49 protein-coding genes and 1 pseudogene are annotated in these 53,982 nt (G+C 63.5%); 16 read left to right on the forward strand and 34 right to left on the reverse strand.

From position 1 onward, the window contains the following. Positions 1–74 precede the first annotated feature (74 nt). The 10 genes from fabG to BO1_RS32005 all read right to left on the reverse strand — a co-directional run bounded on the left by fabG (position 75) and on the right by BO1_RS32005 (position 12,992). Entirely contained in the window at positions 75–815 is a 741-nt protein-coding gene (gene fabG, locus BO1_RS31960) for a 3-oxoacyl-ACP reductase FabG (protein ID WP_028221032.1), read from the reverse strand. Between the two features lie 104 nt (positions 816–919). Continuing rightward, positions 920–3,247 carry a hydantoinase B/oxoprolinase family protein gene (locus tag BO1_RS31965; protein WP_028221033.1) on the reverse strand — a complete coding sequence of 776 codons (2,328 nt, stop codon included), beginning with the start codon at positions 3,245–3,247 and terminating at the stop codon, positions 920–922. 21 nt (positions 3,248–3,268) lie between these two features. Next, complete coding sequence (locus BO1_RS31970) at positions 3,269–5,377, reverse strand: hydantoinase/oxoprolinase family protein (protein ID WP_028221034.1); 2,109 nt, start codon at positions 5,375–5,377, stop codon at positions 3,269–3,271. 58 nt (positions 5,378–5,435) lie between these two features. Next, a complete protein-coding gene (locus BO1_RS31975) occupies positions 5,436–6,620 on the reverse strand; it encodes an acetyl-CoA C-acyltransferase (protein WP_028221035.1) in 1,185 nt (394 codons plus the stop codon). Between the two features lie 72 nt (positions 6,621–6,692). Beyond that, positions 6,693–7,451, reverse strand: a complete 759-nt coding sequence (locus BO1_RS31980) for a maleate cis-trans isomerase family protein (protein WP_028221036.1) — start codon at positions 7,449–7,451, stop codon at positions 6,693–6,695. Beyond that, positions 7,448–7,906 carry an acyl-CoA thioesterase gene (locus BO1_RS31985; protein ID WP_028221037.1) on the reverse strand — a complete coding sequence of 153 codons (459 nt, stop codon included), beginning with the start codon at positions 7,904–7,906 and terminating at the stop codon, positions 7,448–7,450. Before BO1_RS31985 ends, BO1_RS31980 begins: the two co-directional genes overlap by 4 nt. Beyond that, positions 7,903–9,057, reverse strand: a complete 1,155-nt coding sequence (locus BO1_RS31990; RefSeq protein WP_028221038.1) for an FAD-dependent monooxygenase — start codon at positions 9,055–9,057, stop codon at positions 7,903–7,905. Before BO1_RS31990 ends, BO1_RS31985 begins: the two co-directional genes overlap by 4 nt. Beyond that, positions 9,054–9,914 (reverse strand): VOC family protein, encoded by an 861-nt coding sequence (locus tag BO1_RS31995; protein WP_028221039.1) that lies wholly within the window; start codon positions 9,912–9,914, stop codon positions 9,054–9,056. Before BO1_RS31995 ends, BO1_RS31990 begins: the two co-directional genes overlap by 4 nt. A gap of 29 nt (positions 9,915–9,943) precedes the next feature. Then, on the reverse strand, positions 9,944–11,704 hold the full coding sequence (locus tag BO1_RS32000; RefSeq protein WP_084688331.1) for an AMP-binding protein: 1,761 nt from the start codon (positions 11,702–11,704) through the stop codon (positions 9,944–9,946). Positions 11,705–11,735: 31 nt separating this feature from the next. Then, a complete protein-coding gene (locus BO1_RS32005) occupies positions 11,736–12,992 on the reverse strand; it encodes a hypothetical protein (RefSeq protein ID WP_028221041.1) in 1,257 nt (418 codons plus the stop codon). A gap of 171 nt (positions 12,993–13,163) precedes the next feature. On the opposite strand from BO1_RS32005, the gene BO1_RS32010 reads away from it, so the two are divergent. Continuing rightward, a complete protein-coding gene (locus tag BO1_RS32010; protein WP_043287443.1) occupies positions 13,164–13,949 on the forward strand; it encodes a TetR/AcrR family transcriptional regulator in 786 nt (261 codons plus the stop codon). 117 nt (positions 13,950–14,066) lie between these two features. On the opposite strand, the gene BO1_RS32015 is transcribed toward BO1_RS32010, so the two are convergent. Continuing rightward, positions 14,067–15,395 (reverse strand): OmpP1/FadL family transporter, encoded by a 1,329-nt coding sequence (locus BO1_RS32015; protein ID WP_245643961.1) that lies wholly within the window; start codon positions 15,393–15,395, stop codon positions 14,067–14,069. A 497-nt stretch (positions 15,396–15,892) separates the two neighbouring features. On the opposite strand from BO1_RS32015, the gene BO1_RS32020 reads away from it, so the two are divergent. From BO1_RS32020 to BO1_RS32040, 4 genes are all read left to right on the forward strand, one after another. Beyond that, the gene (locus tag BO1_RS32020; protein WP_028221044.1) at positions 15,893–17,299 is read left to right on the forward strand and encodes a class I SAM-dependent methyltransferase; all 1,407 of its coding nucleotides are present in this window, start codon (positions 15,893–15,895) and stop codon (positions 17,297–17,299) included. Position 17,300: 1 nt separating this feature from the next. After that, positions 17,301–18,638: a sensor histidine kinase gene (locus tag BO1_RS32025; protein WP_028221045.1), complete on the forward strand. Its 1,338-nt coding sequence runs from the start codon at positions 17,301–17,303 to the stop codon at positions 18,636–18,638. 7 nt (positions 18,639–18,645) lie between these two features. After that, entirely contained in the window at positions 18,646–19,050 is a 405-nt protein-coding gene (locus BO1_RS32030) for a response regulator (RefSeq protein ID WP_028221046.1), read from the forward strand. 184 nt (positions 19,051–19,234) lie between these two features. Continuing rightward, positions 19,235–20,254 (forward strand): response regulator, encoded by a 1,020-nt coding sequence (locus BO1_RS32040; RefSeq protein WP_028221048.1) that lies wholly within the window; start codon positions 19,235–19,237, stop codon positions 20,252–20,254. Positions 20,255–20,291: 37 nt separating this feature from the next. Here BO1_RS32040 and pstS read toward each other — a convergent pair whose 3' ends face one another. The 3 genes from pstS to BO1_RS32055 all read right to left on the reverse strand — a co-directional run bounded on the left by pstS (position 20,292) and on the right by BO1_RS32055 (position 23,822). After that, on the reverse strand, positions 20,292–21,323 hold the full coding sequence (gene pstS / locus BO1_RS32045; RefSeq protein ID WP_028221049.1) for a phosphate ABC transporter substrate-binding protein PstS: 1,032 nt from the start codon (positions 21,321–21,323) through the stop codon (positions 20,292–20,294). A 179-nt stretch (positions 21,324–21,502) separates the two neighbouring features. Next, positions 21,503–22,171, reverse strand: a complete 669-nt coding sequence (locus BO1_RS32050; RefSeq protein ID WP_028221050.1) for a response regulator transcription factor — start codon at positions 22,169–22,171, stop codon at positions 21,503–21,505. Continuing rightward, on the reverse strand, positions 22,152–23,822 hold the full coding sequence (locus BO1_RS32055) for an MASE1 domain-containing protein (protein WP_028221051.1): 1,671 nt from the start codon (positions 23,820–23,822) through the stop codon (positions 22,152–22,154). Before BO1_RS32055 ends, BO1_RS32050 begins: the two co-directional genes overlap by 20 nt. Before the next feature lie 216 nt (positions 23,823–24,038). On the opposite strand from BO1_RS32055, the gene BO1_RS56635 reads away from it, so the two are divergent. Next, positions 24,039–24,377, forward strand: a complete 339-nt coding sequence (locus BO1_RS56635) for a hypothetical protein (RefSeq protein WP_052409683.1) — start codon at positions 24,039–24,041, stop codon at positions 24,375–24,377. 228 nt (positions 24,378–24,605) lie between these two features. Here BO1_RS56635 and BO1_RS32065 read toward each other — a convergent pair whose 3' ends face one another. Beyond that, positions 24,606–24,974: an NUDIX hydrolase gene (locus BO1_RS32065; protein WP_028221052.1), complete on the reverse strand. Its 369-nt coding sequence runs from the start codon at positions 24,972–24,974 to the stop codon at positions 24,606–24,608. Positions 24,975–25,215: 241 nt separating this feature from the next. Between BO1_RS32065 and BO1_RS53655 the strand changes: the two genes are divergently transcribed. Both BO1_RS53655 and BO1_RS32075 read left to right on the forward strand, forming a co-directional pair. Then, the gene (locus tag BO1_RS53655; protein ID WP_043287446.1) at positions 25,216–26,157 is read left to right on the forward strand and encodes a CHAD domain-containing protein; all 942 of its coding nucleotides are present in this window, start codon (positions 25,216–25,218) and stop codon (positions 26,155–26,157) included. A gap of 114 nt (positions 26,158–26,271) precedes the next feature. Next, positions 26,272–27,243 carry a Dyp-type peroxidase gene (locus BO1_RS32075; protein ID WP_043287448.1) on the forward strand — a complete coding sequence of 324 codons (972 nt, stop codon included), beginning with the start codon at positions 26,272–26,274 and terminating at the stop codon, positions 27,241–27,243. A 680-nt stretch (positions 27,244–27,923) separates the two neighbouring features. Here BO1_RS32075 and BO1_RS32080 read toward each other — a convergent pair. Next, positions 27,924–28,208 (reverse strand): hypothetical protein, encoded by a 285-nt coding sequence (locus BO1_RS32080; RefSeq protein ID WP_156992508.1) that lies wholly within the window; start codon positions 28,206–28,208, stop codon positions 27,924–27,926. Positions 28,209–28,371: 163 nt separating this feature from the next. On the opposite strand from BO1_RS32080, the gene BO1_RS32085 reads away from it, so the two are divergent. The 3 genes from BO1_RS32085 (at position 28,372) to BO1_RS32095 (ending at position 31,261) form a co-directional block, all read left to right on the forward strand. Then, positions 28,372–28,791, forward strand: a complete 420-nt coding sequence (locus BO1_RS32085) for a MarR family winged helix-turn-helix transcriptional regulator (RefSeq protein WP_043287450.1) — start codon at positions 28,372–28,374, stop codon at positions 28,789–28,791. A gap of 451 nt (positions 28,792–29,242) precedes the next feature. After that, a complete protein-coding gene (locus BO1_RS32090; protein ID WP_043287452.1) occupies positions 29,243–30,553 on the forward strand; it encodes a chloride channel protein in 1,311 nt (436 codons plus the stop codon). A gap of 45 nt (positions 30,554–30,598) precedes the next feature. Beyond that, a complete protein-coding gene (locus tag BO1_RS32095) occupies positions 30,599–31,261 on the forward strand; it encodes a hypothetical protein (protein ID WP_028221057.1) in 663 nt (220 codons plus the stop codon). A gap of 51 nt (positions 31,262–31,312) precedes the next feature. On the opposite strand, the gene BO1_RS59640 is transcribed toward BO1_RS32095, so the two are convergent. The 3 genes from BO1_RS59640 to pdxR all read right to left on the reverse strand — a co-directional run bounded on the left by BO1_RS59640 (position 31,313) and on the right by pdxR (position 34,064). After that, positions 31,313–31,489, reverse strand: coding sequence for a hypothetical protein (locus BO1_RS59640; RefSeq protein ID WP_156992510.1), 177 nt, complete (start codon positions 31,487–31,489; stop codon positions 31,313–31,315). Between the two features lie 168 nt (positions 31,490–31,657). After that, entirely contained in the window at positions 31,658–31,933 is a 276-nt protein-coding gene (locus BO1_RS32105) for a hypothetical protein (RefSeq protein ID WP_028221058.1), read from the reverse strand. A gap of 724 nt (positions 31,934–32,657) precedes the next feature. Continuing rightward, positions 32,658–34,064, reverse strand: a complete 1,407-nt coding sequence (gene pdxR / locus BO1_RS32115) for a MocR-like pyridoxine biosynthesis transcription factor PdxR (protein WP_028221060.1) — start codon at positions 34,062–34,064, stop codon at positions 32,658–32,660. 226 nt (positions 34,065–34,290) lie between these two features. Between pdxR and BO1_RS32125 the strand changes: the two genes are divergently transcribed. Together BO1_RS32125 and BO1_RS32130 are read left to right on the forward strand one after the other, a co-directional pair. Then, positions 34,291–34,746, forward strand: a complete 456-nt coding sequence (locus BO1_RS32125) for a carboxymuconolactone decarboxylase family protein (protein ID WP_028221061.1) — start codon at positions 34,291–34,293, stop codon at positions 34,744–34,746. Positions 34,747–34,843: 97 nt separating this feature from the next. After that, a complete protein-coding gene (locus BO1_RS32130) occupies positions 34,844–35,527 on the forward strand; it encodes a hypothetical protein (RefSeq protein WP_028221062.1) in 684 nt (227 codons plus the stop codon). A 21-nt stretch (positions 35,528–35,548) separates the two neighbouring features. On the opposite strand, the gene BO1_RS32135 is transcribed toward BO1_RS32130, so the two are convergent. The 8 genes from BO1_RS32135 to BO1_RS32170 all read right to left on the reverse strand — a co-directional run bounded on the left by BO1_RS32135 (position 35,549) and on the right by BO1_RS32170 (position 42,926). After that, complete coding sequence (locus BO1_RS32135) at positions 35,549–35,911, reverse strand: Rieske (2Fe-2S) protein (RefSeq protein WP_043287454.1); 363 nt, start codon at positions 35,909–35,911, stop codon at positions 35,549–35,551. A 3-nt stretch (positions 35,912–35,914) separates the two neighbouring features. Then, positions 35,915–36,226: a YciI family protein gene (locus BO1_RS32140; protein ID WP_028221064.1), complete on the reverse strand. Its 312-nt coding sequence runs from the start codon at positions 36,224–36,226 to the stop codon at positions 35,915–35,917. 42 nt (positions 36,227–36,268) lie between these two features. After that, complete coding sequence (locus BO1_RS32145; protein WP_028221065.1) at positions 36,269–37,336, reverse strand: maleylacetate reductase; 1,068 nt, start codon at positions 37,334–37,336, stop codon at positions 36,269–36,271. A 7-nt stretch (positions 37,337–37,343) separates the two neighbouring features. After that, positions 37,344–38,810 carry an aldehyde dehydrogenase family protein gene (locus BO1_RS32150; RefSeq protein ID WP_028221066.1) on the reverse strand — a complete coding sequence of 489 codons (1,467 nt, stop codon included), beginning with the start codon at positions 38,808–38,810 and terminating at the stop codon, positions 37,344–37,346. Between the two features lie 47 nt (positions 38,811–38,857). Next, positions 38,858–39,877 carry a hydroxyquinol 1,2-dioxygenase gene (locus BO1_RS32155; protein ID WP_028221067.1) on the reverse strand — a complete coding sequence of 340 codons (1,020 nt, stop codon included), beginning with the start codon at positions 39,875–39,877 and terminating at the stop codon, positions 38,858–38,860. A 45-nt stretch (positions 39,878–39,922) separates the two neighbouring features. Continuing rightward, positions 39,923–40,417 carry a cupin domain-containing protein gene (locus BO1_RS32160; RefSeq protein WP_028221068.1) on the reverse strand — a complete coding sequence of 165 codons (495 nt, stop codon included), beginning with the start codon at positions 40,415–40,417 and terminating at the stop codon, positions 39,923–39,925. Between the two features lie 208 nt (positions 40,418–40,625). Further along, positions 40,626–41,555, reverse strand: a complete 930-nt coding sequence (locus BO1_RS32165) for a LysR family transcriptional regulator (protein ID WP_028221069.1) — start codon at positions 41,553–41,555, stop codon at positions 40,626–40,628. 84 nt (positions 41,556–41,639) lie between these two features. Further along, positions 41,640–42,926, reverse strand: a complete 1,287-nt coding sequence (locus BO1_RS32170) for an MFS transporter (RefSeq protein WP_028221070.1) — start codon at positions 42,924–42,926, stop codon at positions 41,640–41,642. Between the two features lie 401 nt (positions 42,927–43,327). Here BO1_RS32170 and BO1_RS53660 point away from each other — a divergent pair, with 401 nt between their 5' ends. Both BO1_RS53660 and BO1_RS32185 read left to right on the forward strand, forming a co-directional pair. Continuing rightward, complete coding sequence (locus BO1_RS53660) at positions 43,328–44,488, forward strand: alkene reductase (protein ID WP_043287461.1); 1,161 nt, start codon at positions 43,328–43,330, stop codon at positions 44,486–44,488. Beyond that, on the forward strand, positions 44,485–45,201 hold the full coding sequence (locus BO1_RS32185; RefSeq protein ID WP_028221071.1) for an SDR family oxidoreductase: 717 nt from the start codon (positions 44,485–44,487) through the stop codon (positions 45,199–45,201). The genes BO1_RS53660 and BO1_RS32185 overlap by 4 nt, the downstream gene beginning before the upstream one ends. A gap of 90 nt (positions 45,202–45,291) precedes the next feature. Here BO1_RS32185 and BO1_RS32190 read toward each other — a convergent pair whose 3' ends face one another. The 7 genes from BO1_RS32190 to BO1_RS58210 form a co-directional block, all read right to left on the reverse strand. Further along, the gene (locus BO1_RS32190; protein ID WP_028221072.1) at positions 45,292–46,068 is read right to left on the reverse strand and encodes an IclR family transcriptional regulator; all 777 of its coding nucleotides are present in this window, start codon (positions 46,066–46,068) and stop codon (positions 45,292–45,294) included. Between the two features lie 109 nt (positions 46,069–46,177). Continuing rightward, positions 46,178–47,323 carry a porin gene (locus BO1_RS32195; RefSeq protein ID WP_043287464.1) on the reverse strand — a complete coding sequence of 382 codons (1,146 nt, stop codon included), beginning with the start codon at positions 47,321–47,323 and terminating at the stop codon, positions 46,178–46,180. Positions 47,324–47,362: 39 nt separating this feature from the next. Then, on the reverse strand, positions 47,363–48,976 hold the full coding sequence (locus tag BO1_RS32200; protein WP_028221074.1) for a GMC family oxidoreductase: 1,614 nt from the start codon (positions 48,974–48,976) through the stop codon (positions 47,363–47,365). 9 nt (positions 48,977–48,985) lie between these two features. Then, entirely contained in the window at positions 48,986–50,236 is a 1,251-nt protein-coding gene (locus BO1_RS32205) for a mandelate racemase/muconate lactonizing enzyme family protein (RefSeq protein ID WP_028221075.1), read from the reverse strand. 52 nt (positions 50,237–50,288) lie between these two features. Then, entirely contained in the window at positions 50,289–51,593 is a 1,305-nt protein-coding gene (locus BO1_RS32210) for an MFS transporter (protein ID WP_043287467.1), read from the reverse strand. Positions 51,594–51,802: 209 nt separating this feature from the next. Continuing rightward, positions 51,803–53,227, reverse strand: a complete 1,425-nt coding sequence (gene aldA / locus BO1_RS32215; protein WP_028221077.1) for an aldehyde dehydrogenase — start codon at positions 53,225–53,227, stop codon at positions 51,803–51,805. A gap of 52 nt (positions 53,228–53,279) precedes the next feature. Next, on the reverse strand, positions 53,280–53,549 hold the full coding sequence (locus tag BO1_RS58210) for an SDR family oxidoreductase (RefSeq protein WP_084688333.1): 270 nt from the start codon (positions 53,547–53,549) through the stop codon (positions 53,280–53,282). Positions 53,550–53,551: 2 nt separating this feature from the next. On the opposite strand from BO1_RS58210, the pseudogene BO1_RS61425 reads away from it, so the two are divergent. Continuing rightward, positions 53,552–53,728, forward strand: a pseudogene (locus tag BO1_RS61425) (peroxiredoxin-like family protein); the annotation flags it as partial. Between the last annotated feature and the right edge of the window lie 254 nt (positions 53,729–53,982).

Raw genomic sequence — 53,982 nt, forward strand, 5'->3', positions numbered from 1 at the left:
CAACGCTTGCGGCCCGCCGCGAAATCACGTTAAGGCCAACACCAATCCGACTTTCGGCAATACAAACTTTGCCACTAGACTGACAACCCTCCAGACACTTCAATAGCAGTGCCATTCACAAAACTAGCGTCATCCGACGCAAGAAATGCATAGACATTCGCAATTTCACCAGGCTCCCCAAGCCGCCGCTGCCAGCAAGCATTGCGAAACCCTTCGAGCACTTTGTCGGGCATGGTACTGAGAATATCCGTCGCGATGAATCCCGGACACACCGCATTGACCCGAATGCCTTTGGGCCCAAGCTCCCTGGCCCACGTCTTCGTGAAGCCAATCACGCCAAACTTGCTGGCCGCATAATTCGTCTGACCGAAGTTCCCATATATACCAACGACACTCGACGCATTGAGCACCACGCCACGCTGCTGCTCGAGCATCGTGTCAACAACCGCCTGCGTGCAATTAAAAACACCCTTCAGATTGACATCGATAACCTTATCGAACTGCGCTTCGCTCATGCTCTGCAGCCGCGCATCCTGCGTAATACCCGCGTTATTCACAAGAATATCGATTCGGCCGAATTGGCGCTTCAGGTCCGCAACCACTGCATCAACACCAGCGCGATCAGTCACATCGACCGCACGTGCAACAGCCGTATGCCCGCTCGCGCTCAGGCTGAACGCCTCTCGCTCCACGCCTTCCGCGGAGCGGTCACACAGCACGACAATCGCGCCTTCGCTCGCGAATTTCCTTGCCGTCGCCAGCCCAATGCCCGCAGCCGCTCCGGTAACAATCGCAACTTTGTCTTTCAGTTTCATTGCCTTCGGTCTCAAGAAAAAATGGCGCCGCACAGTCGTGGCAATCCGGCAATCTGCTCGACTGATCCCCGCAAGCCGCCCAAGCGCGCGGCGCCACGCTTCAGTTACGCCGAAACGGCGTCCGAAGCGTCCAGCTTCTGCATCCCGCTGATCACATCGACGTGATCCTTCGGCACCAGGCCGGAATGCACCGTCGTCCAGCAGCCAGGACAGAAATGCTCGCGGAACACGACCTCCGAATCGACGTAATACGATGGATCGACGCGGACGTTCGAGCTGCCGGACACCGGATCGGAGTCCCGGCACGCCAGCGACAGCCGTTTGTCGTGATCGCTCAGCTGATGGCCACAGTGCCGGCAAACGACCACCGCTCCACCCGGTACCGCCGCAAGCCCGAGGTTGTCGTCAATCGCGCGCGCCTTCTCTGGATCGAACTTGCCCGTCAATTGCTTCGGGGCCGGCGCAGCATATTTCTGGCGCTCGCCGAGAACCGCCGCGCGTCGGTGTTCGGTCCGGGCGACGTCGACCTCGCCCGCGGCGTCGACGATCACGCCATAGACAAGCTCGGCCGCGCCCTGGCTCACCTTGCCATTGCGCAGATCGGCCGCGACCGCGCGCGCATCGCGGCGAACCGGATCGCCGTAACCGCCACCGCCCTGACAATGCAGATAGAGCACGTCGCCCTGTTTGAGCTCGCCCGCCGTCATGCACTGAGCCGTGGTCAGTTCGCCACCGAGCGCGAACAGATCGGTCGGGACATTGCCCTGGGAAAACATCGCATCGAGCGGCACGTCGCGCACCACCACGTTGTGCCCCGTGTTGCCCGGATGGCCGCCCGCGAGCCCCTGGTTCTGCGCGGTCGCCATCCCCGAGCTCGAGAGCACCATCGCCATCGGCAGCGACGAGCCGTACGGCGTGATCGCAACCGATGCGCTGAGCCCGCCGCGATGCCGCCCCGGCCCGCCGGAATCCGGTTCCTCGCGCCGCCAGAGCACGACCAGCGGATACAGCAGTTCGGTCATCTCGACGTCCGGCAGCTTGCCCATCGGAATGCAGAAGAGACCGCCCGTATCGATGCCGTCCGAAGCCGGCCGCGCTCCGTAGCCGCCCGCCATCGACTCCATCACGACGTCGACGAAGGGCGCGTGTTGCTTGCCGCGCTGATCGACGCCGGCGAGCACGGCGGTGTTCCAGGTGCCGCAGCAGGTCGCCTGGACGTTCGCCTTCATGTCGACCGTGCAATCGAGCATCTGCGACAGACATTGCGCGGCCAGATTGCCGATCGCCCATGCAGTCGCGATCGGCGCCTTGTTGATCGCCGATGGGAACGTCGCGTTGTTCAACGTGCCCTCGGGCGTAATGATGTCGAAGCAGCGCATCAGGCCGCCGGCCGCCCACGGGATATTGCCGGCGAGCGTCGGCAACAGCGCGAGCATCACGCCACCGCGCGAACCCGCATACGTGCAGTTGATGACGCCGGCCTGCGGAGCCGTGCCCGTGAAGTCGAACGTCAGGTGATCGTCGCGCTTCGTCATCGACAGCATCAGCTTGTGCGGACGCCGGTCCCCTGCCTCGGCCTGATCCATGTAGCTCGACGCCTGCCACGTGCCGTCGGGCGCGTCGCGCAGCTTGTCGCGCAGGCGCCGCTCCGCATCGTTCATCATCCGCTTCATCACCGCCTTGACCGTATCGGGGCCGTACTGCTCGATCAGCGCGAGAATGCGCTTGCGGCCAACGAGGTTCGCACCGATCTTCGCGCGCAGATCGAGGCCAATCAGTTGCGGCACGCGCGAGCGACGCACCCACATGTCGGCCACGTCGCGCTGCAGTTCGAAATTGCGCACGATCTTGATCGGCGGCGTAGGCAACGATTCGGAAAAGACGTCCGGCGCGACGATCGGCATCGAGCCCGGGGCCACGCCGCCGAGATCGGGCTCATGGCAAATCGCGCTCGTCCAGCCGAACAGCTTGCCGTCGTGGAAGATCGGCGAGAACACGAGGACGTCGCTCTGGTGCAAGCCGCCGCCGATCCACGGGTCGTTGCACAGGAACATGTCGCCGTCCTGGATGCCCGGATTGTCAGCGCGGTTCTGCAGCGTCCAGTAGATCGCCAGATCGATCGCGCCGGCGAGCATCGTGTTGTAGAGGCCGATTTGCACTTCCTGGCCGGCCTCGTCGTTGATCGTGAAGTCGTAGTCGTTCGCTTCGGACACGACCGGACTGCCCGACATGCGTTTCAGGGTCTCGCCCATCTCGTCGGTGATCGACCAGAGCCGGTGACGAATCACCTCGTAGGTCAGCGGATGCAGCGCATCGACGACCTCGTCCGACACGGTGTGTGCCTTGAGCGACGGCGGCAGCGCGCGCAACAGCACCTCGGGCGCAACCGGCCGGCTAACAAAAATTTCCGAACCCGGAATGGTGGATTGCATGACGTGTCTCCTTTTCGCGGATCAGGCCGCGTTCATCTTGATCGACAGATTGCCCAGGTGATCGATGACGCCGCGCATCCCGTTCGGGACCACGACCGTCGTCGTCGGCACCTGGATCACGGCCGGACCTTCCACCACGTGGCCGGCGCGCAGGCGCGTGTAGTCGTAGGCTGGGGTATCGACATAACCGTCGTACGCATCGAGACAGATCGGACGGCGTTCGATCAGCGCATGCTCGACCGGCGTGCCGTTCGCGGCTTCGATTTCCGGCAGCTCGGGCGAAATCGGCAGCACGCCTTCGCCGCGAACGCGGTAGGTCAGCGCCTGAATGCCAGCGTCACGGAAGCCCGAGCCGGCCCCGAATAGCTGGGCATAGAGCTGCTCGAACCTGTCGACCGCGCCCTGCAGCGACTCGACCGTGACCGGGCCAGCAGCGAGCGGCGTCGCGACCTCGCCCATCTGCATCCCGTAGCGCATGTCGATTTCCCGATAGAGCTGCGTTTCGACGAACTTGATGCCCTGGCGCGCGAGCACGGTGCTGACTTCTTCCTCGAGCCGTGCGAAGTTTTCGGCGACGCGCACCGGATCGAGCGGCGCGACACCCGGATCCGATAGCTCGCGAATCACGTTGACTTTCGACGCCGCCAGACCGAACGCCGAGAACGCGGAGGCCACCGGCCCGAGCGGCACCAGCACCTCGCTCGCGCCCACGGCGAACGTATAGGCCGCACAGTGCGCGGGGCCCGCGCCGCCGAATGCGTACACGACGAAGTCACGCGGATCGTGTCCGGCTTCCACGGCGATCTTGCGCAGCAGGTCGCCCGTCTGCGCGTTCTGCACCGCGTAGATCGCGGCGGCGGCCTCTTCGACGCTCAAGCCGAGCGGCTCCGCAATCCGGCGCCGGATCGCGTCGCGCGCGAGCTCCATCGAGAGCGGGCGCTTGCCGCCGAGCAGGCCGCGCGAGGGCAGGATGCCGAGCACCAGATTCGCGTCCGTGATGGTGGGCTCCATGCCACCCGCGCCATAACATGCGGGCCCCGGCGCGGCCTGCGCGCTCAACGGGCCGACCCGCAGATTGCCGCCCGCATCGATCCACGCGATCGCCCCGCCGCCCGAGCCAATCGCCTCGACGCGCAGCGTGGGCACATTGACGGGCGACTGATTGATGATCGTCTGCGCCGCGCGCACCGGCTCGCCATCGACGATGAGGCCCGCCAGGAACGTCGTGCCGCCGACGTCCGTCGCCATCACGTTGCGATGGCCGAGTTGACCCGCCAGTTGCATCGCGCCGACGACACCGCCCGTGAGTACCGAGCCGACCGTCGTGATCGCCGTGGCCGGGGCTTCGGCCGCCGTGATCGCGCCGCCCGAGCTTTGCATCACGAGCAGCGGGCCGACGAGCCCTTCCTCGCGCAGCCCCGATTCGAGATTCTTCAGATAGTCGCGCAGACCGGGGCCGATCTGCGTGCTCATGATCGTCGTGGCGTGACGCGCATATTCGCGGATGCGCGGGCTCACGTCGGACGACAGCGCGACGTATGTGTCCGGCGCCTCTTCCTTGATGATCTCGCGCACGCGCTGCTCGTGCGCCGGATTCCGGAACGACCAGAGCAGCGACACGGCAATCGCGTTCACGCCTTGCGCAACACAGTCGCGCACCCCTTCGCGCACTTCGGCTTCGTTTAGTTCGACGAGCACCGTGCCGTCGCGGTCCATGCGTTGCGTGACCTCCTTGATCAGGCGCTTCGCAACGAGCGGCGCCGGCTTCGCATGGCCCAGCACATTCTGCAATTCCATCGACGAACGGCCGAGATAGCGCCCTTCGACATTCATGATCGCAATGGAATCTCCGTGCCCACGCGTGGTAATGAACCCAACCGGCGGCACCTTGCCCATCACGAGCGCGTTCAGCGACGAAGTCGTGCCGTGCGCGATGTGATCCGTGCTTTGCAGGAACCGCGCACGCGACATCTGGAATTGCTCGGCAAGAAGGCCGAGTACATTGAACACGCCGGCCGAATAGTCGGGCGGCGTGGAAGGCGTTTTCGCCGACACGATGTTGCCCTGATCGTCAACCGCCACGCCGTCCGTGAAGGTTCCGCCTACATCCACTCCCACTACGAATCCCATTTCCTGTCTCCTTCAAATGTTGCGTCGTTATTGGCTATTCCACCTGGATAAGCACGAGTCAGCACACGTCGAACAGCGCCGCGGCACCCATTCCGCCGCCGACACACATCGCGACCACGACATGCTTCGCGCCGCGCCGGCGCCCTTCAAGCAGTGCATGTCCAACGAGACGCGACCCGGTCATGCCGTACGGGTGGCCGATCGAAATCGCCCCGCCGTTGACGTTGTAGCGCTCTGGGTCGATACCGAGCTTGTCGCGGCAATAGAGCACCTGGCACGCGAACGCCTCGTTCAGTTCCCAGAGCCCAATGTCGTCGACGCTCAGCGCATGCTGCTTCAGCAATTTGGGAATTGCATAGACCGGTCCGATGCCCATTTCCTCGGGCGCCACGCCCGCCACAGCCATCCCGCGATAGACGCCCAGTGGCGCGAGTCCTGCACGCTCAGCCGAACGCGCTTCCATGAGCACGCATGCGCTCGCGCCATCGGAGAGCTGGCTCGCGTTGCCGGCGGTGACGGTGCCGTCCCCCAGCACGGCACGTAAGGTCGAAAGACTTTCCAGCGTCGTCTCCGGACGGTTGCCTTCGTCACGCGACAGCGTGACCTCCCGCTCCTCCGTGGCGCCGGTCAGCTTGTCCGTCACCAGGGTCGTGACCGTGACCGGCACGATCTCCGCGTCGAACAGGCCATCGCGCTGCGCGCGCGCTGTCCGCTGCTGCGACGCCAAGGCGTAGGCGTCCTGCTGCTCGCGCGTCACGCCGTACTTCTTCGAAACGAACTCTGCCGTCTCGAGCATCGGCATATAGGCATGCGGTGCGAAGCGCAGGACCTGCGCATCTTTTTCCGCATAGAGCCAGTCGTAGTAACGCGTCTGCACCGCCGAGATGTTTTCCTGCCCCCCGGCCACGACGACGTCCATCCCGTCGACGACCACCTGCTTGGCTGCCGTCGCAATCGCCATGAGGCCGGACGCGCATTGGCGATCGATCGATTGCGCAGCGACCGTGTGCGGCAGACCGGACGCGAAAACGGCGTTGCGCGCGATGTTGGAGCCCGCCGTGCCTGCCGCGAGCACCGTCCCGACGATGACGTCATCGACACGGTCAGGCTCGATGCCGGAACGGTCAACCGCATGACGAATCGCATGTCCCATCAGGCCCGGCGATTTCGTGTGATTGAAAGCGCCGCGATAGGCCTTGCCGATCGGGGTTCTGGCCGTCGATACAATGACTGCCTCTCTCATTTCTCGACCTCTTTATGATCAGGATTACTATTCATCAGAACGTCAATCACTCTTTGAATCGCATTCGACTGCCTATCGATACGTGCCGCCAAGCAGCGCGCCGGCGTTCGGCACGATCGGCTCCAGTCCGAGATGATCGAGCATGCGTCGCGTGGTGCAAACAGCCGTGGACGTCACAGGAATACCCAGTCGATTCTCGACGATCTGGATGGAAGGCAAAGACTGCATCTGGACGCACGCCGACAGGACGACGACGTCGGCATTCGCCGTGTTCAGCTTTTTCACGTCTTCGACAAGCCGGGCCGGATCGCGCTGACCGACTTCGAGGTTGTCCGGGATTTCAAAGGCGATAGAGTCGACGACCTTGATGCCCTCGCTTTCGATGTATTCCACGACGAGATCGCAAAGCGAACGCATATACGGGGCGAGTAGCGAGACCTTTTTCGCGCCCATGATCTTCAGCCCTTCCACCAGCGCGCCGGCCGACGTCATGACAGGCGCGCTGCAATGATTCTCGCGGGCAACGGCGGTGAGGTCGCGCTCGACATCGCGGTGATAGCCTTTGCCCATCGCCATGATCGCGACGAGGCAGGCGGTGCTCATCACATCGACGCGCGCATCCGCCAGTTCGGCCGCGCATCGCAGACCTTCCCGGTTCATTGCCTCGAGTTCCTCGCGCGTCACCTTGTGCATGCGCATCCGGCTGCTATGGAACGTGAAGCGTTCAGGGCGAATGGCTTCGCGCGCTCGCAGCATCGCCGGAATTTCGGTCTCCATCGTCGTGTTCGAGCTCGGGACGATCTGGCCAATTCTGTAGGTCTTTGCAGTCATGCTGCTTCCTTGGCAAGCAGATAAGGTTGGAGCGCTTCGCACAGCGCGGCCGGAATGCTGGTGCTCTCCCGCACGTCGCTGCGAATGGCGATCGGCGTGAACTGCCCTTCGAATGCTAGCCGGCCGTCCAGCAGGCACGCACGCGCAATCAGATCGAACGTATGGGTACGGATCTCGCCCACTTCGACGCGGATATCGACGACGTCCTCGGGGTATAGCGAAGCGTGGAACGTCAGGCTCATGTGCTTGCACGGCAGCCCGACTCCGCTCTCGCGCCCCGCCTGGCCGTTGGTCCCATATCCGATCCGCCGCATGAAGTGCATGACCGCCCCAAGCAGGTAGTCGGTGTAACGGCCGGCAAACACGACGCCGGCCGGATCGCAATCCGCCCAGCGGGCGGTGCGGCGCACCGTGAACGGCAGGTCGGAAACGACGACCTCCGAGCTTTCGTTCATAGCGCCCCCACGTTGCCTGCGAGCCGCTGCACCAGCTCGGGAAACTCGCTGCGCAGGCGTGCATCGTCGATACGGCCCGTGCGCGTCATGAACTGATAGACGAATTCTTCAGGCGTAGTGTTGTCCATCCACTGCGCGATGTCCTCGTACCACATGTACGATTTTTCAGAGGCGTCGATCAATTTGTTCTTCTGCGGCTTGTGGTCTTCCTCGAATGCCGCGAGGCCCGCCGCTGCATCGCCGTCGCACGCCAGCAGCGCACGGGCGAGCGCAATCGCATCGGCCATCGCGATACGGGTTCCCGATCCAATCGAAAAGTGCGCGCTTGCCAGCGCATCGCCAATCAGCACATGGCGCCCGGACGTCCAGCGCGCATTGCGAATGACCGGAAACTGCCGCCAGTTCGACTTGTTCGAGATGAGGGGCAGGCCGCCCAGTTCAGGCTCGAAGATCTGCTCGAATAGCTGCTGACGGTCGTCATCGGTCATCGAGCCCAGATCGAGCCGCTCCCACGTTGCGTCGTCGCATTCCGCGACGAACGTGCTCATGTCGTCGCTGTATGCGTAGTAGTGCGCCACGAAATGGCCGCCGTTGAATTTCCTGAAGACGAGCGCCGGCGCATCGAAGACCCGCTTCGTGCCGTACCAGGCAAAGTGATTGCTCAGCGACCGGTGCGTCGTGCCGAAGGCGTCCGGATACTGGCGGCGCACCACGGAGTTGATGCCGTCGGCGCCGACCACGACATCCGCATCGTCGAGACCGAACGTAGCGAGATCCAGCGTCGTTTCGATGCGGCGGCCGAAATGAATCCGCACGCCCACCGCTTCCGCTTCGCCCTGCAGGACCTTCAGCAACGCGAGACGCGGAATCGCGCCGCCCTTCACGTTCAGCTTCACCTCGATGGGCTTTTCCTGCTGGACGATGATCTGGCGGTCGTTATAGTGCATCGCGTCACAAAGCGCGTTATACGAATGCTCATCCGCATCGCGCAATTGCAGCATGCCGGTGTCGGCCAGCACGACGCCGAATCCGAACGTCGCATCGGCCGGGTTCTGCTCGATCACGTCGACCTGCCAGTCAGGCTGCCTGCGCTTGAGCAGGAGCCCGAGATACAGCCCGGACGGTCCACCGCCTACGATTGCGACCTTCATTGCTGCCCCCGAGGCGTGATTTCCAGCTTGTAGCGATCGAACGTCCTGACGTTGCCATCGAATCCGCCGGTGAGCGACGCGTTCCAGAGCGCGGGTACGAAGCCGAGCGCCTTGCGTTCAAAGACGATCGCTTTCGGCGAGCAGATCTTCCAGTAACCGTTGGTCGGGCCGTCGACGTGATAGCACGGATTGCTCCTGCTCGACGCGACGAGCGGTTCGAACTCGGGCACATCGAGCACGTACAGCACGGCTTCGGAGCCGTCGTTTTCGCCAATCGATTCGCCGATACCGTCGGCTTTGCCGCGCCACACCTGGTCGATCGACTTGAACTCGACCGTACCCGCGAGCATCGCGTCTTCGGCCTTCATCGCCGCTTCCAGCGTTCGCGTCGCGTCATCCGCGTCGAGGAGATTCATCGGACGCTGCTGAAGCGTGATCTCGAGATAGTAACCGTTAGGATCACTGAAATAGATCGACTCGATCAGTTCGTGACGGATTTGATAGATGAGCGGAATGCCCTTGGCCTCGAGCCGGTCGCGCCATTCAATGAGTTCTTCATAGGTGTCGACGGCCCACGCGGTATGCGTCGCTTCGAAGCGATAGTCGGCAACCGGGCGCGTGTAATCGGGTTGCTCCGTATCGATGTAGTAAAAGAATGCGATGGTGCTGCCCTTGCCGCTTTCGAAGAAGAAGTGCAGGAAGTCGGGATGGTTCGACGGCCCCCAGCCTCGCGCCGAAATCGCGTGGACGAGCGGCAAGCCGAGCTTGTCGCGATAGAACTCGACGGTTTCCCGCAGTTTCCAGGTGGGTCGGGCCGTATGGTGCACGCCCTTCAGAACCGGTTGAGTAGCTGCCACAGTGTTCTCCAGTATTGGATCAATCAGGTTCACGATGCGTTTTGAGCGCCGAGGACGTGCTGCGCAACCATTTCACGCAGCGACTGCCGGCTGAGCTTTCCCGATGCGGTTAGCGGGAACGTGTCGACCACCTCGATGCGCTCGGGCCACTTGAATTTCGCGAGACCGTAGTCCTTCAGATACGCGCCCAGCTCGGCGAGGGACGGCTCGGCGTGCCCTTCGCGCAGGATCAGCACAGCACACAGACGTTCGTCGAACACGGGATCGGGATACGGCACGGCGACCACCTGCGCGACCGACGGATGTCCGGCGACCGCCATTTCGACCTCTTCGCAGTTGATCTTTTCGCCGCCCCGGCTGACGAGGTCCTTGAAGCGGCCGCGGAAGACGAAATAGCGCTTGCCGTCGATCAGGCGCTCCTCCATCAGATCGCCCGACCGGTAATAGCCATCGCTCGTGAAGGTTTCCTTGTTACGGTCCTCGGCGCGGAAATAGCCGTGGATCGTGTATGGTCCCTTGAACGCCGGTTCGCCGATTTCGCCGAACTTGACCGGCTCTTCCGTGCCTGGGCCGAGGAGGCGGATACTGTCCCACGGACTCACGGGCCGGCCGTTGGTCGTATCGAGCGCTTCCTGGGGATCGTCCGGATGCGTGAACATGATCACGCCCTCCGTGATGCCGAAGATGTGGTAGGCGGGCACGCCCACCAATGCACGCAGCTTCGGCGCACTATTCGCCGCGATGACACCTCGCGCCTTCGAAAAGTCGAGACGGCCCGACTGGATCGCCGTCTCGATACGCGCGATGATCGGACCACCGAGCATCAGCCACGTCGGGCGCGTCGTCTCGATCAGCGAAATCAGCGTCTCGGGCGCGAGATCCGGCGCCACCGTGACCGTTCCGCCCGTCATCAGGAACGGGCCAAAGCAACAGCCCATGTTCAGGTTGTGCACCATCGGCTGCGGCATGAACAGCACGTCACTGGGTCGATAGTCGAGCCATTGCGCACAAGCGCGCATGTTGTACAAATACTCGTTGTTGAATCGCGGGATGATCTTGGGCACGCCCGTCGTGCCACCGGAGAGCTGGAACACGGCCACCTGGAACGGGTCCAGCGTGACTTCCGCCAGCCGGGCCGCAGCCGCTTCCTCGTCGATCGAGTCGATCAGATGGTCGAGATGCAACACACCATCACGCGGCTCGCCGCGCGCCTGCAGGATCAGCTTCAGGCTCGGCGCGCGCTGCTGCATTTCCCGCGCGAACGCAATGTCGTCGAATTTCGGATCGTCGCCCTGAACGAAGTGAAGCTTCGCGTCGGCCAGATTCGCCAGGTAGCCAATCTCGTGCTCGCGATGCGCGGCCAGCGTGCAGATCGGAATCAGCCCGGCCTTCACGCAGGCGAGAAACATGATGACGAGCTGGGCACTGTTGCCCAACTGGAACACGACCCGGTCGAGCGGCTGGAGCCCTTGCGCCAGCAGTGCGGCGCCGAGCCGTGTCGATTTCGAATCGAGTTCCGCATAGGTCATCCGCAAACCCGGTCCGAGCAACGCGACATTCTCAGGATAGCGCGCGGCAATCGTGCGAAATCCGTCCGCCAGCGTTTCGAATCCGAGCGCACCCTCGGCGACATAGCGATCCAGATCCGCCTGCGCCGGATAAACGACACCCGCAATCGGATCGAGGACGTGTGCCGGACGACCGGCCGATTTCGACGCAGCAACCGCCTTGTCGAACGATGCGAGTGCGGCGGCGCCGCCCTTTCCCTGAAGATTCCCTACCGAGTTCATCCTTACCGTCTCCAATGTATTCTTTGATGACTTAGCGAAATGTTGCGTGCAGCCAGGACCGCAGATGCTGGCCGGCGAGCACCTGGCCGGGCACATCGCCGTCGTCGACCGGCAAGCCGTGATGGTTGCCCCGGACGCGATGGCGCTCCTTGTCGGCTGTCGCGAACGACGCGAACATGGCGTCGACGTCGCCGGGGAACACGCAGTTGTCGCCCGTGTATTCGATCAGCAGCGTCGGCTGCACGATCGACTTCGCGCACTTGTCCAGCGACGCGTTCGACGACAGTCCAGACCAGGTCGACAGCCACGACTCCGGCGTCACGATCCGGCCGAAGCCGACGCTGCCGAGGTTCGAAACCGACGGGTCCGCGCCCCAGAGCGAGCCGACGAGACGATCGGACGGGTCGAGCGAGGTGTCCCAGCAGCGCAGATCGGCATCGGTGCGCCATACCGTCAAGATTGCACCGTGGCTGGCGAGTTGCTTGTCGGTGCGCGTGGGCGCCTCCTTCAACCGGGCGCGCGCCGACTGCCGCCGATCGATCAATTCGCGTGCACGCTGGTCGAGTCGCGCGACGCGCTCGCGTTGCGCGTGCCGGTAGCGTTCAATGAATGCGGGTGCGTAGCTCGACGATTCGGGCGGCCGGCGAAATCCGTTCGCAGCACTAAATGGATCGAGCCCGGCATCGCACGAGAACGGGTCCTGCTCGTCGGTCACGGACGGATCTAGCGCATTCATCAGCAGCACGCCTTGCCCCGGATGCGGCGAGACGAATGCGATGCCGTCCGCCGTCGGCATGATCGCGGTATCGAGCCCGGTGGCACGCCCGCCCGGCGTGCGGCGAATGCGCTGGTCGGCAGGCAGTTGCGATTGCTGGTTGTAGAACGCAAAGAGCCCTGCCCCGCCCGAGTTCCCGAGCAGCACGATCGTCTCGAACCCGAGTTCGCGAAGCTGCCGCATGCCGGCCGCCACGTCGTGAAGCGCGGTCTCGTGTTCGAGCCGCAGATCGCTGCCGATCGAGCGCGGCGCCTGAACCCAGCACGCCCACCCCGCATCCAGCACTTCGGGCACGAGGTAGTGCGTCATCACGAATTCGCGCGGATGCATGACAAAGACGACTTTCCGCACGGGCGCCCGGGCAAAAAGCACCCCAAGCGTCGCCTGGCCATCCTGCGTGGTCAAAGGGAACGGCGTCGTCGTATAAGGCGCCTGCATGCGGGCGGGCGTCCACGACGCGCCCCGCAGCCCGGCCGTTACCGCGACTTTTCCGTTCGATCCCTGTTGTTTCATGGCGGCTCCGTGCTCCTGTAACGTTGTCGGCCAACTCACCACAATTTGATACAGTCTCAATTAGTGATAAGTTGAGACCGTCTCAAATTTCCATGACCGAAGAATAGTGCTAGAGTTGAGACCATGTCAAATTAAAACGCGCGGCACCAGCGCTATCGTTTACCCTGCTCCATGAAGCCAGTCAAAATCGCACCGGAAGAAACGACCACGCCCACACCCCGTCGCGCCGGCAGGCGGCCGAAAAGCGATGCCCCAGGCGCCGACCTGTCGCGCGACGCCGTCATCCGCCGCGCGATCGAGCTCGCGCAGAAGGAGTCGATCTCTGAAGTGTCCATGGTCCGCGTCGCCAGGGAAATGGGTGTGGCACCGGGGCTGGTTCACTACTACGTCGGCAGCAAGGACGACCTGCTCAGTGCTGTTCTGAATGCCGCGTTCAAGGAGCGCGTGAACGCACTGCCGCCCGTGACCGGCGACTGGCGTATCGACCTGGAAGGCGTGTGTCGCTCGGTACTGAAAACACTCGCGCGCTGGCCGGGCGTCGCAAACTATATCGCGACACAAAACCGGTTCCGGCTGTTTCAGCGTGTCCAGCCGGGAGAGACCGACTACGGGCTTGCCTACTTCGACCATCTTGGCCGGATTTTCGAGCACGCCGGCTTTACGCCCGCACAAGCCGCACTCGCGTACGACCTGACCATGATGTTCGTGACGAGCATCAGTGTCGAAATTGCAAACCGGCAGGCACCCGGCGAGCACAAGGATTTCATCGTCGGCTACGTTTCCCAGTTCGATCGCGAGGACATACCCGGCGCGACGTTTCTGGCGGAGCCGTTCACGAAGATCGACAGCGAAAAAAGACTCGACGCCGGCCTGAAGCTGATGCTGGACGGCTTCGAGACGTGGCTGGCGAACCCGCCAGCCGACACGCCCGCCCGCCGCAAGACGCGTCGCTCATGACAAAACACCGGAGAGCGTCCACGACGGCTTCCGGTGTTCTCCGACCGACTTCTGGCGAGTGCGAGCCGCACCCTACGCCTTCATGGCGCTGTCGTTGCGCGCGGTGTCCCGCGTTCGCTAGAACTTGTGCGTATAGCCGATCGAGTATCCCTGGTAGCTAGCGTGAATGTTCACGCCGGTACTCGGCCCCGTTCCGATGATCGTCGTCGGAATGTCGTACTCGAAGGCCGCGGTCACGAGATTGTTTTTGTCGATGGCATAGGTTGCGCCGACTGTCACCGCGCGGGAACTGATGCCGGGGCCATACATGTTCGCGAGAGTATGGTTGGAATCGACGTTGTTATTGGCAAAGCTGTAGCCGGCGCGCACGGTCCACTTCGGATTGATATCGTACGAGACGCCGACACGACCCACGTTCTGGCTGCGATAGCCCCATGTACTGGCCGTGTTGTAGCCCGCGGCACTGGCCCACTCGATGCGGAGGTAGTCGAGCGCCACCGTCAAGCCCGGCAGTGGGCGTATGGCAACGCCCGCGCCGTACCGGGATGGGCTGTCGATATGGCCATCGCTCGGCGCAAGCACGTCGTCCTTGTAGCCCGATAGCGATGAGAACCACGTCTTGCTGAACCAGGAGGCCCCGAGCGACACCATCGGAATCGGCGTCCAGAGTACGCCCATCCCGGCGCCAATTCCCACGGCGTCCGAGTTGCCGTGACTGGGCACGGGTTCCAGCGCGCCATCCGCTCCGGGGGCGAGCACCCCGTTCAGGCGCAACTGCTCGACGCCAATCACCAGCGACGCACCGATGGACAGGTTGGGCAGCGGTTTATAGGTGACCGTCGGGTTCGTATTGACGACGATGAGGCTGGCTTTGGCGTCGCCGGCACCGGGAACCGGCAGCACGGGACGTCCATAATTCGATGCCGCTCCCGCGCCGGTCATCGCCACACCGAAGGTCCACTGCGGCGCGATCTGATAGTTGAAGCCGAATCCCGGCGAAACGACGATCTTGCGGGAAAACAGATGGTTGTCTGGCGAGCCAAAGGTGGCATTGGACGAAACCGGCAAGGCGATGCCGTAGAGATCGACTCGGGAACCCAACTCCGCCAACCCGGCCGGATTGTCCACTGCCGAGGCAACATCCTGCGGAAATGCAATCGCCGCGCCGCCCATACCGGACGAATAGGCGCCATTTCCCGTGAAATACGCGCCGTCTGTTGCGAACGCGTTCGACGCCCCCGCTGCCAATGCAGCGGCTGATAGCGCCAGACGCACCTTGCGTTGTGCACGACTGCTCATCCTGATCTCCATGACCTGACCCGTTTCGATTTCGTATCGACTTGATTGCGAGGCACTGCGGTATCGGCGAAACGCATTGCTTGCGCCAATTAATATGGACTCCAAAATTAATGAGCTAACGGTATGAAAGACCCCGCTCCCCTCCATTCAAGATTGCCTTCCGATCAAATTTGATTGACTCTCAAATTTGATGGCAGTGTAGCTTAATTGAGAGGGCTGTCAATTGTTGCGATGATCCGCATATACCCTGGGAGTCGCGTAGGCGTAGCGAAGGCCGGATGCCCGGCGCGCTTCCCCAGCACGACTCGCCACTCTGACCGCCTGCGCCTTCCCGCACGCCCATGAGCAGCGCTGCACACCGCACCGTCCCGGAACCCGATTGAGCTTGCGCTCGACGGGGAAGCCCTTGTAGTATTTCGGCGCCTTTTCATCGAGCACCGTCAGGCAGTTTCGCTGATGAAATCCCCCGCGAGACAACGGCCTTTTTTTATCAGTAGAATGCTCCCATCGAAGAGGTCCGTATTGTTCCGAAACCGGCCATCGGGCCCACCAGGCTAGCGAGCCTCGTCAGACCGTGATGCCAGTGGCATACGCGCTGACCAGATTTCAAACCTTCGCGTGAGTACTTACCTGGCCGCAATACCGTGTATTCCAAAACGCAAATCGATCCGGTTGTGAGCTTTCGCAACTCGCAGGGCGAGCAGGTGCGGGGCACCATCATCAATCTCCAGCGCAAGTCGCTGGTGATGGAGGTCTATAACCCCTACTCGATTGTCCAGGTCAGCGAGGTGCTGAACGACCTGTCGGTCAAGATGGGCGTCGAGCACGCCTATTCGGGCAAGGCCGTCGTCATCAGCATGGTCAATACCGGCCTGACCGCCATTGTCTCGGTCACGCTGATCGACGAGTGGCGCGAGCTGAGCGGCGACGCGCTGGAAGCGCGCACGGTGGGCGAAGAAGCCCGCCGGTTCGCGCAGGACTGGACCGAGCGTTTCCAGATCCGCCGTGACTACCAGATCGCGGTCAACCAGATCCGGGCATTTCTGACCGACATGTCGCGCTGGGTCGAGCAGGCGGATCTCGCCGACACCCTGCCCAAGGATGGCAAAAGCCTGCGCGAGGACTTCTTCCTCGAGCTGGCGTCGCCGCTGATGGAGCGGACCAAGTTCTACTTCGACGAATTCGAAGGCGAGGCGCGCCTCGTCGACGAAGAACTGGCGCCCGCGCATCGTGCCTTCGCCCAGGCCGCGCTGCATCCGCTGCTGCTGCGCTCGCCCTTCGTCTTCCGCACCTTCACGAAGCCGCTGGGCTACGCCGGTGACTACCAGATGGTCAACCAGATGCTCGACGATCCCCGCCAGGGCCCGAGCACGTATTTCCAGATCGTCAACGCGGCTTTCCTGCAGACGGCCGTGGCGCGCGCGCACCGCAACCGCATCGATCTGCTGGTGGATTATCTGACGCGCATCGCCAATGAAGCGCGCGCCGCGCAGCGGCCGTTCCGGATGCTGAACGTGGGCTGCGGCCCCGCTCAGGAAATCCAGCGCTTCATGCATGAATACGACGAGCCGGAGTGGCTGTCGTTCGAACTGCTCGACTTCAGCCAGGAGACGCTGGACTGGACGCGCGAGCGCCTGGGTGCCATCGCGCAGGAAACGGGCAAGCGCATGACCATCAGCTACACGCACGATTCGGTGCACCACCTGCTCAAGCGCCGGCTGGATCCGGACGCACCGGGTGTGCGCGAGTTCGACGCGGTCTATTGCGCCGGCCTGTTCGACTATCTGTCCGACAAGGTCTGCGCCCGGCTGAACCAGCATTTCGCCAACCGCACCCGGCGGGGCGGCCGCCTGCTGGTCACCAATGTCCACGCCGACAACCCGGAGCGCTTCAGCATGGAGCACGTGCTGGAGTGGTACCTGATCTATCGCAACGAGGCGCAGATGGCCGAAATCATGCCGGAGAACTGTGGCGAGCCGCGCCTGTACACGGACGTGACCGGCGTGAATGTGTTTGCCGAGGTGATGATCGGCCCGCAACAAGTAGCCTGAGATGACGACATCCCTCGTTGGGCTGCAGACGAACTATCGTGAAGAGCTGCGCGACTACCGCTTGCTGTGCAGCAAGGCTGGCGGCCTGACCGTGATCGTGCTGGTGCTGATGGGCATGGCGATGGACTATGTCGTGTATCCGGCTGAGCAGAAGTACTTTGCCATCATTCGGGGGCTGACCAGCGCGGCCATCGGCCTGGCATTGCTCTCGCTTTACACGGAAATTGGCAAGCGCCACGTGCAGGTCATCACCTTCTTCTGGCTGCTGCTGCCGCAGGCCATGATCTCGTGGATGATCTATGCCACGCAGGCTGAAGAGTCGCTGTTCTATGCCGGGCTGATGCTGACGATCTTTGCGGTGGGGATCCTGTTCCCGTCCGGCTACCTGCAGACGCTGACCTTCGGCCTGGCCACGGTCTCGCTCTACTACATCGCCTGCGCGGCCCATCCGGGCGGTATACAGAACCCCAGCAAGTTTCAGTTCCAGCTCATCCTGATCTTCTTCTGCGCGCTGGCCAGCTCCATTTACACCTACTTCAACGAGAAGGGCCGTTTCCAGCTGTTCCGGCTAAAGGATGAAGTGGCGCACAAAAACGACCAGCTCGCCCGCACCAATGAAAACCTGGCGCAGATCAAGGGCCAGCTGCTGCAGCAGGAGAAGATGGCGGCCATCGGTACGTTGTCCGCGGGGCTGCTCCACGAGGTCAACAACCCGGTGAACTTCTGCCTGATGGCGATCGAAATCGCCATGGAGGAACCGCAGGCCAAGGACAGCCCGACCCTGCAGGAGTGCCTCACGGATGCCAAGCAGGGCATGCAGCGGATCCAGCACATCGTCTCGGATCTGAAGACCTTCGCCTATCGCAAGCCCGATGCCGTGGTGGACGACGTGCCGTTCCTGTTCGAGAAGGCGCTCGACTCGTCGATCCGGCTGAGCGCACATGAACTGCGCGGCGTGAGCGTCACGCGCGAGCTGGCCGGCGACACCCTGGTGCTGGGCGACGAAGCCGCCATCATCGGCGTGCTCATCAACCTGTTCTCGAATGCCACCCTGGCCATGCAGAAGGCCGGCACCGCGTCGCCGCAAATCCATGTCACGGCGCAATGGCACGATGGCCGGCTGCATGTGAACGTGCGCGACAACGGCCCGGGGATCGCCGAGGAGAATCTGGCGCGGGTGTTCGAACCCTTCTTCACCACGCGCGAAGTCGGCCAGGGCCTCGGCCTTGGCCTGTCCATCAGCTATGCGGTAGTGGAGCGGCACGGCGGCACACTGTTTGCCGAAAGCCAGCTGGGTGAGTGGACCGCGTTCAACTTCGACCTGCCGCGCGCCGAGTGATACCGAAATGAGCGAGACCCAGCAAGAGCGGCGCACTGTCCTCTATGTCGATGACGAGGAGTTGGCCCGCAAGTACTTTGCGCGCTCGGCCGGCAGCGACTATGAAGTGCTGCTCGCCTGCGACGCGGATGAGGCCCTGTCGATCCTGCGCAGCGAAGGTGCACGGGTGACGATCCTCGTGACCGACTTCCGCATGCCGGGCCGGCACGGCGGCGAGCTGCTGCGGCAGGTGTCGCAGGAGTATCCGCATATCGTGCGGATCCTGGTGACCGCCTACGCGGACAAGGACGCGCTGCGGGACGCGGTCAATACCGGCGACGCGTTCCGCATCCTGGAGAAGCCGCTCAGCGTCGGCACGGTCCGCGCGGTGCTGGCATCGGCGACAACGGCATCGATACCGCGCGAGAAGTGATGCTGCGCTTGCAGGCTGCCCCAGTTACCACGAACGCCGCCGTTGGCGGCTTCGGCATGAATTTCTGCAGTCGCGACATGCGGTCCCTGGACGGAAGGATCAGGATCGCATCCGCGCCCCGCGCCGGCACGACCGTGACGCTGGAATTCCAAAATTTGAAGCATCGAATGTACAGGAGTTACCAATGAGCAATACGGTTGCCAACCAGACACCGCCCCCGGCGATTCTGTTCGTCGATGACGAAGCCACCGCGGTCAAATACTTCGAGCGTGCCATCGGCGCGATCGCACCGGTGGTGACGGGCGCCTCCGTGGAGGACGGCAAGGCATTGCTGGATGCCCACGCCGGCAGCCTGGCCGTGCTGGTGTCGGACCAGCGCATGCCGGGCGACTACGGCAACGAACTGCTGCGCTATGCGCGCGAGCGCTATCCCCACGTCGTCCGGATCCTGACGACGGCCTATTCGGAGCTGGACCAGACCGTCGAGGCCGTCAATCAAGGCCAGATCCATCGCTACATCAAGAAGCCATGGGACATCACCGCGCTGCGCATGGAGATGAAGCAGGCGCTGGAACTGTCGGGACTGCGCAAGGAACGCGACCAGCTCTTGCGCGAAAAGCTGGGCGTGCTGCAGACACAGACTGTGGCCACCCGCATCGGCATGGTGCATACGCTGTGCGCGAGCCTGATCGGCCCGGGCCGCTTCCAGCCGGTGGAAACCTACCTGGCCGGCACCGAACTGGCCGGCACGCGCAATGTGGAGCCGGACTGGCAGCGTATGGACTACGCCGACCTGGTCCGCGCCGAGAGCGAGTGCAGCGGCAGCTTCGGCCACGCGGTCGGCACACGCCTCGCGGAACTGCGCGCGCAGCATGCGGGGCGCAGTGCTGCCGATGCGGTGCAGATCTTCACGGATGTCCTCGGCGGCACGGTGCGCGGCGGCGGTGATGCGCTGATCTGGACTTCGCCGACACTGCTGAGCGAGTTCCTCACCCGGCCGGTGGGTCAGGCCGTATCGGCCGAGCATGCCGCCTGGGTGGCTTGCCTGCTGTGGCTCGAAGAAGCCGACGGCGCCCTGCAGTTTGCGCGTGAAGGCGACACCATCGTCTGCCGCGCCGGCACCCGCGCCGCCAGTTTTGCGGCCGACCGTCTGGCCGTCTGGATCGAGCGGTTCTCGGAGCCGGCGTTCGGCCAGGCGAAGTAGACGATCCGCTGTCGCGCCAATGCCGTCCGCTAGCGGATCATTGGCGCGCGAGCCGCTTGCCGGCCATGCTGTCGCTCACATTGGCGGGCCATTGCGCGCGGATTTTCGTCAGAACCATTTCCGGCAGCGGGATGTAGTCCAGCGCATTGACCGTGCCCACGTCGTGATCGAAGGCCCAATTGAAGAACTGCATCGCGGCTTCTTCGCGGCCGGTTTTGTCCGGCGTTTCATGAAGCAACACATAGGTGGCCCCCATCACCGGCCATGCGTCCTTGCCCGGCTGGTTGGTCAGCAACTGATCGAGCGAGCCGGACCAGTCGGCGCTGGCCGCCTTGAAAGTGGCCACGCCGGGCTGAACGACGTCGCCGGCGGCGTTGATCATGGCGGTATAGGTCAGGTGGTTCTGTTTCGTGAAGTCCCATGCGACATAGCCGATGGCGCCAGGCAGGTACCCGACGTAGGTGGCCACGCCCTCGTTGCCATTGCCGCCGATGCCGAGCGGCCAGTGCACGCTGGTGCCCTCCCCAACCCTGCGCTTCCATTCGGGGCTGACTTGTGCGAGATAGTGCGTCCAGATGAGCGTCGTGCCCGAGCCGTCCTGACGGCGCACGACGGCGATCGGGGTGTTGGGCATCTTGAGCTTCGGGTTGAGTCGCGCGATCGCGGGGTCGTCCCAGTAGATGATCTTGCCGAGAAAGATTTGCGCAAGCACCTGCCCGTTCAGCACGAGCTGACCCGCCTTGATGCCGGGAAGGTCGACGACCGGCACGACGCCGCCGATCACGGTAGGGAATTGCCGCAAGCCGTTTTTGGCCAGTTGATCGTCGCTGAGCGGTGCGTCCGATCCGGCAAAGTCGACCTCGCGGGCGACGACCTCCTTGAGTCCATCGGAGGAGCCCGTGCCGCGATAGATCACCCTGCTTCCGCCCGACCTTTGATAATCGGTTGCCCACTTGCTGTAGAGCGGCGCGGCGAACGTGCTGCCGGCCCCGGTAATGTCGCCGGGGTAAGCGGCGGCCGCAAATAGCGCGCAAATCAGACTTGCCAACAACGTGCACCCTGTTCTCATGACCGTCTCCGGTTGGATCACGTCGCGGGACTTGCCACGCGCAGCCGGCGCCGCGGCACGCCGGCTGTCACGACTGTATTCGCTGCCCGAATACCCATGAATAAGGCCGCCATCCTAAAAGCGCCTCGGGGATTGCCCTATTCGACAGGCGGCCGGCGCCCTATTGGTTTTCCAGCGCCCTATTGGCTCTCCATCCACTGGATGGCGAATCGCATCAGCTCCTTGCCGCTGCGGATATTGAGCTTTTCCTTGATATTGGCCTGGTGCGCCTCGATGGTCTTCACGCTCCGATTCAGCTTCTCTGCAATTTCGCGGGTGCTGAAGCCGAGTCCGATCAGGTGCATGACCTCGAATTCCCGTTCCGAAAGACCCGCGATTCGGCCCTCGGGCTTTTTACGGGGCACCGTCAGGAGCGCCCGCGCCAGCTTCTCGTGCATGGTGGCGCTCAGGTAAATATTGCCCGCCAGAATTTCCCGGATCGCGCTCAATACGTGCTCGGTGGCCTCGAGTTTCATCAGATACCCGTTTGCCCCGGAGCGCAGTGCGCGTTCGGCAAACAGGTTTTCGTCGTGCATGCTCAGGACGAGGATCGCCAAATCCGGGTAGCGGTGACGCAGCGTTTTGACAAGCTCGAGGCCGGAGTCCGACTGCAGGCTGATGTCCACGATGGCCATGTCGGGCTGGCGCTCCATCGCCACCAGGGCCTCTTCGGCGCTGCCGGCTGCACCGCAGACGTGCAGATCTTCCTGCAGATTCAGCAAGAGCGTCATCCCCTCGCGGATGATGGGGTGGTCATCCACGATCAGGATTTGCGTCGCACGGCCTGGGCTATTGGACTTCCCGTGCATGGCCGGGGCCCTCCGGTAGCGGATAGCTGATGGCGACCGTGGTGCCGCCCAGATCATTGCGCGTCACGCTGCAAGAGCCGCCAAGAAGACTCGCACGGTGACGCAGGTTGTGCAGTCCCAGCCCCGAGGCGCGCTCCATTTCCTCCTGGCCGATCCCTACCCCGTCGTCGCTGATCGACAGCGTCAGCACGCCGCCCGCCCGCGCCAGGTCGATCCAGATGCGGTGGCCCTGGCAATATTTCAGCGCGTTGCTGACCGCTTCCTGGGCCGCGCGGTAGAGGTTAATCTGCATCAGCGAGTCCAGCGCGTCCACTTCGGGCGCGATCCTCAGCATGCAATCCACGCCATTGAGCGTACGTGCCGTCTCCGCCAGCCCATTCAGCGCCGCCGCAAGACCGCCATACTCCATCGCGACCGGATCCAGGCCGTGGGCAATCCTGCGGGTGATCGAGGACGCCTGCTTCACCAACCGGACGACGGTCGCGGCGTCTTCGGCAGCCGGGTGACCTTGCGTCTGCAGTTTCTGGTTCAAGGCGGAGCAGTACAGCCCCAGGCTGGTCAGGTGTTGCCCGAGTCCGTCATGCAGTTCGCGGCCGATGAGTCTCTGGTGCTGATCGCCGATCTGGATCAGCTCTGCTTCCAGCAGACGGCGTCGCGCCATTTCCTCCTTGAGTTCGTTATTGGCCGTCTCCAGATCCGTGGTCCGCTCCTGAACGCGCTGTTCCAGTTCGATATGGGCCGCCTGCAGGAGGCGATAGGCGCGCCGCTCCTGCGCGCGTGCCGCCACCAGCAACAGTCCGGTTACCGAGACGACGTTCGCGAAGGTGCACCACCTCACGAGGCTATCCACCGGAGATTCGGCAGCGAAGGGACCCGTGCCGTGAGTCGTGCCCCAGATGGCCAGGACTGAGACCACCAGGGTTCCGATGCTGGTGCCCAGATGGCCGAAGCGCAGCGCCGCCCAGATGATGAACGGGAAAATCGCGAGCGCGGCAGGATAGTAGCCGTGCCCGGCAAGTTGTGTCGCGCCGAAGATGAGGTAGCTGACCCAGAAGGTCGCGATGGTCAGTCCGCACGCTTCTACGATCTGCGCCGCGAAGCGCACGGGGTTCGAATACGCGAGAAAGCTCAAGAGCGGCGGCGCCACGACCAGCACCCCCATCATGTCGCCGAGCCACCACTTCAGAAACGCCGCGACGTACCCCGCGCCCGGCACCAGACCGCCGCCCAGCAGCGCGGTCGTGCCAACCAGCGCACTGACTGCCGTGCTCATCACCGCAGCGATGCCGATGAAGGCCAGCACGTCACTGATGCGCTCGAGGGTGATCTGGAATCGGGTTGCGCGGTCCAGCAAAATTGCCGCGCTCACGGAGGCAACCATGGATCCGGTGCCGATCACCACGGCGACGGCTACCGGCACGCCCGCCGACACGTTGGCGAGGAACGAGCCAATGGCAATTCCCGGAGCCACTGCGGGACCCAGCGTGAGCACCGCGACAAGCGCGATGCCGCTGGAAGGCCACACCAGCGAGATTGCGCCGCCCACTACCGCATAGGCAAGCCCCAGCCTGGCTCCTGCGTAATAGGCCAATGCGACCATGCCGATGGACAGGAGAAGGCTGAACCTGGAATGAATTCGAACGGTAGCCATGGCTCGCTTCTTCCTGAAGCCGGAGTGTGGATACACACCAGCGTGACTTCTGAGTGTGCTAATAGCTCCCGCGTTAATCAAACGCTACACAGCGCTTTCAGCGCCTCGCCAATCAACGCTCCGTCGTGCGGGCTTTTTCTTCGACGATGGATTTGCTGCCCGACGCCGAACGCGGTGCTATAGTTGCTCACTCTTCCAGCGCCACTGAGACACCCCATGTCCTGCGAAGCCTGCGAAAGAATGCAACTCGGCGACACGGCCCAACCCCACGGCGGGCTGCGGATAATCGGCCAGCAGCATCGGCTGCTCCCGCTCGGCCGTCGCCCCGTGCTCCTGCAACGTTACTGCTGCAGGCTATGCAATACGAACTGGTTGCTCGAGCTCGATCCGCTGCAGCCGCAGCACGCGGATTGGATTTGTCTGTATCAGGCCTCGAGCATTCTCGACCCCGTCTCGGCAGCGCATCAGGGTACGCGTGCGTCGATTCTCCGTTCTGCACGGACTGACGCCGCACGCGGCGCGACGTCCGAGCAGCTGCGCCACAGCCTGACCTGACCCGGCGCCGCCTTGATCGACTGACGAAGTACGTGGCAGGACACCCTGCGCATAGACCTGCGTCCGCGAGAGCGTCGTATCCATTTCCGCGTGCGATGGCACGTAGCGTTTGTGAAAGCGATGAGCGTGCTTGCACCCGGCATGCCGCATCGGGTGCGAAGTCCTTCGCGAAACGGGATCTCAGCGTGCGGGCCGGGCCGGATGTTTTTCCGGTGCCGGCGATCCGGGCTACTTCCTGCGCCGCTGACTCATGAGCTTCACGATATCCGTCGTCGGCCGGCTGGTCAGGAGGTCAGGGATATCGTCCAGGTGGACCCAGCGACAGCGGGCTATTTCGTTGCTCGGCCGAGCTTTTGCGCGATTCGGGATTTCGCAGGTAAACACGTGATGGTGCTTCTGCTTGCCACGGAAGTCGAAGAGGTGCTTGGCTGACTTCCCGGATAGTTGTGTTTCTTCCTTCAGTTCCCGAAGCGCGGCGTCCGCGCGATGTTCCCCACGCTTGAGAATCCCGCCCGGCAAAGCCCACTTCGATTGACTACGTGCGACCAGGAGGATTCTCTTACCCCTGCGGCAGATCACGGTGGCGCGTTTCTTCAAACCGGACTCCCACTTTTGCCCCGGACATCTTCGAGGCGCGCTCGATGCGCCAGCTTGTCAGGCGGTGCTGGACCTGGGTCAGTATCCTAATACAGAACCGCAAAAACCGCGATATGGTGATGCGAGGGCGGTATTCTCGCGACACCATAAGGGATTTCATCAAGACGTCACAATAACGGCATTCGAAATTGGCTATGGTAAGGTCTGGACGAAATCTGTTTTCGTCCGACTCGAGGATGCTATGAATATGGATGGTGACTGGCCCTTGCCACAGCCAAACACGCTTTTCAAAGTCAACCGGCGGGCAGTGGGTTCATCGCTCTCCAAAACGAGCTCGATCGCCAGCACCTTTTCGTCGCTGGCGAAGCCGGTGGTGGCCGAAGCGGTGCAAAGGGCGAGAGATCTCTCCACACAGAACGATGTAGAGGGATTTCATCAGCTTCGCGTCGCTTTCAGAAAGCTTAGGGCTTTGTACTGGGCGTACTCGCCCTACCTCGGCGAGGAAGCGACCGCGCAAGCCACCGAGGAATTCAAGCGTCTTGCGGCAGTGGCAGGCGGAACGCGTGACTGGGACATAGCAGGCGATCTCCTGAGAGCCGCCCAGGCGTCCGGCGCATCGATCGAACTGCTCGTGGCCGCGGCGTGTGAGAAGCGCGCACAGGCGGTGCTGCATAGCCAGACGATGATCAAAGGCGACGATGTCGAGGCGTTCTTGAACGATGCCCTGCTTCAGGCCCAAACCACACTGCAGTCGAGTTGCAACGATCTACCCATTCGGGCGTTCGCCGAGAAGCGCATTCGTCTGGCGCAGCGCGCGCTTCGGAAACGAAGCAGACGCGCAGCGCTTAGCGAGACGACCCAGGAGGAAGACCTTCACGACGTGCGAAAGGCGGGCAAAAAGCTGCGATACCTGCTCGAGTTTTTTCAACCGGTCATCAAAAGCGGGCACGAGCGCACAATCGAGGAGTTGACGTCCGTGCAGAACAAGTTGGGGCAGTTCAACGACATCGCCGCAAGCGCAACATTGATTCGCAGCGCGTCATTCAACGAGGTTCCGCCCGAGGTCGTGCAGGAATCGCTGCAATGGCTGGAGGAACAGAAGTGCCGGCGAATGCGCGCGGCATCACGCCGGGTCCGGGCGATCTCTGGCGTGGCCGAAGCACCGGCCGTGAACCGGCCGTGAACCGATAATCAATATCGGACGATTCGCGCTGGTATGTGCCTTGCCATTGTCTATCTTGCAATGAGTCGGCCCGCCGTCATGGCGTGCCCGCCCGACCCATGACAGGAGGCATCCTTGAGTCCGACCGCTTCGCCCACGTCCGGCTGCCAGCGCGCGCTCGACACCGAACCCCAATCGATCGACGCGCCGTTGTCGCCGGTCGCTGCGTTCCTGGTCCTGGTCGTCAAGGACGATGACGCATCGATCGGCACGGCCCGCTCCGTGCTGGCCAGCACCGACGACCTCATCAAGGACGTCCGGATCCGTGCCAACGGCGCCGCCTTCACCTGCAACGTCGGTATCGGGCATCGCGCCTGGCAGCCACTGACCGGAAAACGCGCGCCGCGCGAGCTTGCACCGTTTCAAGAAGTGCGAGGCGCCGCGCATGTCGCGGTGGCCACAGCGGGCGACCTGCTGTACCACATTCGCGCCGCCTCGACTGACTTGATCGTCGAGTTCGAAAAGATTCTACTGGAGGCCTTCGGCAACGCCATCACGGTCGTCGACGATGTGCCCGGCTTTCGCTACTTCGGCGGGCGCGACCTGCTCGAGTTCGTCGACGGCACCGCGAATCCCGACGGCCTCGACCTGCCCAACGCAACGATCGTCGGCGACGAGGATCCCGACTACGCCGGCGGCAGCTACGTCGTGATCCAGAAATACCTGCACGATCTCGCGGCCTGGCGTGCGCAGAGCGTGGAGACCCAGGAAGCGATCATCGGCCGGACCAAGTTCGACAACGTCGAGTTGCCGGATGCGGCGCAGGGCCAGAAGTCACACAAGACACTCTGCACGATCGAGGACGCCGAAGGCGAACACGACATCCTGCGCGACAACATGCCGTTCGCTGTTCCCGGTCGCGGCGAATATGGCACCTTCTTCATCGGCTACTCGCGCTACCTCTGGGTGATCGAGAAGATGCTGGAGCGGATGTTCATCGGCGACCCGCCGCCGTTGCACGACCGGATACTGGACTTTTCGAGAGCCGTGGCCGGCGTCACGTTCTTCGCTCCTGCACGAAAGTTTCTCAGCAACCTTGCCGATTGACGGACGGCGTTCTCGCCTGGCCGGGCTTACGCTACTTTCATCTGGATTCCTGATCAGAAGATCGGAAGACGACGGGACCGCTCGCTAACCATTCGAGCGTGCGCGAATCTGCAGGAGCAGACGCTGGCTCTGTGCAAAAAACTCGCCGCTCGTTGTCCGTCGCTCGCGCTAGTGCAGACGATGCCCAATTTCACGGTGGGATCCTGCCGTTTGGCCTCGCCGGCGCCTTCTTCATCGATGTGGCCTTTGAGCCCGCGCGGCAGCCGGCAGCGTTCTGCTGGCACATATAATTGCTTTAAGTTGCGCTTAACGAAACGCGCCTATATTGCAATCGCTGTCATCTGGAGCCGGGCAAGCGCTGCTTACCGGTGGCTTACGCACGAGGGCTCCGAGGTCGGAGCCGTGCAGTGAAACAAGGCCATCGTGGCCGCGCTCTCGGAGGGCGAAATGAAACGCACGTCAATGTCGCAATCGGGCTCCACGGAACCGGCAGATCGCGATCGGCCATCAACGCCAGACGCGCGCCCCACGTCACGCCGGCTCCCATGGGTGCTCATACTTGCGCTTCCCGTATTGATCATCGCACTGGTAATCGGACTCGAGATATTCGGTCTGATCGTGCGTTTGTCTGGCCGCTGACGCCAATTTGCCGCTGGCGGCGATCACGGCGATCAGAGCGATCAGGGCGAATGCCAGTGGAAGCGCTCGCCGCCCAGTTTTGAAGCACGGTCATCGAATCCCGCCGCCGCGCGTGGCATCGCCGGGAAATACGACATGGCATGCCCGCCCTGGGCAACATGCCCCACGGGGAAGCCGCCAGCGGCATCCAGCACGGCCAATGCAGCGGGCGCACCGTAGACGCCCGGGTCCTCGCATGACAAACACGGAACTGCGCTCTCGCCGGCAGCCGAAAGCTCATCGGCATAACCCGGGCCTGCGGCGCAGAACAGGATCAACAGGGGCAATGCAAAACGTCTCATAGCTCCGCCCTCGCGACGCCAGGCCTGGACGGACGGTCGCCGCCGCTCGATTACAATGCAGTTTTTGCACGACTGCGCAACTGCGCCTATATTTTATGTCACATAGTGACCTGTTTCCAGTTCAGCCCCGTAAACCGTGGAGCGGCCTATGCCAGCGAAACCTCGCAAGGTAGCGCAGACAGTGACGAGAGCCGACCTGGAGGAGCTCTCGGAATTCCGTTATCGACTGCGCCAGTTTCTGCGTATTTCGGAGGAGATCACGCGCGCGGAAGGCGTGACGCCCCTGCAGTACATGCTGATGCTGCACACCCGCGCGTTTGCTGACCGTGACTGGGCAACCGTGGGGGAGATCGCCGAACGCCTGCAGGCTTCGTCGCATGGAACCGTCGCACTGATCACGCGCTGCGAGGCGGCCGGGCTGGTTGAACGGGTGCAGAGCATCGACGACAGGCGCCAGGTCCAGGTCCATTTGACGCCCGCGGGAGAGCGCTGCCTGATGAGGCTCGCCGCCTCGCACAAGTCGGAAGTCCAGTCTTTCGGTTGGGCCTTCAGGGAAGACAACGCGTAGCGCGAATGCACTTGGGCGCCATCGCATGCCAGGATTGCCGAATTTAAGTTTCACTTAAGTTTACCGGCATAAATTCCCATAAATGTCATGTCGTGACCATTGATTGCAACACGGTTTCAGCACGCGATGGGAGCGTATGACATCGTTGTATCCTCAGCTTGCCGGACTGAAAACGTCCAGTTGCCACCGGCCGTACCGGCGGCAACTCCCCTGACCCAGCCTGAGCGCTGGGTTTTTTTTCGGTTGACCCACATGCACGCCTCTTCAACGAAGTCGACTCCCTCCTCATGCCTGTGCATGCGCGGGCCTCGTCTTGTGCTGGCTCCGGATCGCGCTCAATATGAAGGCGCGTGCGCGACGCAATGCTTGACCTTCCCGTAATCCGGCATGGACTGCGGGAAACCACTGCGCCTCGCGCACCACGAGAACCGACAGAGAGGGGATACAGATCGTGCGCATTTTCCGGCTAATAGACAGACGGGCGTTACAGCGTGCCAACCGGTTATGGCTCCACTACGGCGTCTTCTGGCTGGGCGCGATCGCAGTCGGTCTCGTCGCCGTGCTTTACGCGAAGCTGATCGATTTCGGCTACGGGCTATTCCTGCATTACGCGGCTGAGCGGTTCTGGCTGCCGCTTCTCGTTGCGCCCGCCACAGGCGCGGTGACGGTCTGGCTCACGCGGCGCTTTTTCGATGGCTCGGAAGGCAGCGGGATTCCTCAGGTCATTGCCATGCTGCACGGGCCCAATGAGCTCGGGCCGCGGCTGCTCACGTTGCGCATTCTCGTCGGGAAGATTTTCATTTCCTTCCTGGCCATTCTCGGCGGCTTCACGATAGGCCGCGAAGGACCGACGATCCACGTCGGCGCTGCCCTCATGTTCAGCCTGAGACGCTTCTACCCGCAGCGCTTCCTCACGATCCGGCCCGGCGTGCTGGAGCGCAGACTTGCGCTCGCGGGCGCAGCCGCAGGCTTGTCCGCGGCATTCAATGCGCCACTTGCGGGCGTGGTGTTCGCCATCGAGGAACTCATGCGCAGCTTCGAGCAGCGCACCAGTGGCGTCCTGATCACCGCCATCATCTTCGCCGGCGTCGTCTCGCTGGGTATTCAGGGTAACTATGTTTATTTCGGCACGATCGATATCGGTTCCGGGCTACCCAGGTCGCTCAGCCTGGCCGTCGTGCTGATCGGCGTCATCGCGGGCGTGCTGGGTGGCGCCTTCTGCTGGCTGCTGCTCAATACCCGACGCTGGATGCCCAAGCCCTTGCTCGACATGCGCGCGCAGCAGCCGGTCCTGTTCGGCGCGCTCTGCGGACTGATCATTGCGGTCGTCGGCGTGCTCGCGCACGGCCACACCTTCGGCAGCGGATATGCCGAGGCGCGCGGCATGCTCGAAGGCACAGCGCATGTCAGCGCGGCGTATCCGGTCTTCAAGCTCGTCTCGATGGTGGGATCGTACCTGCCGGGGGCACCCGGTGGCCTGTTCGCTCCATCGCTGGCAATCGGCGCGGGCATCGGCAATACCCTGCACATGGTGTTCTCGGAGATGCAGCTACCGATGCTGATCGCGCTCGGCATGGTCGGCTATCTCGCCGCGGTCACGCAGAGCCCGATTACCGCGTTCGTCATCGTCATCGAGATGATCAACGGGCATGCGCTCGTCATCTCGCTGATGGCTACCGCGCTCATCGCGAGCCGCGTCTCGCGTCTTTTTGCACCACCGCTGTATGAGGCGCTTTCGGAGCGCTATCTGCGCGAACCGTGAGCGGACACTCAACGGCAAACCAGTACGGAAATCGACGGGGTTGAAATGAAGATTGCGGACGGACTCGAACGCCACCTTTTGGGCATGGCACGCGTGTTGTGTCTGCTCGCCCTTGTGGCCGCCATGATGGCGATGAGCGCACTCATGTTCGCGCTCGCGGCTCCCGGAAAAACGGTCGTGGTCACGGATCCGCCCGTGGCCGCGGCCGACGTTCTCGAAGCCATCCCGGGTTCGGAAACGGCAAACGACGCCCTGGCGAGCAGCAACGCCGGCGACAGCACCGCGGAATTGAACATCCAGGCCGCACAGGGGCTTGTGATCCCCGCCCCCCTGCGTCAGGTGCTGATCGGGGATAACGCGAGTCAGGCACTGCTCGATGCGTGGCTGGGCAGCGTGCCGCGCTCCGACCGGCAGTCATTCGTCAATGAGCTTTCCGGGGTCGTGGCGCGTGCCGGCCAGCATGCAGCGGCGTGGGAATGGGACGATCGCGAACGTTATGTCGCGGCGGCGATGAACCAATACGCCCGGATCAAGATAGAACGCATCGCCTCGGCCGAAACCGCCATCGAAGCGGCAGACAACCGGATCGGGCAATTCAGGACGTCCCTCGGGACACTGCTCGCCGTGGCGGGATTCCTCACGCTGCTGCTGGTCCTGATCTCGATCGAACGCAATACGCGCCATCTGCGCCTTGAACACAAAGGGTGATGCGAGCGCGCTCGATGGTTGCGAAATCCAGCAACGAGGATAGCGAACAAATCAGGCGTTCATAGCCCGGATGCGCGGCAGGACTTGCGCAACGTGGCTGCCGTTCGGCGCCGACGCGCTCCCAACTGTCTCAACGGTCTGCGGTGGGGCTGTCTTGAGCACGACCATGAGCGTCACAAGCAGCACAGCGGCAATCATTAGCAGAATGGTTATCGTGATCCGCTTCATCGTTCCATCCCCTCGCATCGAAGTCGTCAACAACGGGCCTCGCCGATTCGAGATGGTATCAAGTGCGAGTCGGGACGATGGTCAACTATGGTCAAATCGAAAACGAAATGCCGAAGCCGCCCGCCAACCACGACGGCCCCTGGCATTCGCACAGCCTTCGGTCACCGCCTACTGCGCGGCCGTCAGCTTCAGATTCGGGCGCAACTCGTGCGCGACCGATTCACGTTGCCCCTTGCGCTGATCCGATACCTGCTCGATACCCGCCTTCAAGACCTCTTCGCAAAACGCAATGCGCATGCGGTAATACTCAGCCTGCAATTGCGCGTCCAGGACCCTCTGCTCGGCCTGAAACAGCGCCATGCGCAATTCGCCTAGCCCGCGTTCGGCCTGCTTCTCCGGCGTCGGAGCATTATGAGCAATCAAGTTTGAAAGCCAGCGCAACATGGATAGGCCCTCCAGTCATCGATTCGACGATCGCGCAGGTCAGGGTGCTGAACAGCCCGAACTGTCGCTGGAAAAAGGCTATCAGAGTCGAACGAAATCCATACGTGCACTAGCGAACGTGTTGTATAAAAGACGCATATTTCCTGCCAATGATGCGCCTGAAGCGGCTGTCCAAATTGGGGCCGTCATCGACCCGGTCCAACGCGCTGCCGGCCATGTAATCTTTACCGTGCCTGCACAACGCAAGTCCCGATTGCCTGAGCGCAGATCCATTTGACCGGGCGGGCCGCGCAAACAGCGGCGAACCGCATCACCACCGGTAACCCATACCGGCCAGGATAACGTCGGTGTCGCGGTTATAGTTCGTCACGACTCGATTCCATTCGAGCCGCGCATCCCAGTTCTGGCTGAAGCGATACGAGCCGGCGATGGTAACGAGCCCCGAAAAATTCCCGGCGCCCGGCCCCGGCCCCGGCGAGGCGCTGTTCTCGTTCTCGTTGAAGTACTTGCCGAGCCCTTCCTGATAGTTGAAGGCCCACGTATAGGTATTGATGACGCTCGCACGCGAGCCGCCGCCAAACAGCGAGAATTCCTGCGCGTGCGCCCGCGTTGGCGTGGCGAGCCAGACGAGCGCGGCGGCAACGGCCGCGACGGGCCACGCTTACGAAACCAGCGTGCAGCGTAGCACGGCGGGTCAATCGGGGTTCGTTTGCGTGGCCAACGATCAGGCATGACGCCGTATCACTTCCCTCAGCCGCTCACAGCTTCGAACGAGGTTTCTCTCCGGCGAAGTCGCGATGCCCAGCAGAAGCCCCGAACGCGCGGATGCCGGCGACATATACCAGGGCGACAACGGCGCCGGGCCCAATCCGAACGCCAGCGCCTCCCTGAAGATCGAAACGTCGGGCGCGCCGTCGGGCAGCCGCACGAGCACGGCCAGACCGGCGCTCTTCGTCTCGAAGTCGAGTGCGCCCAGGCATTCGAGCAAGGCGGCGCGCTGCGCGGAATAAAGACGCTTCAGGCGCCGCAGATGGCGCAGATAGTGCCCCTCGCGCATGAACTGCGCCGTCGCAAGCTGCACGGATGGCCACGGCGCCGGCGCAAGGCACGCCGCGACTTCCGCGAACCGCGACGCCAGTGTGGCGGGCGCAACGACGAACCCCAGGCGCAGTGCCGGGCTGATCGTCTTGCTGAATGAGCCGATATGAATGACGCGCTGGCCGCGGTCGAGCGATACGAGCGCGGGCGCGGCGCGCGCACTCAGTTGCAGCTCGCTTAGATAGTCATCCTCAATGATCCAGGCGCCCTGCTGCTGCGCCCATTCGAGCAGTTGCAAGCGTCTTGCCAGCGAGAGCGTGGGGCCGAGCGGCGCCTGCTGGCCGGGCGTGACGACGGCCAGCGCCGCGTCCGGCGCATGCCGCAGGCCGTAATCGACGTCGATGCCGTCCGCGTCCACGGGAACCGGCGCAAGCTCGAGCCTCGCGAGTTCGAGGCCGTGGCGGGTGAACGGAAAGCCCGGGTCTTCGAACCAGGCCTTGTGCCCATCGAGGCCCAGCACGCGCAGCGCGAGTCCCAGGCCGCCGCTGAACCCGCTCGTGACGATGATCTGCGCGGGTGAGCAGGTCATGCCGCGCGCAATGGCCAGATACGCGGCGATTTCGCGCCGCAGTTCCAGCTCGCCACGGGGATCGGGATAGCCAACCGAGGCGCTCGACTCCGCGCGCAGCGCAAACGAGCGCACTTTGGTGAAGAGCCTGGCGGGCAGCGTTTCCTGGGCGGGCACGCCCATCTGGAAGATGGCCGGGCCGGCGGTGAGCTCCCGGTACATCTCCATGAACGAGCCCGGATCGCGGCTCTCCTCCGCTTCGGGCCAGGCGCGAGGCCGGTCCGCCACACGCGTTCCGGCAGCCCGGGAAGCGACGATCAATTGCGAGTCGGAGAGCCGGTCGTAGGCGAGGCGCACCGTGCCCCGCGCGACGCCCAGTTGCGCGGCAAGGTCGAGCCACGAAGGCAGACGGGCACCGGGCGCAAGCACCCCGCCCTCGATGGCGGCACTGATTGCCGAGCGGATCTGCTCGGCGAGGGGCGTCTTCGCGGACCGGTCGAGTTCGATTTTCAGCGGCTGGGACATCCGCTCATGGTACATAAAGAATGTTCATTTCTGGTGCTTTCTTGTAGCCCAGCTTGCGGCCACAATAAGCCCGGTCGCAAGGAGAAACCCTGTCATGAACATTCGAACCGCTCTCGGTACCGCCTGCGCAGCGTTTGCGCTCACCGTCGCCATGCCGGCCATCGCACATGGCGACGGCTGACCACGCCGCTCAAGTAAGGCATTCAAGTCAAACAGGAGAGAACACATGAGCAAACGTCTCGATTACAACCAGATCGCGCCCGCTGGCGTCAAAGCCCTCGGCGGTGTCTACGGCTATGTCATGCAAAGCGGGCTTGCGCCGGCGCTCGTCGATCTGGTCTACCTGCGCGTCTCGCAGATCAACAACTGCGCCTATTGCCTCGACATGCACACACGCGACCTGCTGAAAAAGGGCGTAAAAGTGGCAAAGCTGGCGCTGGTCCAGGCATGGCGTGAGGCCGGCCATCTGTTCGATCCGCGCGAGCGTGCCGCGCTTGCGTGGGCCGAATCGGTCACGCTCGTCGCGCAGACCGGTGTGCCCGACGCGGCCTATGAGGAAGCGCGCGCGGTATTCGACGAGCGTGAACTCGTCGATCTCACCATCGCCATCGGCGTGATGAACACGTATAACCGCATGGCGATCAGCTTCCGCAATACGCCTCAGGCGGTGCTGGAGCAGTAAGCGCGCGGCGCGATTTGCAGGTCTGCAGCGTCAGTCAGCTTTGGCGCAATATAAACCGTATATACTGTTTATATTGTTTCCAGTTGGAGAAGCCGACATGACCGCAGCAAACGTACGCAAACCTACCAAGAAGGCCTTTCATTTCCCCAAGTCGCCGGACGCGGCGCAAGAGCAAGAGCAAGAGCAAGAGCAAGAGCAAGAGCAAGAGCAAGAGCAAGAGCAAGAGCAAGAGCAAGAGCCAGAGCAAGAGCCAGTGCAGGAGCCGGTGCAGGCCGAAGCGGCAACGTCCGCGGCCAGTGCCGAAACCGGCAAAACCCCGCGCGCAAAGGCCGGTGCCAAGTCCAGCACGAAGCCCAGCAGCAAGACCAATGCAAAAGCCAAGGCCGGGAAAAAGCCGACCACCAAGGCCACTACCAAGGCCACCAAGAAGGCCGCCGCCAAGCCTGGTGCCAAGACCCGTGCCAAGGCCGCAGAACCCGCAACCGAGGTAGCGGAAGCCGCGGCACCGAAAGCGGCAGCACCGAAAGCCGCAGGAAAGGAAAAGGCCAAGCGCGCCAAGAAGGAAAAAGTCGTGCGTGACAGCTTCACCATGCCGAAGGCGGACTACGAGCGGATCTCGGTCCTCAAGCGCAAGTGCCTCGAAGCGGGCGTCGCGGTCAAGAAGAGCGAACTGCTGCGCGCGGGCCTGCAATTGCTCGAGGCGGCTTCGGCCAAGCGTCTCGCAGCCGCCATTGCCGCGCTCGAAGCGGTCAAGACGGGGCGTCCGTCGAAGAGCGAATAAGCAGCGGCTCGCTTGCGCTCATCACGCAAGCACCCAGCCGGCGGCATCGATCTCGACGGTGACCCCGTCGAGCGCCGCGCCCGCGCACGGGCCTTCGATGCAATGGCCGTCCTCGAAGCGAAACAGCGCGCTGTGGTGCGCGCACATCAGCACCTGGGAGCGGTAGCAGGAGATCAACCCGGGCTCGAAGTCGAGCGGCACGGAAAAATGCGGACAGCGGTTGGCATAGGCCCACACGCGTTCGCCGCGCCGCACGACGATGACGGGCTTGCCCGCGGGTCCTTCGACCACGACGCGTGCGCCGCCGTCCGGCACGTCGCTCACACGACACAAGCGGTGGCCCGAGTGTTGAACTGAGTGTTGATCCAGGCGCGACGCGTCCATCGCTCAGATCCTCCGCTCGGGATTGCCGAGGCTCCAGTCCCATGGGCGGACTTCGACACGCTCGAACAATCCCGCCTGCATATACGGGTCGTGCGTCATGAACGACATCACATCGTCGATACCTTCTGCTTCGATCACGAGCAGCGTGCCGTTCATCGCATCGCACTGCGGCGCGAGCGTCGATCCGCCGAGGCGGACGAACACGCCGTGCTGCGCGGCGTTGCGCAGCCAGTTCCGATGCACGGGACGCATGCGCTCGCGCTCGGTGCGCATGCCGGGTTTGTCGGTGGCGAAGATCGCGAAATAGCGCGCCATGATGTGTCTCCGAATCTTTTCTTCATGAACGGGCGGCGCCGGTCAGGCCGGCGCCACGCCCTGCCACGCCCGCTGCAGCAACGCGCGAATGGCCTCGCGCTCGATGGGGCGCGGATTGGCATACGGGTTCTTGCACGCGAGATCGGCGGCCTCGTCGAGCCCCTGCTCCGGCATGCCGATTTCGGCGAGCGCCACGGGAATGCCGAGTGACTGGTTCAACGCGAACAGCAACGCACCTGCTTCCGACGCGTCCTTGCCGCCCAGCGCGCGCGCCACGCGCGCGAGTGCCTCGGGCGCCGCCGTGTGGTTGTAGTGCGCCGTGTGCGGAAGCATGGCCGCGTGGGTCTGCGCGTGCGGCAGGTTGAAAGTGCCGCCGAGCGTGTGGCACAGCTTGTGATGCAGCGCCATGCCGACCGCGCCCAGACACGTCCCCGCGAGCCACGCTCCGTACAGCGCGCGGCCGCGCATCGCCGCGTCGTCGGGCGCGCGCACGATGGCCGGCAGCGCCTCGCCTAGCGCGCGGATCGACTCCTCGGCCATCAAGCTGATGACCGGATTCGCGTCGTCCGCATAGAGCGCTTCCACCGCGTGCGCCATCGCATTGATGCCCGATGCCGCCGAAATCGCCGCCGGCAGCGAGAGCGTGAGCGCCGGGTCGTAGATCACGGTGCGCGGCAGCACGCGCATATCGCGCCCCGTGCGCTTCAAACGCCCTTCAGTGAGGCCGTAAATCGGCGTCATCTCAGAGCCCGCGTAGGTCGTGGGCACGGCCACGATGGGCAGCGTCGACTCGAGCGCGATGGCCTTGCCGAGCCCGATCGTCGAGCCGCCGCCCACGGCCACGCAGCAGTCCGCGTCGAGCGCCGCCGCCGCGTCGCGTGCGGCGCGCGCCACTTCCACGGGCACGTGCATCACGGCCTGCGCGTGCACGCCCGCCGCGCGCTCGCCGAGCACCTGCGCGACCTGGTCGGCGAGCGCGCGCTGCTCGGGCGTCGAGAGGATCAGCGCGCGCCGCGCCCCCAGCCGCTCGACTTCCGCGGGCAGCGTGGCGAGCGCACCCCACGCGAACACCACACGAGAAGGCGTTCCCTGATAGACGAACGGTTTCATACCGGCCTCAGCGCTTGAAGTGGGGCGGCACGTTGCCGTCCACGTTGACCCAGACCGAGCGCGCTTCGGTGTAATCGTGCATCGCCTCGAAGCCCATCTCGCGGCCATAGCCCGACTGCCCCACGCCACCGAACGGGCTGCCCGGGTTCACGCGCTTGTAGCAGTTGATCCAGCACATGCCGGCATCGATCTGCCCGGCCATCCGGTGCGCGCGCGAGAGGTCGCGCGTCCACAACCCGCTGCCGAGGCCATAGGCCGTGCCGTTGGCGATGGCGAGCGCCTCTTCGTCGCTGCGGAAGCGCAGCACCGTCACGAACGGGCCGAACACTTCCTCTTGCGCGACACGGTCGTTGGGCGTTGCCACTTCAACGATCGTCGGACGCACGTAGTAGCCGTTCGCGAGCGCGGCGTCCTGCGGAGCGCTGCCGCCCGTCAACACGCGGCCGCCCTCGCCGCGCGCCACGTCGACGAAGGCCAACACACGCTCCTGGTGCTGCTTCGACGTGAGCGGCCCCATCTCGGTGTCGGGATCGAGCGGATTGCCCACGCGAATCGACGATGCGAGCGAGACGAAGCGCTCGAGGAACGCATCGGCGATGCGCTCGTGCAGGATCAGGCGCGAGCCCGCAATGCACGCCTGCCCCTGGTTGTGGAAGATCGCCCAGGCCGCGCCGTTGATGGCCGCGTCGAGATCGGCGTCTTCGAACACGATGTTCGCGCCCTTGCCGCCCAGCTCGAGCTGCACGCGCTTGAGATTGCCCTGCGAGGCCTCGACGATGCGCCGGCCCGTCGCCGTCGAGCCCGTGAACGCAATCTTGCCCACGCCCGGGTGCTCGGCGAGCCGCTGCCCCGCGGTGTGCCCATAGCCCGTCACGATGTTGACGACACCTTCCGGAAAGCCCACCTCGGCCATCAGCTCGACAATGCGCAGCGTGGAAAGCGGCGTGATCTCAGAAGGCTTGAGCACGACCGTGTTCCCCGCGGCCAGCGCCGGACCCATCTTCCAGCTCGTGAACATGAGCGGAAAATTCCACGGCACGATCTGCCCGACCACGCCAATGGGCGCGCGCTGCACGTAGTTCAGAAAGCCGGTCTCGACGGGAATCACCGAGCCCTGCAGCTTGTCGGCCATGCCGCCGAAGTAGCGGAAGCATCCCGCCGTGCGCGGCACATCGAGTGCGCGCGAGTCGCGGATCGGATGGCCCGTGTCGAGCGATTCGAGTTGCGCGAGCTCTTCCGCATTCGCCTCGATGGCGTCGGCCAGACGCAGCAGCAGGCGGCCGCGCTCGGCGGCGGGCATGGCCGCCCACTTCGGAAAGGCGCGCGTGGCGGCGTCCACGGCGAGATCGACATCGGCGGCCGTGGCGGCGGCGATCTTCGTGATCAGCGAGCCGTCGTGCGGATTGAGCACGTCGATCGTGCCGCCTTCTACGGCATCGGTGAAACGGCCGTCGATGAAGAGTTGGGTTTGCATGAGCAGTCCTTAATTAATGCAATTGAGCGGTTTCGAGGTTCGAGCGCTCAAAAGTCGACCGGATAGGGCTTGAGCTCGCCGCTCTCGTAGCGCTTGGGCAGATTCGGCGTGGCGTTCTCCCACACCAGCAGCATCGAGCGCTTGGTCGAATAGCCTTGATGGCGGATATCGGCCGGCATCGCGCAGATGTCACCCGCGCGCATCGTGATGCGGGCGCGCGGCGCGCCGGTGTTCTTGTCGCCGATGTCCCAGACGATTTCGTCGGAGAGCTGCAGGAACCATTCGACGCGGTCGTTGCCGTGAAACACCGGCAGGATGAATTCCTCGGTGGTCGGGCAGAACAGGCTCTGGCCGCAGACCGAAGTCACCGACGGATTCCACGTGACATCCGAACGCGACAGATACTTGAAGAGATTGAAGGCGTGCAGCTCGCCCTCGAAGCCGGGCTCGCAATAGACTTCGGGCTCGTCCTGCTCCACGTCGGCGAATGCGCGGTTCACGGGCAAGTCGTGGCGCAGCGGCGAGTCGCCTTCGAGGCCCGGCATGCGGCGCGTGGCAATGCGCGTGCGCTCGATCGCGGCGCCGTTCTCGCCGTGCTTGCGGCCGTAGGCGCTGCCCGTCTCGGCGGGCGCCGCGAACGGGTCGAAGCCTTCGTTGGTCCAGTCATGCAGGATGGCCTTGAAGGTCGCCATGATCGTGGGCGTTTCGAAGGTCTCCATGTAGTCCACGCCGGCTTCCTTCATGATGCCGTTGAACGAGCCCGCGTACATGTCGACCTTGCCGTAGTGATTGCGCGTGCCGAATACGTGGTCGAAATTGACCCAGCCGTAGAAGAAGCCCCACGCGACGTCGCGCATCATGGCGCGCAGGAAGGCGTCGGCGGGAATGGCGTGGGTGCGCGTCTGGCCTTTCGCGGGCCAGTTGATCTTGACGAAGTATTCGTCGCGCAGGAATTCGAACGAGCCCAGCGTGAAGCGGCGATAGCCGGTCACCGCATCGGGTTCGCTGGCCTTGACGGCGTCGGCGGCAAAGCCGGCCGTGGGGAGGTTGTCTTCGAGGGATGCCATGATGTCTTGTCTCCAGATCTCTTCGGTTGATCGTTTCCGCGCTTCTCAGTGCAGGCAGATATCGGCCCACTTCTGCACGGAGAGCTCGCCGATCATCGTCTGCACGAGCGCCACGCCGGCCTTCGGCGCGCTGAAGCGATACGCGCAGCCCGCGGGCAGCAGCGCCTGATGGCCCTGGCGCAGCACGACATGGCCCATCGGACGGCCTTGCGGATGCTCGCCGGCGGCCACGGTGCCCGTGCCGTTCTTCGGCGGATTGTCGAGCTTGATGAAGTCGATGCGGACTTCGCCGTCCATCAGGATGACGAACTCATCGTGGGCGCAGGCGAACCATGCCGATTGCCCTTCGGTGCGCAGCACCTCGATCACGTACTCGAGGTTCTTGCCGGCCACGACCTTTTCATACGGCGCCGACTTCGAAGCGACTTCGAAGACGTTGGAAAAGACGTAGTGGCTGGCGCTGCCGCTGGTGATCTCGATCTCGCCCTTGCGGTAGCCGTCGAGCGAGCCAAAGACTGTTTGGAATGACGTCTCGGTCATTGCTGTCTCCTTGAGTGGAATCCGTTCGCTGGAACATCTTGTCGTTGGATTCAACTTTAGGAGCGTACCGGGGCGGCAACAACCGGCGCCGTAGCGATTACGGCATTCGCGCTTCGCGAATAATCGGAGCAAAAGCGCGGATTAAAAGCGCGGCCGTAAGCGGGGCGCTGCAAGAGCGGGCGCGAACGCGCGGACCCGAGGCCCGGCTTCAGCTCACCCAGCCGCGTTCGATGAGCGGCAGGTCCCAGGCGGGCTCGGGGCCCAGCCAGTCGGCGAGGAATTCGACGAGCGCTTTCACCTTCAGCGCCTGTCGCTGCGTTGCGGGATAGACGGCCGCGAAGCTGAGCGGCGAAAGGACATAGTCGGTCAGGATCGGCACGAGCGTGCCGTCGATCAGCGCGGCGCTCGCGACGAGCGTGGGCAGGCACACGACGCCACCGCCCGTGAGCGCATAGTCGCGCAGCAAATGGACCGAATTGGAGCGGATCATGCCAGGCAGCTCCATCTCCACGACCTCTTCGCTGCGCGTCATGGTCCAGCGGTTGCGTGAGGGATAACCCGAATAAAGCGCCGTGGTGTGCTGCAGCAAATCGCGCGGATGCTGCGGTGTGCCATGCTCGTGCAAATAGGCCGGCGACGCGCAAAACAGGCGCCGCACGGTGAACAGGCGTCGCTCGATCAGCGAATCGGAGATGGGGGGAAAGATCTGGAAGGCGACGTCGAAGCCCTCTTCGATCGGATCGACCACGCGGTCGTTGACGATCACATCGAGCTGGATGCCGGGATAGCGCTTGTTGAATTCGGCCAGCGGCGTCGCGAAGTGGCTCAGCGCGTAGCCGGGCAGGATCTGGATGCGCAGGCGGCCCGTGGGCGTCGCGCGCAACTCGCGCATCTGGTCGGTCAGCTCGTTCACGCGCCCCACGACTTCGGCGCATTCGCGATAGAAGGTCTCGCCGACTTCGGAGAGCCGCACATGCCGCGTGCTGCGGTGAAAGAGCGGCGCGTTGACGAACTTCTCGAGCTGCTGGATACGGTTCGTGATGACCGAGCTCGTGACGCCCAATTGCCGCGCGGCCTCGGCGAAGCTGCTCGTTTCGGCCACGCGTACGAAGGCCTCGATACTCAAAAAACGGTCCATGCTGCTCCCTTCTCCACCGGTGTCGCCCGTCAGTTTATACGCTGGCGGGCGAGCACGGTGGCGCGCGGAACACGCGCTTGCGGCTTACTCCGGCAGCTCGGCCGCGGCGAACCCGGCGGCTTCGCGGCCCCGGCGGCGCAGCTTCGCGGGCGCGGTCTCCGTGAGCAGCAGGCTCACGCCGATGCCGAGCACGACCGCGCAGATCGGCAGCCAAAGGATGTTCTGAATGCCGAAGCGCGTGGCGACGAAACCGGCGAGCGCGGGCGCCACGCCGCCGCCGAAGATCTCGCCCGCGCCCACCACGATGCCGATCGCCGTCGACACCATGCCCAGCGGCGCGGCTTCGGTCGAGACCGGTCCCGAGAGCAGGGAAACGAGGCCGAGCGTGAAGAACGAGGCAACGAACAGCACTACGAACAATTCGAGCGGCTGCGCGCCGATCCCGCGGAAGAGGCACAGCATCACCGCGGTGCCCGCGAAGCCCACGACGCTTGCCACGCGCCGCCCCAGCAGATCGGAGAGGCCCGGCAGCCCGAACTGCCCGACGAAGCCGCCGAAGCCGATGGCGGAGACCACCACGCCCATATGCTGCGTATCGAGCGACAGGTAGTTCGTGAGATACAGCGGCAGCATGGCGCCCAGCACGAACACGCCGGTCATGGCGCAAAAGAGCGCCACCATGGCAATCGGAATGTTGCGGCTCTTGAACACGGCGCGCCAGTTGCCGCGCTCGCCCGGCGCGTGGGCGCCGGCGTGGGCCGTCACGGCTTCGCCTTGCGGCGCTTGCTGCGGGCTCGGCTCGCGTATCACGCGGAACATCAGGAGGCCCAGGATCAGCCCCGGAACCGACACGAGCGCGAAGACCCAGCGCCACGACACGAAGCTGAGCAGCTGCGTGGCGATGATGGGCGCAAGCGCGAGACCGAAGAGCGCGAAGCCGCTTTGCTGCAGCCCGAGATTGAAGCCGCGGCGCTTGGGATGGGAGGCGTCCGCGGTGGCGGCGAAGCTCGTCGGGCAGAACGAGCCTTCGGCCACGCCCATCAGCGCGCGCACCGCCAGCAGGCTCATGAAGCCGCCCGCGAGCCCGGAAAAGCCGGACAGCAGCGAAAACACGATGATGGCCGGAATCAGCACCTTGCGGCGCCCCACTTTATCGGAAATGCCACCCATCAGTGCCGCAAAGATCCCCCACGAAAGACCGAGGATGCCGATGCAGTTGCCCACATCCTGGGCGCTCAGATTCAGGTCTTTCATGATCGACGGAAACAGCGGCGCAATCAGCCACCGGTCGAGTCCGACCAGCCCGAAACCCAGGGCCAGTAGCACCACGGCCTTCCATTCGTAGGCCACATCCCAATCCTGCGTTTTCATCTTTGTCTCCTCCAGACGGCTCCATCGGCCACCGGTGAGGGAAAGATAGAGGCAAGCGCCGCGCGACGGGTATGGGTTAGGGGCCGAATGCGCCATTCGCGAAACGCGAACAATCGCTCTAGCCCGCGCCCGGCGGGGCGGCGCGGGCTGGCGTGCCTTATGCCGGCAGCTTCGGCGCGGCGGGGAAATCGACCGGCACGCGGGTCACGCCATGGAGATAGTTGGTCACGACCTTGTCGCCGATCGCGACGACCGCGTCCATAAGGTTTTCATTCGTCCACCCCGCGGCCAGCCGCGCCATGCCGTGCAGGAATGACTGCTATCGCCGCCACCTGTCTTCTTGCGCCACGCGTTTGCCGCGAACATAGCCTCACCGCAATCCCAGCAGGAAGGAACTCCAGATGAAGCTGTTCAGCCAAACGCAAGTCGGATCGCTTGCCCTCAAGCACCGTGTCGTGCTCGCGCCGCTCACGCGCATGAGAACCGAGCCCGGCAATGTTGCCGGCGACCTGATGGTCGAGTACTACGCCCAGCGGGCGTCCGAAGGCGGTCTGCTGATTACGGACGCGACGGCCGTGACGCCGCTCGGCATCGCCTATGTGGATGCGCCGGGCATGTGGACGCGCGAGCAGGTTGCCGGCTGGAAGCGCGTGGTGGACGCCGTTCACGCAAAAGGCAGCTCGATCTTCGTCCAGCTCTGGCACGCAGGCCGCCAGGCGCACTCGGCCAACACGGGCGGCCTCACGCCGGTCGCCCCGTCCGCGCTGCGCTCGCTCGAGCACGCCGCGATTCGCGACGCGCAAGGCCAGATCGCCGAAGCCGAACTGCCCGTGCCGCGCGAGCTGGCAACGGATGAAATCCCGGCCATCGTCGAGCAGTTCCGCCACAGCGCGATGCTCGCGAAGGAAGCCGGCTTCGACGGCATCGAGCTGCATGCCGCCAACGGCTATCTGTTCGAGCAATTCCTGCTCGATGGCTCGAACCATCGCACGGATGCCTATGGCGGTTCGCTCGAAAACCGCGCGCGTTTTCTGTTCGACACGCTCGACGCGGTCGTCGGCGTCTGGGGCCCGGGCCATGTCGCCGTGCGGCTTTCGCCGAGCGGCACCTACGGCACCATGTCGGACAGCGATCCGCACGCCACCTTCGGCTACGTCGCCACGCGCCTGAACCGCTACGCGCTGGCCTATGTGCACGTGATCGAGCCGCGCATCCGCGGGATCGAAGAGCGCGAGGCCGCCGAGTCGGACGTCTCGTCGAAGGACATCCGCCGCTTCTTCAAGGGCACGCTCGTCGCGGCCGGCGGCTTCACGCGCGAGAGCGCCGAGCAGATCGTGATCGACGGCCATGCCGACCTCGTCGCGTTCGGCCGGATGTTCATCGCCAATCCGGACCTGCCAGAGCGCCTGCGCACGGGCATGCCGCTCAATCGCTACGACCGGACGACGTTTTATGGCGGCGACGCGCGCGGGTATATCGACTATCCGATCGCTTCGAGCACGGCTTCGCCCTCCTCCGCAGCGCGCCAGGCCGCCGAGCGTGCATCGGGAGCGCTGGCATGAACGCTCGAACCTTTCTCGTGACCGGCGCAACCAAAGGCATCGGGCTTGCGCTTTCGCACCGGCTCACGAAGGCGGGGCATCGGGTCGTGGGCCTCGCCCGGCATCGCGAGGACTTTCCCGGCGACCTCGTGAGCGTCGATCTGGCCGACCGCGCGGCCACGGAGCAGGCGCTCCATGAGTTGTCCAGCCGCTACGCTTTCGACGGCCTCGTCAACAACGTGGGCCTCGTGCGTCCGCAGGCGATCGGCGAAGTGCAACTCGACGATCTCGACAGCGTGCTCGCCGTCAATCTCCATCCCGCGCTTCAGGCCATGCAGACGATCCTGCCGGGCATGCGCTCGCGCGGCTGGGGGCGAGTCGTGAACATTGCGAGCCTCACCGTGCTCGGCGCGGTCGAACGCACCGCCTACGCCGCCGCGAAGGCCGCGCTCGTGAGTTTCGCGCGCTCATGGGCGCTCGAGCTCGCGCCAACCGGGATCACGGTAAATGCCGTCGCGCCGGGCCCGACGGTGACCGAGCTCTTTCGCGCCAACAACCCGCCTGGAAGCGCGGGCGAAAAGCGTTATCTCTCGAGCGTGCCAATGCAACGCTTCGGCACGCCGGACGAGATCGCCGCCGCCATCGCTTTCCTGCTTTCCGAAGACGCCGGATTCATCACCGGGCAGACGCTCTTTGTCGACGGCGGTGCGTCCATAGGCAAGGCGTTGATTTGATCCGCTGGCGCCGGCAAAACAGGCCCTGCGCGCATTGTGGCGCGTGGGGCCAATGCGTTCGTGATCGAGCTTCGGTAACGCTCAGGATCGCTAACCGAGCCGTGACGACAGTTGCCACGTTGCCTGGATCAACGGCGTGACGTAGGGGCGCACGTCGTGCTGCGCGGCAAACGACACGCCCATGGCGGCCAGCGGTTCCCCACGGCGGTTGAGCACCGGCGCCGCAAGATGGCAAACACTGGGGCCGAGGTCCGAGCGGCTCAACGCGTAGCCGACGCGCTTGATTTCCGCGAGCTCGTGCATCCATTTGTCGACGCTCACAGGCGCAGCCGCGCCGTGCACGGCACGCCCCGAGATGAACTCGCTCCAGTAGTGCTTCTGCACGTTCGCGGGCAGCATGCTCATCATGGCCTTGCCGGACGCGCACTGATGCAGCACGTCGGACAGGCCCACGTAGACACCGAACGTGTCGGCAAATGGCCACGCAACGTGGGCAACCACGAGCGCGTGCGAGCCCGCCTGCACGCTCAGGTTCACGCCCTGGTGCAGTTCGTTTTTCAGCACGTCGGCGATGGGGTGGAACAGCGGCACGATCGGCTGCTGGAGATAGGCCGCGGACGCCATCTGAAAGAGCCTGGCGCCCGCGCAATACGCCTTCCTGCGCTGCAGGTCGCGCACCACCATCCCCCGCTGCAGCAGCGTGCCGATAATGCGGTGGCAACTCGTTACGGGGAGGCCCACGCGCTCGGCGATCTCCGAAAGGGTCAGTGGCCAGGTGGACTGGACCAGCGTTTCAAGAATGTCCAGTGCCCCGTCCACGGCGGGGGCTTTCGACTTCTCTTCGGGTAAGGGATCGGGCGCGTTCATCGGCAATCATTCTATCGGCTTTGACCGGGACTCGCTGAACCGGAGGCCAGCCTTTACCCGAGTCCGGTAAAGATCTGCCTCCAGGCAAGCACGGGAATATCCCGACCGATCAGAACGAATGGCGCATGCCGATACGCACGTCGGCCTGGGTCGTCGTGGTCGATGGCGTGAAAGCGTAGCCGATCACCGCATTGACGCCGCTCGATGCCTTCAGCCAGTCGCCGGAAAGATAGACATCGGTGCGCTTGGACAGCAGGTAGTGCAGCCCTGCCGAAAGCTGGTTCCAGTGATGGCCCTCGAAGTTCGTGTACTGGTAGCCGCCGATCGCGCTGAACGCTGGCGTGACCTGCCAGTTGGCGCCGCCCTCCGCCACTTTCATGTGCGACGAGTCGCCAAACGCCTTGATGGTCGTATAGGTGAAGTTGCCCATCAGCGTCACGTTGCCGATCACGTAGCTGCTACCGACGCCGAACGTGCCCTGCTTGTCCACAGGAAATGGGGTGCTCGCATAGAGGTCGGTCACCGCTCCCGTTGCCGGATCCACACTGATCGTCGGGCGGCCGAGGAATGTGCTCGTGCCTATCATTGCGTACGGGTCGAACGCGTAGATGCCGTGGGGGTTGTTCAGCTGCGTGTAGGCCGTGCCGATCGTGAATGCGCCATTCGCATAGTGCGCACCGGCACTCCACGCGCTGTTCTGGTGGAAGTCGCCCGCCACGCCGCCGAACGAGTACATGCCGCCGAACATGAACCCCGCGAACTCCTTCGACATGAATTTCACGGAGTTCGGGAGACGGTCGCCGTTGACGCGATCGAAGTCGCCCTGGTGGATCGCGTAGCCGCTCGCCCATCCGGAGATGTTGTAGTTCGAAATGATCTCCCGCGTCATGTCGTACTGGTTACCCAGCGAAAGCGTGCCCCATGCGTTGCTGAGCCCGACATACGCCTGACGCCCGAATTCCGCCCCACCCTGCGCCAGCGTGCCATTGCCCAGTTGAAAGCCGTTTTCGAGCACGAACACCGCCGAAAGGCCGCCGCCGAGATCTTCAGTACCCTGCAGGCCCCACCGGTTCCCCCACGAAACGCCATCGTCGAACTTCACGACATGGGCGCCGCCGGAGTTGTTCAAGTACGTGACGCCTCCATCGATTATCCCGTATAGCGACACGCTGCTCTGGGCTTGGCTTGCCGCAGGCAACCCCGCCAGCAAAGACGTTAGTATGGCTAAATGATATTTATTCAGGTCTTTTTTCATGGTCTTTTAACTTGTAAAAATTGTCTCCTGCCTGCTGCTTCAGGCGGCAGCGCCCTCCAGGATCATGTCTGCCGCCTTTTCCGCCACCATCATCGTGGGTGCATTGATGTTGCCCGAGGTGATGTTCGGGAATACCGAGGCGTCCACCACCCGCAGCCCGGTCAAACCATGCACCTGCAGTTGGCTGTTCACGACCGTGCGCTCCGTATCGCTGCCCATCGCGCACGAGCCGCAGAGGTGGTAGATCGAGCCGCTCTGCTCGCGAAAGAACTGCAACATGCTGGCGTCGTCGGAGACGGTCTGCGCCGGGCGCACTTCTTCCGCCGTCACCCGTTTGAGCGAGGACGTTGCCGCGAGCTCGCGCACGAGCCTGCTGCCGGCGATCGCCTCGGCCTGATCGTGTTCAGTCGACAGGTAGTTGGGATCGATGCGTGGCGCGACGTGAATGTCGGCGCTGGTCAGCTCGATGCTGCCGCGGCTGGTCGGCCTGCACGGCGCGAAAAAGATCGTGTAGCCCGAGTACGGCTCGACGCGCGGCATGCCACCCGATTCCGGCAGGACATACGAAAGCGGATTGAAGTACAGCTGCACGTTGGGGGCTTTTTGCGCGGGATCGGTGCGCAAAAAACCACCGGCCTTGACCGTCGTTGCGAATATCCCCTTGCGCCGGAACAGGTACTCGAACATGGCCCGCGCCTGCTGCGGCAGGCTACGCACCTCGTCGTTCACCGTCGGGCAGTTGGCGCGATAGTAGTACGACGCACACAGATGGTCCTGCAGGTTCTGGCCAACCGCGGGGAGATGGTGGACCACGGGAATCTGATGCCGCGTCAGCAGCGCTGCGTTTCCAACGCCCGAGCACTGCAGCAGCTTCGGTGTCTCCACGGCGCCGGCTGAAAGGATCACTTCGCGGCGCGCGGCGAAGTGCTGGCGGCGGCCTTTGATCAGGACGTCAACACCGGTCGCCTTGCGGTCCCGGTCGAACAGCACGCGCTCCACGAGGGCGTCCGTCTGCACAACGACATTCGAACGCTTCATGGCCGGGTGCAGGTATGCGGTGCACGACGAATCCCGCTGCCCGTCACGGGTGTTGATGTCATAGACGCCGAACCCGTCGAGCCGCGCGCCATTGAAATCATCGTTCGAGCGATGGCCCAGTGCGCTGCACGCCTCGAAAAACGACTCGCAGATCGGATGCACCGGGTCCCGCGTGATACGGATCTTGCCGCTGCTGCTATGCCATTCGGAATCGCCCGCGTAGTGCGATTCCAGCCGCTTGAACCAGGGCAGCACGTCGTCCCAGCCCCAGCCGGGATTGCCCTGCGCGGCCCAGTCGTCGAAATCCTCCTGCTGGCCGCGCACGTAGATCATCGCGTTGATCGAACCCGAGCCGCCCAGCACCTTGCCACGCGGCGTGTAGACACGTTGGCCCGCCAGCTCTCGCTGCGGTGCGGTCTGATAGCGCCAGTTGTACTTCGAGTGATAGAAAAGCTTCGCAAACCCGAGCGGCATGCGCAGCCACATGGATTTGTCGGCGCTGCCGGCCTCGAGCAGCAGCACCCGGAACTGGCCCGATTCACTGAGGCGGTCAGCGAGAATGCAGCCGGCGGAGCCGGCGCCCACGATGATGTAGTCAAAGGCCTTCGCATCCATCCCTGGCGCCTATTCCTTGTCGACGGCGTAGCGCGCCTTCCAGCTATCGGACGGTCCGGCCTTCACGTCGAACGGTTGTGTCGAGACGGTCAAATGCAGGCGGCGGCTCGTGTACGGCATGTTGGCCTTGACGACATCCATGTCGAGCTCGACGCCGAGGCCGGGCTCCGTCGGCGGAATAATGTAGCCGTCTTCCCAGACGATCGGCTTCTTGAGGATCTCGGCGTGGAAGCCCTCCCAGCGCATGATGCTTTCCTGGATCAGAAAGTTGGGCGAGGCCACGCCGAGCTGGATGCTCGCGGCCGCGCCAATCGGCCCGTTGTAGAGGTGCGGCGCAATCTGCGCGTAGTGCACTTCAGCCAGGCTCGCGATCTTCTTCGCTTCGAGAATCCCGCCCACACGGCCGAGGTTCATCTGCAGGATCGAAGCCGCGTTGTTGCGCAGCACGTCGAAGAACTCATATTTGGTCGTCAACCGCTCGCCGGTAGCCACAGGAATACTGGTCTTCTGTGCGACGCGCCCCATGGCTTCGGACTGGCCAGGGGGAACCGGCTCCTCGAACCACAGCGGGTCATAGGGCTCGATGTAGCGCGCGAGCCGCACCGCGGCCGAGGGCGTCATCTGGCCGTGCGTGCCGAAAATCAGATCGCAGCGGGTGCCGACGGCCTCGCGCAGGCGCTTGCAGAACGTCGCCGAGAGCTCCAGCAGGTCGAGACTGAGCTGGTGGCCGCAGTACGCGGTGTAGGGACCGGCCGGGTCGAACTTGATCGCGGTGAAGCCCTGCTTCACATACTCCTCGGCGCAGTGCACCGAGAGCTCGACGTCCTCGTAGTCGTGGCTATACTCGCCATCGGCCGTCTTCGGATAGAGATAGGTATAGGAACGCAGGCGCTCATTCACCTTGCCGCCAATCAGCTCGTAGACCGGCTTGTTCGCCGCCTTGCCGATGATGTCCCAGCACGCCATTTCAAGGCCGCTCACGATCCCCATCATGGTGAGATCCGGACGCTGCGTGAAGCCACTCGAATAGGCCTCGCGGAAAAAGCGCTCGATGTGATGCGGATCGTGGTTTTCGAGGTAGCGCTGGTAGACGTCGGCGATCGCCGCTTCCATCACGCCCGGATGGAAGCTCGCCGCGTAGACTTCGCCTACCCCCTCGATGCCGCAGGCGGTCTTCAGCTTCACGAAGATCCAGTAACGGCCGCCGATATACGGGGGCGGCACGGCAACGACATAGGTCTCAAGCGAGGTGATTTTCATCCGTATTTCCTGTAACTAAGAGCAGTTGAATCGTGTCGCGCTGCACCGCCAATCAGCGGACCGGGAAGCGGTAGTGTTCCGTGCGCTTCTTGAAGACATAGACGAGGCCGCTGCCAACGAGGCAACACACGCCGATATACACGAAGTAGAGCTGGGTGCCCAGCACGCCCGGGAAGCGGTGCGAAATGGCCGAGCTGATCATCGGCAGGAACACGTCCGGCGAAAGACCGATCATCGAAATGATGCCGATGGCCAGCCCCGTCACGCGCGCCGGCACATGGCAGCGGTCGATGATGGCCCAGTACAGGCCATGCACCGAATAGGTCATCAGGCCGAGCACCACGATGCAGCAAGCCAGCAGCCACATGGGCACCGACGCGGGCACCAGCACGAACAGCAGCCACGCGATAGCCGCCGCGAGCATGCCGCCGCCCAGCACATTGACGTTGGAGAAGCGGTCGCCGAGGAAGCCGCCGCCAATGGCGCCGATCGGGCGCATCCACAGCTTGATGACGGTCAGCTCGCCCGCGAGCACGGCGGACGCCGAGAAATGTTCCTGAATGTAGCTGGAGAACGAGAACGTCGCCCACAGCAACTGATAGCCCGCAAGCACGATCAGACTGATAAGCCAGATTTCCGGAATGCGGATCAGCGTGACGAAGTCGCCGATGGCCGATGAGCGGCCCTGCCCCGCGCCGGCGGATTCACGCGTGCGGTTGCGGTCATTCGGCAGGATCAACCCGGCGAGCACGCCGATCCCGAGGCACGTGTACGCGTACATGTGGATCACGGGGCGCAGCGAAAGCTGCGGGGCGAGGCTCGCGTAGCGGGCGAAGATCGCCACGGCGATCGAGGCGAGCACGGCTTCCGTGAGTCCGCGGCCACCGTCGAGAATGCCGAAGAAGCGGCCCTGTTCGCGCTCCGTGGCCAGCAGCTTGACGGCGCGCAGGATGGCCGACCAGAACGTCAGCCCGCCCGCGACGCCCCAGCCCAGAAAGATCCAGCGCAGCATCGAAGGCTCGGGAAAGGTCGCGAACCACAGACCGAGCAGGCCCACGACGCCAAGAGAGAACACGACAAGCCAGCGCGAGCTGACGCGGTCGGCAAGCCATCCGCTCGGGATGTAGGTGACCACGTAGACGATGCCCAATATCGAGTAGAGCTCGCCGAGCTGATCGACGGTGATATGGAATGCCTGCAGCAGGGTATTTTCAAAATTCTGCCGCAGATAAAGCAGCGGATACAGTGCACCCGCTGCGAGCGTCAGCACGGCCAGCTGAAAATAGCGGACCAACGGGGAACCGGGTGTCGCGGATTGCGCCCGTGTCCGCTCGGGCGTTTCGATTGTTACAGTCATGGCGTCTCCTTCGTTTGGTATCGTGTGCCCGGTCCGCTGGACCGGGATTGCATGACAAGCTGGGACAACGTGCTGCTTTGGCGGGTGGTTTCCTCTCTATTTATTTTGTAGTCCAGACGATATGCGGCACTCCCGCCGATTTTCGGGGACGAACCGCAGCTCGCGGTGGTACGCCCCGCCGGGCTTTCAGTCCGACTTCACGTTACGGCTCAGTAGGGCACGACAACCAGGCGCGTCTGCGTGAACGCGAGCATGCCGTGCTGGCCATCGTCGCCGCCGATGCCCGAGCGCTTCCAGCCGCCGTGGTGGCCTTGATAGGGATCGTCGGGAATACGGTTCACGTAGCACTCGCCCGCCTCGATCTCGTTGGCGACGCGCATGATCGTGCGGTGGTTCTCGCTGTAGATCATCGAGGCAAGGCCGAACTGGTGATCGTTTGCCATGTCCAGCGCCTCATCGAGCGTCTGATAGGTCACGACACCCAGTACCGGGCCGAACGTTTCTTCCTGGACGATCTCCATGTCCTGCCGGCATCCGGTGAGGAGCGTGGGCGGATAGAAGAAGCCCTTGCCTTCCGGAATCGCGCCACCGCACTCGAGCACCGCGCCGTCGTCGATCGCGCGCTCCACCATCTGGTGAATATGCAGGCGTGCGTTGTCGTGGATCAGCGGCCCCATCCAGTCGTGGTTCTTGCTGCGATCGCCCCATTGGCGCTCGCGCATGCGGTTGCGCAGCAGGCCGATGAGCCTCGATGCGACTTCCTCGTGCACGTAAACACGCTCGACCGCGGTGCAAAGCTGGCCGCAGTTGGTGGTCTTGGAGCGCACGATATCGGCGGCCGCCTGCTCGAGATTCGCGTCGGGCTCGATGATCGCGGGTGTCTTGCCGCCGAGTTCGAGCGCCACCTTCGCGATATTGACCTGCGAATATTCAAGAACCTTGCGGCCGGCGCCGACGCTCCCCGTCAACGTGATCATGCCCACGCTCGGGTGCGTACAGATCTGTTCCGCCACGACATGGCTCATCGCCATGATATTGATGACGCCGGCCGGGACGTTCGCGTCCTGCACGGCGCGGGCAATCTCCAGCGCCGAGCACGGCGTGTAGCTGCTCGGCCGGACGACCACCGTGTTGCCCGTGATGAGCGCCGGCGCGAGCTTGCGCATCAGCGTATAGACGGGGGAATTGAACGGAATCAGGCAGACCACGACGCCGATCGGCTCGCGAAACAACATCAGGTTCTCATTGACGTTGTCGCTCGGGATGATCTCGCCCGTGATGCGGCGCGCCCACTCCGCGTGATAGCGCGTGACTTCGGCCGCGTACAGCACTTCGGCGCGTGCGTGCTGGGGGCTCTTGCCGGACTCGAGCGCGAGCGCCTGGCCGATGCTGTCGGCGCGGGCAACCAGCGCGTCGGCCAGCCGGTACAGGACTTTCGCGCGCTCGACGGCAGGCATGCGCCGCCACTTTCTCTGTGCGGCGGCAGCGGACTGAACGGCCAGATCCGCGCCTTCGGGACTCGCGCTGTCGACGGCGGCAACGATGTCCCCGGTTGCGGGATTGAAGACCTCGATGGAAGGCACTCGGGCCGAATCGTTGAAGTGGTTGTCGGCAAAATTCTGGTAATGGCGCAAGTTGACATCCTCGTTCGTTGAAGTCCCCGCGGACTTGCAGAGTTCACGGGGACTATACGAGCGCGCTTCGCGGAAGGTCAATTAATTCCCATACACCAGAGTTTTTTTCCATATATGGAAAACGCCCGATCCGAACGCAATTTTTCGAGAAAGGAAGCCGATAGCGTCTTGGCCGTCGCCGCTCAAACCCCTTCACGCCGGCAACCGAGCTGGTGAGGACGATGCTCGCGCCCGCGCGCATCAGCGGCAGCGCCTTTTGCACAGTAAAAATCAACCCGCGCATGTTCACATTGAACGTCACGTCGTAGTGCTCGGGCGACATGGAAGAACGATCTGCCTGCGTTCAAAGGCGACCCGGGCTGGACCCTGCCGATGCCGGCGCGATATGTCATCGGTATGGATGGCGTCGTTGCGTATTCGGAAGTCAATCCTGACTATACGCAGCGGCCTGATCCTTCGGAGATGATTCCGGTGTTGCAGAGGCTGGCATTGGCTGCCTGAACCGCTTGTATCGGTTGTGTCGATTGGCAGAATTTTTCTACTGAGACAGTGCTGTCTGAAGTGTTGCAATTTTCAAAATCAATTTTATTATTCTTGATTGCGTGCTTCGCACAGTTTTAAAGTTATACGCGATTTTTCTATGATTTGAGATCGTTTTTTAAATTATGGATAAGTGATCCTGCACTATGCACTATCTTTTTGTGAATTATCGGGTGTTGGCATTTCCTTGTTTTCGCGGCGGGCCGCAAGCGTTG

The organism is Paraburkholderia oxyphila NBRC 105797 (assembly GCF_000685075.1).
In the GTDB taxonomy this organism is placed as follows: Bacteria; Pseudomonadota; Gammaproteobacteria; order Burkholderiales; family Burkholderiaceae; genus Paraburkholderia; species Paraburkholderia oxyphila.

Bases quoted from the DNA above. Each gene is read 5' to 3' on its own strand.
- fabG (WP_028221032.1), bottom strand. From the start codon at position 815: ATGAAACTGAAAGACAAAGTTGCGATTGTTACCGGAGCGGCTGCGGGC.
- BO1_RS31965 (WP_028221033.1), bottom strand. From the start codon at position 3,247: ATGCAATCCACCATTCCGGGTTCGGAAATTTTTGTTAGCCGGCCGGTT.
- BO1_RS31970 (WP_028221034.1), bottom strand. From the start codon at position 5,377: ATGGGATTCGTAGTGGGAGTGGATGTAGGCGGAACCTTCACGGACGGC.
- BO1_RS31975 (WP_028221035.1), bottom strand. From the start codon at position 6,620: ATGAGAGAGGCAGTCATTGTATCGACGGCCAGAACCCCGATCGGCAAG.
- BO1_RS31980 (WP_028221036.1), bottom strand. From the start codon at position 7,451: ATGACTGCAAAGACCTACAGAATTGGCCAGATCGTCCCGAGCTCGAAC.
- BO1_RS31985 (WP_028221037.1), bottom strand. From the start codon at position 7,906: ATGAACGAAAGCTCGGAGGTCGTCGTTTCCGACCTGCCGTTCACGGTG.
- BO1_RS31990 (WP_028221038.1), bottom strand. From the start codon at position 9,057: ATGAAGGTCGCAATCGTAGGCGGTGGACCGTCCGGGCTGTATCTCGGG.
- BO1_RS32000 (WP_084688331.1), bottom strand. From the start codon at position 11,704: ATGAACTCGGTAGGGAATCTTCAGGGAAAGGGCGGCGCCGCCGCACTC.
- BO1_RS32005 (WP_028221041.1), bottom strand. From the start codon at position 12,992: ATGAAACAACAGGGATCGAACGGAAAAGTCGCGGTAACGGCCGGGCTG.
- BO1_RS32010 (WP_043287443.1), top strand. From the start codon at position 13,164: ATGAAGCCAGTCAAAATCGCACCGGAAGAAACGACCACGCCCACACCC.
- BO1_RS32015 (WP_245643961.1), bottom strand. From the start codon at position 15,395: ATGGAGGGGAGCGGGGTCTTTCATACCGTTAGCTCATTAATTTTGGAG.
- BO1_RS32025 (WP_028221045.1), top strand. From the start codon at position 17,301: ATGACGACATCCCTCGTTGGGCTGCAGACGAACTATCGTGAAGAGCTG.
- BO1_RS32030 (WP_028221046.1), top strand. From the start codon at position 18,646: ATGAGCGAGACCCAGCAAGAGCGGCGCACTGTCCTCTATGTCGATGAC.
- BO1_RS32040 (WP_028221048.1), top strand. From the start codon at position 19,235: ATGAGCAATACGGTTGCCAACCAGACACCGCCCCCGGCGATTCTGTTC.
- pstS (WP_028221049.1), bottom strand. From the start codon at position 21,323: ATGAGAACAGGGTGCACGTTGTTGGCAAGTCTGATTTGCGCGCTATTT.
- BO1_RS32050 (WP_028221050.1), bottom strand. From the start codon at position 22,171: ATGCACGGGAAGTCCAATAGCCCAGGCCGTGCGACGCAAATCCTGATC.
- BO1_RS32055 (WP_028221051.1), bottom strand. From the start codon at position 23,822: ATGGCTACCGTTCGAATTCATTCCAGGTTCAGCCTTCTCCTGTCCATC.
- BO1_RS56635 (WP_052409683.1), top strand. From the start codon at position 24,039: ATGTCCTGCGAAGCCTGCGAAAGAATGCAACTCGGCGACACGGCCCAA.
- BO1_RS53655 (WP_043287446.1), top strand. From the start codon at position 25,216: ATGAATATGGATGGTGACTGGCCCTTGCCACAGCCAAACACGCTTTTC.
- BO1_RS32085 (WP_043287450.1), top strand. From the start codon at position 28,372: ATGCCAGCGAAACCTCGCAAGGTAGCGCAGACAGTGACGAGAGCCGAC.
- BO1_RS32095 (WP_028221057.1), top strand. From the start codon at position 30,599: ATGAAGATTGCGGACGGACTCGAACGCCACCTTTTGGGCATGGCACGC.
- BO1_RS59640 (WP_156992510.1), bottom strand. From the start codon at position 31,489: ATGAAGCGGATCACGATAACCATTCTGCTAATGATTGCCGCTGTGCTG.
- BO1_RS32105 (WP_028221058.1), bottom strand. From the start codon at position 31,933: ATGTTGCGCTGGCTTTCAAACTTGATTGCTCATAATGCTCCGACGCCG.
- pdxR (WP_028221060.1), bottom strand. From the start codon at position 34,064: ATGTCCCAGCCGCTGAAAATCGAACTCGACCGGTCCGCGAAGACGCCC.
- BO1_RS32125 (WP_028221061.1), top strand. From the start codon at position 34,291: ATGAGCAAACGTCTCGATTACAACCAGATCGCGCCCGCTGGCGTCAAA.
- BO1_RS32130 (WP_028221062.1), top strand. From the start codon at position 34,844: ATGACCGCAGCAAACGTACGCAAACCTACCAAGAAGGCCTTTCATTTC.
- BO1_RS32135 (WP_043287454.1), bottom strand. From the start codon at position 35,911: ATGGACGCGTCGCGCCTGGATCAACACTCAGTTCAACACTCGGGCCAC.
- BO1_RS32140 (WP_028221064.1), bottom strand. From the start codon at position 36,226: ATGGCGCGCTATTTCGCGATCTTCGCCACCGACAAACCCGGCATGCGC.
- BO1_RS32145 (WP_028221065.1), bottom strand. From the start codon at position 37,336: ATGAAACCGTTCGTCTATCAGGGAACGCCTTCTCGTGTGGTGTTCGCG.
- BO1_RS32150 (WP_028221066.1), bottom strand. From the start codon at position 38,810: ATGCAAACCCAACTCTTCATCGACGGCCGTTTCACCGATGCCGTAGAA.
- BO1_RS32155 (WP_028221067.1), bottom strand. From the start codon at position 39,877: ATGGCATCCCTCGAAGACAACCTCCCCACGGCCGGCTTTGCCGCCGAC.
- BO1_RS32160 (WP_028221068.1), bottom strand. From the start codon at position 40,417: ATGACCGAGACGTCATTCCAAACAGTCTTTGGCTCGCTCGACGGCTAC.
- BO1_RS32165 (WP_028221069.1), bottom strand. From the start codon at position 41,555: ATGGACCGTTTTTTGAGTATCGAGGCCTTCGTACGCGTGGCCGAAACG.
- BO1_RS32170 (WP_028221070.1), bottom strand. From the start codon at position 42,926: ATGAAAACGCAGGATTGGGATGTGGCCTACGAATGGAAGGCCGTGGTG.
- BO1_RS53660 (WP_043287461.1), top strand. From the start codon at position 43,328: ATGAAGCTGTTCAGCCAAACGCAAGTCGGATCGCTTGCCCTCAAGCAC.
- BO1_RS32185 (WP_028221071.1), top strand. From the start codon at position 44,485: ATGAACGCTCGAACCTTTCTCGTGACCGGCGCAACCAAAGGCATCGGG.
- BO1_RS32190 (WP_028221072.1), bottom strand. From the start codon at position 46,068: ATGAACGCGCCCGATCCCTTACCCGAAGAGAAGTCGAAAGCCCCCGCC.
- BO1_RS32195 (WP_043287464.1), bottom strand. From the start codon at position 47,323: ATGAAAAAAGACCTGAATAAATATCATTTAGCCATACTAACGTCTTTG.
- BO1_RS32200 (WP_028221074.1), bottom strand. From the start codon at position 48,976: ATGGATGCGAAGGCCTTTGACTACATCATCGTGGGCGCCGGCTCCGCC.
- BO1_RS32205 (WP_028221075.1), bottom strand. From the start codon at position 50,236: ATGAAAATCACCTCGCTTGAGACCTATGTCGTTGCCGTGCCGCCCCCG.
- BO1_RS32210 (WP_043287467.1), bottom strand. From the start codon at position 51,593: ATGACTGTAACAATCGAAACGCCCGAGCGGACACGGGCGCAATCCGCG.
- BO1_RS58210 (WP_084688333.1), bottom strand. From the start codon at position 53,549: ATGTCGCCCGAGCACTACGACGTGACGTTCAATGTGAACATGCGCGGG.